The organism is Natrinema ejinorense, from assembly GCF_002494345.1.
GTDB lineage: Archaea > Halobacteriota > Halobacteria > Halobacteriales > Natrialbaceae > Natrinema > Natrinema longum.
Genome location: NZ_NXNI01000001.1, coordinates 1070958 through 1127673, shown reverse-complemented (window position 1 = coordinate 1127673; position 56716 = coordinate 1070958). Strand labels below are relative to the sequence as shown.

Annotated in this window: 54 protein-coding genes; 26 read left to right on the top strand and 28 right to left on the bottom strand. The window is 65.6% G+C overall.

The features are described 5' to 3' along the window. Positions 1-18: 18 nt before the first annotated feature. Together CP557_RS05600 and CP557_RS05595 are read right to left on the bottom strand one after the other, a co-directional pair. Positions 19-291 carry a DUF7513 family protein gene (locus CP557_RS05600; RefSeq protein WP_097379005.1) on the bottom strand — a complete coding sequence of 91 codons (273 nt, stop codon included), beginning with the start codon at positions 289-291 and terminating at the stop codon, positions 19-21. Next, the gene (locus tag CP557_RS05595) at positions 288-1859 is read right to left on the bottom strand and encodes a Na+/H+ antiporter NhaC family protein (protein ID WP_097379004.1); all 1572 of its coding nucleotides are present in this window, start codon (positions 1857-1859) and stop codon (positions 288-290) included. Before CP557_RS05595 ends, CP557_RS05600 begins: the two co-directional genes overlap by 4 nt. A 235-nt stretch (positions 1860-2094) precedes the next feature. On the opposite strand from CP557_RS05595, the gene CP557_RS05590 reads away from it, so the two are divergent. The 5 genes from CP557_RS05590 (at position 2095) to CP557_RS05570 (ending at position 8538) form a co-directional block, all read left to right on the top strand. Then, entirely contained in the window at positions 2095-2946 is an 852-nt protein-coding gene (locus CP557_RS05590; protein WP_097379003.1) for a TatD family hydrolase, read from the top strand. Between the two features lie 168 nt (positions 2947-3114). Then, positions 3115-3693: a DUF2150 family protein gene (locus CP557_RS05585; RefSeq protein WP_097379002.1), complete on the top strand. Its 579-nt coding sequence runs from the start codon at positions 3115-3117 to the stop codon at positions 3691-3693. Between the two features lie 77 nt (positions 3694-3770). Next, positions 3771-5777: an autotransporter outer membrane beta-barrel domain-containing protein gene (locus CP557_RS05580; RefSeq protein ID WP_245852915.1), complete on the top strand. Its 2007-nt coding sequence runs from the start codon at positions 3771-3773 to the stop codon at positions 5775-5777. A 147-nt stretch (positions 5778-5924) separates the two neighbouring features. Then, the gene (hmgB, locus tag CP557_RS05575; protein WP_097379001.1) at positions 5925-7262 is read left to right on the top strand and encodes a hydroxymethylglutaryl-CoA synthase; all 1338 of its coding nucleotides are present in this window, start codon (positions 5925-5927) and stop codon (positions 7260-7262) included. Between the two features lie 136 nt (positions 7263-7398). Beyond that, on the top strand, positions 7399-8538 hold the full coding sequence (locus CP557_RS05570) for an AI-2E family transporter (protein WP_097379000.1): 1140 nt from the start codon (positions 7399-7401) through the stop codon (positions 8536-8538). Positions 8539-8658: 120 nt separating this feature from the next. Here the strand turns inward: CP557_RS05570 and CP557_RS05565 are convergent, their stop codons facing one another. Continuing rightward, positions 8659-9438 (bottom strand): DUF2270 domain-containing protein, encoded by a 780-nt coding sequence (locus tag CP557_RS05565; RefSeq protein ID WP_097378999.1) that lies wholly within the window; start codon positions 9436-9438, stop codon positions 8659-8661. A 214-nt stretch (positions 9439-9652) separates the two neighbouring features. Between CP557_RS05565 and gcvPA the strand changes: the two genes are divergently transcribed. Both gcvPA and gcvPB read left to right on the top strand, forming a co-directional pair. Beyond that, positions 9653-10990 (top strand): aminomethyl-transferring glycine dehydrogenase subunit GcvPA, encoded by a 1338-nt coding sequence (gcvPA, locus tag CP557_RS05560; protein WP_097378998.1) that lies wholly within the window; start codon positions 9653-9655, stop codon positions 10988-10990. Further along, complete coding sequence (gcvPB, locus tag CP557_RS05555) at positions 10987-12510, top strand: aminomethyl-transferring glycine dehydrogenase subunit GcvPB (RefSeq protein ID WP_097378997.1); 1524 nt, start codon at positions 10987-10989, stop codon at positions 12508-12510. Before gcvPA ends, gcvPB begins: the two co-directional genes overlap by 4 nt. A 16-nt stretch (positions 12511-12526) precedes the next feature. On the opposite strand, the gene CP557_RS05550 is transcribed toward gcvPB, so the two are convergent. The 3 genes from CP557_RS05550 to CP557_RS22450 form a co-directional block, all read right to left on the bottom strand. Continuing rightward, positions 12527-13891, bottom strand: coding sequence for a hypothetical protein (locus tag CP557_RS05550; RefSeq protein WP_097378996.1), 1365 nt, complete (start codon positions 13889-13891; stop codon positions 12527-12529). After that, the gene (locus CP557_RS05545) at positions 13878-14252 is read right to left on the bottom strand and encodes a hypothetical protein (protein ID WP_097378995.1); all 375 of its coding nucleotides are present in this window, start codon (positions 14250-14252) and stop codon (positions 13878-13880) included. Before CP557_RS05545 ends, CP557_RS05550 begins: the two co-directional genes overlap by 14 nt. A 121-nt stretch (positions 14253-14373) precedes the next feature. Next, positions 14374-14550, bottom strand: a complete 177-nt coding sequence (locus CP557_RS22450; protein ID WP_169924343.1) for a DUF7838 family putative zinc beta-ribbon protein — start codon at positions 14548-14550, stop codon at positions 14374-14376. Positions 14551-14685: 135 nt separating this feature from the next. On the opposite strand from CP557_RS22450, the gene CP557_RS05540 reads away from it, so the two are divergent. Continuing rightward, the gene (locus tag CP557_RS05540; RefSeq protein WP_097378994.1) at positions 14686-15219 is read left to right on the top strand and encodes a cob(I)yrinic acid a,c-diamide adenosyltransferase; all 534 of its coding nucleotides are present in this window, start codon (positions 14686-14688) and stop codon (positions 15217-15219) included. A gap of 97 nt (positions 15220-15316) precedes the next feature. Here CP557_RS05540 and CP557_RS05535 read toward each other — a convergent pair whose 3' ends face one another. Beyond that, a complete protein-coding gene (locus tag CP557_RS05535) occupies positions 15317-15658 on the bottom strand; it encodes a DUF7113 family protein (RefSeq protein WP_097378993.1) in 342 nt (113 codons plus the stop codon). Between the two features lie 375 nt (positions 15659-16033). On the opposite strand from CP557_RS05535, the gene CP557_RS05530 reads away from it, so the two are divergent. From CP557_RS05530 to CP557_RS05520, 3 genes are all read left to right on the top strand, one after another. Beyond that, the gene (locus CP557_RS05530) at positions 16034-16666 is read left to right on the top strand and encodes a DUF7344 domain-containing protein (RefSeq protein WP_097378992.1); all 633 of its coding nucleotides are present in this window, start codon (positions 16034-16036) and stop codon (positions 16664-16666) included. A gap of 240 nt (positions 16667-16906) precedes the next feature. Next, positions 16907-17707 carry a cohesin domain-containing protein gene (locus CP557_RS05525; RefSeq protein ID WP_097378991.1) on the top strand — a complete coding sequence of 267 codons (801 nt, stop codon included), beginning with the start codon at positions 16907-16909 and terminating at the stop codon, positions 17705-17707. 56 nt (positions 17708-17763) lie between these two features. Then, positions 17764-19617, top strand: a complete 1854-nt coding sequence (locus CP557_RS05520) for an ATP-binding protein (protein WP_097378990.1) — start codon at positions 17764-17766, stop codon at positions 19615-19617. Between the two features lie 43 nt (positions 19618-19660). Here CP557_RS05520 and CP557_RS05515 read toward each other — a convergent pair whose 3' ends face one another. From CP557_RS05515 to CP557_RS05495, 5 genes are all read right to left on the bottom strand, one after another. After that, entirely contained in the window at positions 19661-22144 is a 2484-nt protein-coding gene (locus tag CP557_RS05515; protein WP_097378989.1) for a xanthine dehydrogenase family protein molybdopterin-binding subunit, read from the bottom strand. Next, positions 22144-22686: a (2Fe-2S)-binding protein gene (locus CP557_RS05510; protein ID WP_097378988.1), complete on the bottom strand. Its 543-nt coding sequence runs from the start codon at positions 22684-22686 to the stop codon at positions 22144-22146. Before CP557_RS05510 ends, CP557_RS05515 begins: the two co-directional genes overlap by 1 nt. Positions 22687-22702: 16 nt before the next feature. Beyond that, positions 22703-23629 carry an FAD binding domain-containing protein gene (locus CP557_RS05505; RefSeq protein WP_097378987.1) on the bottom strand — a complete coding sequence of 309 codons (927 nt, stop codon included), beginning with the start codon at positions 23627-23629 and terminating at the stop codon, positions 22703-22705. Positions 23630-24040: 411 nt separating this feature from the next. Beyond that, positions 24041-24658 carry an alpha/beta hydrolase gene (locus tag CP557_RS05500; protein ID WP_097378986.1) on the bottom strand — a complete coding sequence of 206 codons (618 nt, stop codon included), beginning with the start codon at positions 24656-24658 and terminating at the stop codon, positions 24041-24043. Positions 24659-24806: 148 nt separating this feature from the next. Beyond that, on the bottom strand, positions 24807-26330 hold the full coding sequence (locus CP557_RS05495) for a hypothetical protein (protein WP_097378985.1): 1524 nt from the start codon (positions 26328-26330) through the stop codon (positions 24807-24809). Positions 26331-26568: 238 nt separating this feature from the next. On the opposite strand from CP557_RS05495, the gene CP557_RS05490 reads away from it, so the two are divergent. The 4 genes from CP557_RS05490 to CP557_RS05475 all read left to right on the top strand — a co-directional run bounded on the left by CP557_RS05490 (position 26569) and on the right by CP557_RS05475 (position 29565). Then, positions 26569-27234 (top strand): hypothetical protein, encoded by a 666-nt coding sequence (locus CP557_RS05490; RefSeq protein WP_097381539.1) that lies wholly within the window; start codon positions 26569-26571, stop codon positions 27232-27234. A gap of 228 nt (positions 27235-27462) precedes the next feature. Then, entirely contained in the window at positions 27463-28008 is a 546-nt protein-coding gene (locus tag CP557_RS05485; RefSeq protein ID WP_097378984.1) for a helix-turn-helix transcriptional regulator, read from the top strand. Positions 28009-28196: 188 nt separating this feature from the next. Then, on the top strand, positions 28197-29036 hold the full coding sequence (locus CP557_RS05480) for a PspA/IM30 family protein (RefSeq protein ID WP_097378983.1): 840 nt from the start codon (positions 28197-28199) through the stop codon (positions 29034-29036). Between the two features lie 190 nt (positions 29037-29226). Beyond that, entirely contained in the window at positions 29227-29565 is a 339-nt protein-coding gene (locus CP557_RS05475; protein ID WP_097378982.1) for a hypothetical protein, read from the top strand. A 47-nt stretch (positions 29566-29612) separates the two neighbouring features. Here the strand turns inward: CP557_RS05475 and CP557_RS05470 are convergent, their stop codons facing one another. From CP557_RS05470 to CP557_RS05450, 5 genes are all read right to left on the bottom strand, one after another. Then, entirely contained in the window at positions 29613-31844 is a 2232-nt protein-coding gene (locus tag CP557_RS05470; RefSeq protein ID WP_097378981.1) for a DNA polymerase domain-containing protein, read from the bottom strand. Beyond that, on the bottom strand, positions 31841-32188 hold the full coding sequence (locus tag CP557_RS22950; RefSeq protein ID WP_245852913.1) for a hypothetical protein: 348 nt from the start codon (positions 32186-32188) through the stop codon (positions 31841-31843). The genes CP557_RS05470 and CP557_RS22950 overlap by 4 nt, the downstream gene beginning before the upstream one ends. Beyond that, positions 32188-32892, bottom strand: coding sequence for a P-loop NTPase family protein (locus tag CP557_RS05460; RefSeq protein WP_097378980.1), 705 nt, complete (start codon positions 32890-32892; stop codon positions 32188-32190). Before CP557_RS05460 ends, CP557_RS22950 begins: the two co-directional genes overlap by 1 nt. Before the next feature lie 148 nt (positions 32893-33040). Continuing rightward, complete coding sequence (locus CP557_RS05455; RefSeq protein WP_097378979.1) at positions 33041-33904, bottom strand: VOC family protein; 864 nt, start codon at positions 33902-33904, stop codon at positions 33041-33043. 67 nt (positions 33905-33971) lie between these two features. After that, a complete protein-coding gene (locus tag CP557_RS05450) occupies positions 33972-34997 on the bottom strand; it encodes a Cdc6/Cdc18 family protein (RefSeq protein WP_097378978.1) in 1026 nt (341 codons plus the stop codon). Between the two features lie 182 nt (positions 34998-35179). On the opposite strand from CP557_RS05450, the gene CP557_RS05445 reads away from it, so the two are divergent. The 3 genes from CP557_RS05445 (at position 35180) to CP557_RS05435 (ending at position 36618) form a co-directional block, all read left to right on the top strand. Beyond that, positions 35180-35527, top strand: coding sequence for an ArsR/SmtB family transcription factor (locus tag CP557_RS05445; RefSeq protein WP_097378977.1), 348 nt, complete (start codon positions 35180-35182; stop codon positions 35525-35527). Next, positions 35524-35835 carry a DUF7521 family protein gene (locus CP557_RS05440; RefSeq protein WP_097378976.1) on the top strand — a complete coding sequence of 104 codons (312 nt, stop codon included), beginning with the start codon at positions 35524-35526 and terminating at the stop codon, positions 35833-35835. Before CP557_RS05445 ends, CP557_RS05440 begins: the two co-directional genes overlap by 4 nt. 393 nt (positions 35836-36228) lie before the next feature. Continuing rightward, the gene (locus tag CP557_RS05435) at positions 36229-36618 is read left to right on the top strand and encodes a universal stress protein (RefSeq protein ID WP_097378975.1); all 390 of its coding nucleotides are present in this window, start codon (positions 36229-36231) and stop codon (positions 36616-36618) included. Here the strand turns inward: CP557_RS05435 and CP557_RS05430 are convergent. From CP557_RS05430 to CP557_RS05420, 3 genes are all read right to left on the bottom strand, one after another. Then, positions 36615-37403, bottom strand: coding sequence for a VOC family protein (locus tag CP557_RS05430; protein WP_097378974.1), 789 nt, complete (start codon positions 37401-37403; stop codon positions 36615-36617). The two genes, CP557_RS05435 and CP557_RS05430, sit on opposite strands and share 4 nt — an antisense overlap. Positions 37404-37451: 48 nt before the next feature. Continuing rightward, complete coding sequence (locus CP557_RS05425; RefSeq protein ID WP_097378973.1) at positions 37452-39167, bottom strand: Na+/H+ antiporter NhaC family protein; 1716 nt, start codon at positions 39165-39167, stop codon at positions 37452-37454. A gap of 210 nt (positions 39168-39377) precedes the next feature. After that, complete coding sequence (locus tag CP557_RS05420) at positions 39378-40490, bottom strand: OBG GTPase family GTP-binding protein (protein ID WP_097378972.1); 1113 nt, start codon at positions 40488-40490, stop codon at positions 39378-39380. Positions 40491-40704: 214 nt separating this feature from the next. On the opposite strand from CP557_RS05420, the gene CP557_RS05415 reads away from it, so the two are divergent. Next, the gene (locus CP557_RS05415; RefSeq protein WP_097378971.1) at positions 40705-42333 is read left to right on the top strand and encodes a COG1361 family protein; all 1629 of its coding nucleotides are present in this window, start codon (positions 40705-40707) and stop codon (positions 42331-42333) included. 10 nt (positions 42334-42343) lie between these two features. Here CP557_RS05415 and CP557_RS05410 read toward each other — a convergent pair whose 3' ends face one another. Continuing rightward, complete coding sequence (locus CP557_RS05410) at positions 42344-43651, bottom strand: tRNA(Ile)(2)-agmatinylcytidine synthase (protein WP_097378970.1); 1308 nt, start codon at positions 43649-43651, stop codon at positions 42344-42346. 171 nt (positions 43652-43822) lie between these two features. Here CP557_RS05410 and CP557_RS05405 point away from each other — a divergent pair, with 171 nt between their 5' ends. Together CP557_RS05405 and CP557_RS05400 are read left to right on the top strand one after the other, a co-directional pair. Then, the gene (locus CP557_RS05405) at positions 43823-44020 is read left to right on the top strand and encodes a hypothetical protein (protein WP_097378969.1); all 198 of its coding nucleotides are present in this window, start codon (positions 43823-43825) and stop codon (positions 44018-44020) included. Between the two features lie 215 nt (positions 44021-44235). Beyond that, positions 44236-45201, top strand: coding sequence for a transcriptional regulator (locus CP557_RS05400; protein WP_097378968.1), 966 nt, complete (start codon positions 44236-44238; stop codon positions 45199-45201). 160 nt (positions 45202-45361) lie between these two features. Here CP557_RS05400 and CP557_RS05395 read toward each other — a convergent pair whose 3' ends face one another. Both CP557_RS05395 and CP557_RS05390 read right to left on the bottom strand, forming a co-directional pair. Continuing rightward, a complete protein-coding gene (locus CP557_RS05395) occupies positions 45362-45607 on the bottom strand; it encodes a glutathione S-transferase N-terminal domain-containing protein (RefSeq protein ID WP_097378967.1) in 246 nt (81 codons plus the stop codon). A gap of 109 nt (positions 45608-45716) precedes the next feature. Further along, positions 45717-47123 carry an NCS2 family permease gene (locus CP557_RS05390; RefSeq protein ID WP_097378966.1) on the bottom strand — a complete coding sequence of 469 codons (1407 nt, stop codon included), beginning with the start codon at positions 47121-47123 and terminating at the stop codon, positions 45717-45719. A gap of 217 nt (positions 47124-47340) precedes the next feature. Here CP557_RS05390 and CP557_RS05385 point away from each other — a divergent pair, with 217 nt between their 5' ends. Then, the gene (locus tag CP557_RS05385; RefSeq protein ID WP_097378965.1) at positions 47341-48003 is read left to right on the top strand and encodes a potassium channel family protein; all 663 of its coding nucleotides are present in this window, start codon (positions 47341-47343) and stop codon (positions 48001-48003) included. A 210-nt stretch (positions 48004-48213) separates the two neighbouring features. Here CP557_RS05385 and CP557_RS05380 read toward each other — a convergent pair whose 3' ends face one another. Next, positions 48214-49275 carry a DNA methyltransferase gene (locus tag CP557_RS05380; protein WP_097378964.1) on the bottom strand — a complete coding sequence of 354 codons (1062 nt, stop codon included), beginning with the start codon at positions 49273-49275 and terminating at the stop codon, positions 48214-48216. Positions 49276-49393: 118 nt separating this feature from the next. On the opposite strand from CP557_RS05380, the gene CP557_RS05375 reads away from it, so the two are divergent. Continuing rightward, positions 49394-50389, top strand: a complete 996-nt coding sequence (locus CP557_RS05375; protein WP_097378963.1) for a calcium/sodium antiporter — start codon at positions 49394-49396, stop codon at positions 50387-50389. A gap of 89 nt (positions 50390-50478) precedes the next feature. Next, positions 50479-51552: a glutathione S-transferase family protein gene (locus CP557_RS05370; protein ID WP_097378962.1), complete on the top strand. Its 1074-nt coding sequence runs from the start codon at positions 50479-50481 to the stop codon at positions 51550-51552. Positions 51553-51567: 15 nt separating this feature from the next. On the opposite strand, the gene CP557_RS05365 is transcribed toward CP557_RS05370, so the two are convergent. The 3 genes from CP557_RS05365 to CP557_RS05355 form a co-directional block, all read right to left on the bottom strand. Continuing rightward, on the bottom strand, positions 51568-51906 hold the full coding sequence (locus CP557_RS05365; RefSeq protein WP_097378961.1) for a DUF7535 family protein: 339 nt from the start codon (positions 51904-51906) through the stop codon (positions 51568-51570). 222 nt (positions 51907-52128) lie between these two features. Continuing rightward, positions 52129-52932: an NAD-dependent epimerase/dehydratase family protein gene (locus CP557_RS05360; RefSeq protein ID WP_097378960.1), complete on the bottom strand. Its 804-nt coding sequence runs from the start codon at positions 52930-52932 to the stop codon at positions 52129-52131. An 88-nt stretch (positions 52933-53020) separates the two neighbouring features. Further along, on the bottom strand, positions 53021-54034 hold the full coding sequence (locus CP557_RS05355) for an alcohol dehydrogenase catalytic domain-containing protein (RefSeq protein WP_097378959.1): 1014 nt from the start codon (positions 54032-54034) through the stop codon (positions 53021-53023). Positions 54035-54186: 152 nt separating this feature from the next. Between CP557_RS05355 and CP557_RS05350 the strand changes: the two genes are divergently transcribed. Further along, positions 54187-54561 (top strand): 2Fe-2S iron-sulfur cluster-binding protein, encoded by a 375-nt coding sequence (locus CP557_RS05350; protein ID WP_097378958.1) that lies wholly within the window; start codon positions 54187-54189, stop codon positions 54559-54561. 77 nt (positions 54562-54638) lie between these two features. Then, a complete protein-coding gene (locus CP557_RS05345; RefSeq protein WP_097381538.1) occupies positions 54639-55073 on the top strand; it encodes a thiol-disulfide oxidoreductase DCC family protein in 435 nt (144 codons plus the stop codon). 54 nt (positions 55074-55127) lie between these two features. Here CP557_RS05345 and CP557_RS05340 read toward each other — a convergent pair whose 3' ends face one another. Beyond that, positions 55128-56543: a cupredoxin domain-containing protein gene (locus tag CP557_RS05340; protein WP_097378957.1), complete on the bottom strand. Its 1416-nt coding sequence runs from the start codon at positions 56541-56543 to the stop codon at positions 55128-55130. Positions 56544-56716 lie beyond the last annotated feature (173 nt).

The window sequence follows — 56716 nt, the reverse complement described above, 5'->3', positions numbered from 1 at the left end:
GGTTCGGAGCCGGGAACGCTATTCCGCGTAGGAACTCTCGCCGACGATCTCGATGAACTCGCCGCGACCGGTTGCGGCCGCGTCGTCGAATTCGGTCACGCGGACTCGCACCTGCTTCTCGATGGTTTCCGGCCCGGCGTCCTCGACGATCAGTTCGGTGTCGCCGATATATGCGCGACCTGCCGTGCCGTTCGACTCCGCGATGAAGACGGTGACCTCGCTTCCGCGCTCGAGGGAGGGGCGAGACGTCCGGAACCGCCAGCCTTTGAAGTACTTTCCGAGGAAGCTCATACGCGAGCCACCTCCTCGGTTTCGCGATCGGTAATGTACTCGCGGCCGAAGCCGGTCAGTGCCGCGAGGACGAAGACGGCCACCAGCAGCCACCCCTGGAAGACGAAGGGGACGACGTCGATCGGCGTGACGAGCATCGACTGGTCGAGCCACTCGTACTCCCCGGGCAAGGTCTGCATCGCGCCGTACCCGGCGAGAACACCGCCCGACCACGGGAAGATATAGCCCATGGCAGCGGTCTGGCCGTCCAAGATGTTCGCCCGGCGGTAGCCGTTCAGATTGAATCGCTCTCCGATCTTCGAGATGTACGGACCGATCGCGACCTCGGCGGCCGTGTTGATCGTGATGATCGCGTTGATCAGCGCCGCAGTGGCGACCATCGTGAGTTCGGCGTTGCGGACGCTGGTCGCGAGGTTTTCGAGCGACCACTCGAGGAGGACCTCGAACGCGCCGCCCCGAATCATGATCTGGGCTGCGCCGATGATCAGGAGGACGAGAATCGAGAGTTCGAGGAAGCCGGCGACGCCGTTCATCAGGCTCCCGCCGACGCCGACCGCGTCGGGGTCCTCGACGATCGTGAGGATCGGCAGGGACTCGAGGGGTTGGGCCAGCGGTGCGTCCGCGGGCGCGTTGAACATGACGATGTCACCGAGGGTCGTCAGGTCGAAGACGAGGTTGAACGCGACGGCGATGACGATCCCCCAGGAGATCGCCTCGACGATGTGGCGGCCGGCGACCGCCGCACCGATCACGGCGAGCATCGAGACCACGTGGACGAGACCGATCGCCTCGCTTCCCTCGAGGAAGATCGACTGGGCCTCGGCACCGATCTCGAGGCCGTCCATCGCGCCGCCGGCGACGATGTAGCCCAGGAAGGCGATCACGGCGGCGATGATCACGTACTTGAACCGCGAGGCGACGACACCGCCGATGTCGGCGTCCTGCGTGACGGCGCTGACGATCGTCGTGTCGCTGACGGGCGCGAGGTTGTCGCCGAAGATCGCTCCCGAGAGGATCGCGCCGAACATGAGAACTGGGTTCGCGCCGAGCAACACGCCGGCCGGGAAGAAGAGGCCGACGAAGGCGACGCTCGCGCCGTAGCCCGTCCCGATCCCGGTCGTGAAGACGGCGGCGAGGACGAACGTGATCGCCGGGAACAGCGCCGCGCCGACGCCCGCAGTGTCGGCCAGCCAGACGAGGCCGCCGACGAAGCCGCCGTCCTGCAGGAGCTGGGCGAACATGCCGGCCCAGATCCACGCCACGATAGCGGTCACCGCGACCGGCTGGGTCATCCCCTCGAAAATCGTGTTGGCGTACGATTTCCAGTTCCCCCGGACGAAGAACATCCCGACGATGAGCCCGACCAGGATCCCGACGATGAGACCGCCCGTATCGCCGATTCGCCAGAGGGCCGTCTGGACGATGGCCCACAGGATGAAAAACGCGATCGGAAACGCGCTCATTCCCCGGCCGCCGTAGAACTCGACTCGCGGTCCACCGTCGGTCTCCCCGCCGATGAACTGATCGGACGGATCCTCGTCGGATGGCGTCGCTCCGTTCTCGCTCATAGTCGATCACTCATACTGAAACACGTCCGATCTATCTGGATGGGTCATAATAACTATTGTTGACAAAACCGAGCCGCTGTGAGAGTCGTCTACCATCGGTCCTTGAGCCAATACGGGTGACGGCTATCATTTATCCATCGACTTCGATCCGGCCCGCGGCGGGCACGGGACGTCGGTCCCGGCGTTCCGCCCGAAAGTCGGAGGCTATTCCAGCGTGGCTCGCCCAGTCGAACGTATGATCGACGATCGGCCGGTACTGGACGATCACCTCCACCTCGACCCGGACAACAATCGCGGCATCGATGCCGTCAGAGACTTCGCTCGCGTCGGCGGCACTCATCTGCTCGTCGTCAACAAACCCTCCTGGCACCTCGGCGTCGAGGCCGAGACCGGCGAGGACTTTCGTGCGGTCTTCGAGCGGACGATCGAGATCGTCGACGACGCCTCGAGCGAACTCGCGGGGCGGGCGTGGCCGGTGTTGGGCGTCCACCCCGGACTGATATCGCGGCTGGTCGACGACCGCGGCGTGTCGCCCGAGGACGCCCGCGATCTCATGCAGGCCGGGCTCGACGTCGCCGCGGAGTACGTCGAGTCGGGCGAAGCGCTGGCGCTGAAGTCCGGTCGCCCACACTACGAGGTCGACGACGACGTCTGGGCGGCCTCCAATGCGGTCATGCGCCACGCCTTCGAGCACGGAGCCGCCCTCGAGTGTGCCGTCCAGCTCCACGCGGAGGCCAGCGAGGACATGACCGAGGTCGCCGACTGGGCAGAGGACGCGGGACTGCCGTCCCGTCGCGTCGTCAAACACTACGCGGGCGGCCGCCTCGAGGGCCCGACGCCGAGCGTGATGTCGAATAAAGACCGCCTCGAAACCGCCGCCGAGCGCGGCGAGCCGTTCCTGATGGAGACCGACTACATCGACGATCCCGATCGGCCGGGTGCGGTACTCGGTCCCAAGACGGTTCCGCGGCGGGTCCGGTGGCTCCTCGAGAACGGCCACGACGAGGCGGTCCGGATCGCCCACGTCGAGACGCCACGGCGAGTTTACGGCATCGACACGGAAGCGACCCTCGAGCGAGACGGGTAATAACTGATTAGGGTTGCTCGAGCGAAGGCATCGACGGATTGAGGGCGGCCTGATGGTGGTCTGAGCGGCTGTATGGCGATACTAGCCGATCAACCTGTTCACCCAAACATTCACTTTCGACGGCTAGTGTAGAGAAAGGCATTTCAAGCGGCCGGTGTAGGTGTCTGTATGAGCAATCCCCCGACCGAGTTCTACTCGGAGGAACGCTGGCAGAACTGGATCGATCGCATCAAAGACGAAGACATCGATCCGGAAGACGAATCCTCGGCGCGGCTCCTGTTGAACCTGCAGGACGACACGGCGATCGCGATCGCCAAGATCGTCGCCGCCTACGACGACGGGGAACTCGAGCAAGAGGACGCACTCGAGGAGATCAACGACGTCCGCGAGATCGTCCTGAGCGAGATCGACATCGAAGACGAAGAGAAGTTGATCCTCGTCGACGGCGTCCAGACGAGCCTGGTCTGTGTCTTCTTCGCCGCCGAGGAGTACGTCGCGAACGGCCCGGCCGAGGACGGCAGCGTCGGCGACTATCTCGGCGCTGCGGCCGACGCCGAAGCCGAGGAGGATCTCGACGCCGCGCTCGGCTACGCGGCGCAAGCGGGGACGCTCATCATCGACGACCAGGACCTCGACATGACCGTCGCCGAGGACCTCGAGTACGGGCTGGTCACCGAATGGATCAACGGACTCGATAGCCTCCAGAGCGCGATGAGCGATCCGGAAGTCGTCGAGGAAGACGAGTAGCTCGGTCGACGGGTTCCGACCACGGCGTCGCCTCGAGAAGCCACCAGACGTTTAAGCCGTGGTGACTATTCTCGCCTATGTCACGCTGGGGAGACGAGCGTGCAGTAACCGTCCAGATCGGGGCGGTCCTCCTGCTTGCGATCCTCTTCGCCGCGCTCGCGCTCTACCAGGTCAACGTCGTTCCGGCCCAGAACGGCGCGATCGAGAGCGAACACAACCAGCAGGTCCACGACGAACTGCAGGACTTGCGCAACGCGATCCGTAACGTCGGGACGAGCGGCGGTTCGGAATCGGTCTCGGTCACCCTCGGCACCCGGTATCCGACCCGGACCTTTCTAACCAACCCGACGGACCCGACGGGAACGCTCCGGACGAGTGAGACCGGAGCCGTCGGTATCGACAACGCCGAATTCGACGGCAGATACACAACGACTGCAGACGAGCTTCTGGGGGAGGACTTCGAGACGCGGACGCTCAGCTACGAGCCGTCGTACAACGAGTACCGTGACGCGCCGACGACCCGGCTCGAGCACGGATTCGCGTTCAACGAGTTCAGCGACGCGTCGGTCGCGCTCACCGATCAGCCCGTGATCGACGACGAGCGGATCACGATCGTCCTCGTCGAGGGCAGCCTGTCGATGTCCTCGAGGGGCGCGACGACCGTCGATACCAGGATTCTGAGTGGGCCTACCGATCCGATCACCCTCGAAGACGACGGTGCAAATATCACGATCACGGTTCCGACGGCGTCGCCGCGCGCGTGGAACGAATCGATCGGGACCGAGTTCGGGCCAGCGTCCGGGGCGGAACACGCGAGAGTCACCGGCTACGCGGACGGTCAGCTGACGGTCGAACTCGAGGGCGACACGGAGTACGAACTCCGGATGGCTCGCATCGCAGTCGGCGACGGACGCGACGACGGGTCCGACGAGTTCGATATCAACCGAGTGACCGCTGACGACACCGATTCGAGCGGTGCGTACGACGTTCGGTGGGACACGGATCGAATCAACGACGAGGAACGCGTTTCTTGTACGGACGAGAGCTGTACGTTCACTGCGGCCAATGCGGGAGACACGATACCAGCTTCCGTCGAGACCGTACCGGCCGTCGACGATGCAGCCGTGGAGTACGCCGTCGGGAACAACGAGATCGCCGGACTCGTTCCGGGACGTGGGACGATTCAGGATGGCGTCCACGAGACTGCCCTCGAAGCGCGGTCGAACGGGACCACAACGCTGTTCGCCTCGAGCGGCGGCGCGGGTGACGCGCTCGATGTCACCGTCGCGGTCGAGTCGGCGGAGGCTTCCCTCCCCGACGGGAGCGTCGCCTACCACGACCGGAACGACGACGGCGTCTACAACGACGGCGAGCCGACGTACACGGAAGCCGACCTCGAAAGCGTCGACGTGTCCGGCTCGTTGATCGTCGTTGGCGACGCGTTCTCGGCGAACGGGATGGATCTCACCGCAGAACGCCTCACCGTCGAGGAGGGTGCGACGTTGGAGACGCGGTACGGCGGGATTCAGTTGACGACGAACAGCGGCGAGGTGGCCGTTGCAGGAACGCTCGATACGACCGCAGGCTCCGGACAGAGCGTCACGCTGGATGCGGCCGGTGGGACGGATCTCTCGGGCGGAACGATTCGCTCCAGCGGTGGGATCGACATGGGTGCTTCCGGCTCGATTACCGCCGACGACGCCACGCTCGATGCAACCGACGCGAGCTACGGATCGATCACTGTCTCCGGCGATGACAGTGTCGGGCTTCGCCGTGCAGTCGTGCAGACGGAGGGAACGATAACGATCACGGCAGGCGCGTCGTTCGACGCGACGGCTTCCGATTTCGAATCGACCGGAATCGGCCAGGAGATCGCCCTCGAGTCCAGCGACGATATGACGCTCGACCGGAGTACGATCGACGTCGGTCCATTCGGTACGATGACGGGGGACCTCAATCGGGGTTCGAACACGCTCTTCGTCGACGGGGCGGAGTTCCGGCGCGGCGACGATCCGGGACCGTTCGACTTCTCGCCAAACGGCGTCGACGTGCGTGGGACGCCTGCGGTTGGGTGGACCTGGTGATCGATGACACCGAAACACCGGCCCTGACGTCTCGCGGTTCCGAGACGGTGATACTGGGGAGCGATACTACGAGGCATAGCAGATGGTTCGACGATCGTCGAAACGTCGAACGACAATACCTTGTACCGTCACCTGTATTGACAACGTATGACTGCAGTCGGCATCGACGCCGTCGAGATCTGGACCGGGAACCTCAAACTCGACCTTCCCGGCACGTTCGCCCCGGAAAAGGGCGAAGACCCGGAAAAGTATACGAAAGGGCTCGGTCTCAACGCCAGTTCCTTTCCTGATAGTTACGAGGACATCGTCACGATGGGGGCGAACGCTGCCCACCGGCTGATGGAACGCAAAGGCCTCGAGCCCGACGATATTGGCCGTATCGACGTAGCAACCGAGAGCGCGTTCGATAACTCGAAGCCGGTTTCGACGTACGTCGCTGGGTGTCTCGAGCAGGTCTACGACGGGGACTTCCACCACGCGAACAAGGGCGAGCGGAAGTTCGCCTGCATCGCGGGAACACAGAGCCTCGACGACGCGTACAACTGGATCCGTGCGGGCCGCAGTCGCGGTCGCTCCGCGCTGGTCATCGCGACCGACACGGCGCTGTACGCACGGGGCGACGACGGTGAGGCGACGCAAGGTGCCGGTGCCGTCGCGATGCTCATCAGCGAGGATCCGAACCTCGTCGAACTCTCCGCCGAACAGGGGTACGGGTCGGCCGACGAAACCGACTTCCTCAAGCCCAACCAGCAGTTCCCGTCCGTCGACGGCAAACGCTCCGTGCAGGTGTACCTCGCGCGGATGCGCGAAGCCCTCGAGGACTTCGAGAGCGTCGCGGGCGAGGTCCACGAAGAGGACTTCGTCTACGCGCCCTTCCACACGCCGTTCCCGGGCATGGTCCGGAAGGCGGCCCTGTTGGCCTACCGCCACGTCATCCGCGATACGGAGATCGAGGACGATCTAGCCACGGAAATCGGTCGGCAGCCCCGCCCCGAGGCGTTCGACTCCGACGACGAGTACCGCGACGCCCTCCGGGAGTACATGGATTCGCTGAAACGCACCGACCGCTACGCCGAGTGGTACGAGGCGACGATCGATCCGACGCTGACGATCGCCCGCGAGGTCGGCAACTGGTACACCGGTTCCGTTCACGTCGCCCGCGCGAGCGCGTTGAAACACGCACTCGAGAGCGACCGCGAGATGACCGGTAAGAAACTACTCATTGGCTCCTACGGCAGCGGTGCACAGGCGGAGATCCACTCGGAGACCGTCCGGGACGGCTGGGAGGAGGAGATCACGGCGTTGAATATCGACGAACAGCTCGCCGAGCGCTACGAGATGACGTGGGACGACTACGAGGAGATCCACGACGCCCACAACCACGAGATGGACGTCGACGTCGAGGAGTTCACGACGCCAAGCGAGGAGTTCGTTTTCGACGGCTGGGGCCGCATGGGCGAGCGGAAGTACCGATACGTCGAATAACGGCCGTTTTTCTCGGACGGCGTTGGGACCGAGCACGCCATAAAAACGCCAGGCCCGGCGTTTCCTGCTCGGAGACCCAGTCCCGCCGGCTCGTTGTATCAGTGGACTAATTTGTAGGGCTGACATATCCCTGAATATGTCAGACAGTCCCGATCCCCCCGACTGGATCGTCGAGCAGTCCGGATTGATGGCGGTCGCACTACTGAGCGGGCTTCTCGCGCTGTTCGTTCTCCTGCCGTATCTCCAGTACGTCCTCTTCGGTGTCGTCCTCGCGTACATCATGTTTCCCGTACAGCAACGCCTCGAGCGATACGTGAGACCCACGTTCGCAGCGATCGGGGTGGTGATCACCACGTTAGTCGTCGTTTTGATCCCACTCGTCTACATCCTCTCGGTCGCCGTCCGACAGTCGCTTCGGGTCGTCCGCTCCATCAGGCGGGGAGGTGTCGACATCGAGACGATCGAGGAGGTTCTCGAGACCAACGGCTACGCCGTCGATCTCGTCGATCTCTACGAATCGAATCAGGGCCGAATCGCGAGCGCCATCCAGGAGGTCACGTCGGGCGCGATCGATATCATCGGCAGTTTGCCGAATCTCTTCATCGGGTTGACGGTCACGCTGTTCGTCCTCTTTGCGCTGTTACGGGATGGGAAGGACCTCGTCGCGTGGTTTCAATGGGTGTTGCCGATCGACGACGAGATCCTGACGGAACTGCGCACGGGGCTGGACCGGCTCATGTGGGCGTCGGTCGTCGGCAACGTCGCCGTCGCAGGCATTCAGGCGGGGCTGCTCGGCGTCGGGTTAGCGATCGCCGGCGTCCCCGCAGTCGTCTTTCTCACCGTCGCGACGTTCGTCCTGACGTTGCTTCCGCTCGTCGGTGCGTTCGGGATCTGGATCCCGGCAGCGGTCTACCTGGTGGCGATCGGCCGGCCGACTGCCGGTGGGGCGATGGCCGTCTACGGACTGCTCGTCACGTTCTCGGATTCGTACCTTCGTCCCGCGCTGATCGGTCGGACCAGCGCTTTCAACTCCGCGACCGTCGTCGTCGGCATCTTCGGCGGACTCGTCGTCTTCGGTGCCGTCGGGCTGTTCATCGGCCCCGTCGTCCTCGGCGGCGCGAAACTCGCGTTCGATTGCTTCGCCCGAGTGCGGACCGGAGATGCCCCGCCCGGAGCCGCTCTCGAAAGCGAGGATTCGGATGCCGATACCGTGGCTCCGACCGACGAAATCGAGTCGACGACCGATTCGGACGGAGACGGCGACGCCGGCTTGTGACCGACTGTCGGTGCCTCGTGCTGGCGGAGATGTCGACCACTGTGGGACGTCGAATCGGGTGGGAGAACCAGGGCGTGACGATCAGCAATACATCCGTTCACCGACGCGTGTCCGACAGTATCAGTCGTTTTTCCACTTCCCTGGCTCCTGGCCGTTGATCTCGCCTTTCGCCTGCCGCCGGCTCGGCCAGACTCCGAGCGCGAGTATGCTTCCGAAGAAAACGCCGAGGAGCACCGCCACCAACGTGCCAGGAACGCCGGGGAGTTCCGCGGCTTCCGTCCAGCGCTGTTCCGGCGTGAACAGCGTGACTTTGAATACCCAGCCGACCACGGCTACCGAGAACAACAGGCCGTAGACGCGTCGTATCCGCCGGGAAAGCGCTTCCCGATTCGAGACCTTGAACGTCGGATGTCTGAGGTCGTCGCTGAGTTCTTCGCGCCAGGCGGGATGTTCGACCCCCGTCGGTTCCAGCGCGTTCGCGAACACGTTCTCCTGAACGAAACGGACGCGGGCGCGCCAGTGGTCGTAGAACCGGTACCGACGCACCTCGAAGAACAGGAAGATCGACAGGACGAACATCCCGATCAAGAGCAGGAACGCCGGCATGTTCCGGCTCGAGAAGACGAGCGAGAGCACCGCGGCCAGCAGCGTGATCGCCCAGTCGGTCGTCCGATCGATCCGATCCTGTGCGTTGGTGGCCTGGCTGACCTCGCCGCGATAGAAGTGTGGGAGGACGCCGAGCAACGAATCGGTATCGCCGGCGACCGTCGCACCGATCTCCTGGTCGCCGCGATCGAGTGGCCCGTCACGGTCAGCTCGATCGTCCCCGCTGTCCCCCTCGAGTGGGCCGTCCCGACGGCCGCGATCGGTCGGCTCACGATCGTCGCTTTCGTCGACCATGGCACCGTCCGACACCGCCGTCGTGCATAGTGGTCCGTGTAGCGACTGCAGGGACCGTGGTGGCAGCGTGGATGGGGGATCGGCCGGCGTGCTCCCAAACGGGTGCGTTCATTACCCCGTGGCCGCTAGAGGCGGGTATCGTGTCTCGGATCGAACGCTGTAATCGACGCAGGTGGGGACCGACCGGTCCGATCGATCGAGACGACTGCTAATCATGCACGGATCACACGTCACGGGGAGTCCGTACGCTCCCCACACGGAGGAGGACCGCTCGGCGATGCTCGAGGCGGTCGACGCGGCGGCCGTCGAGGAACTCTTCGATATCCCGGCCACGATCGAGTTCGATGGAGACTTCGATATCGACTCGCGGACGGAACGGGAGACGCGCCGGCTGGTGCGGTCGATTCTGAGTCGCAACGACGACCTGACGGAACTGCTCGGACGCGGCCACTACGGCTACTACGTCCCGTCGCTGGTCGACCACCTCGCGGATCGCTCGGAGTTTCTCACGTCCTACACGCAGTATCAACCCGAGATCTCCCAGGGGTTCCTGCAGGCCCTGTTCGAGTATCAGTCGCTGCTGGTCGAACTAACCGGTCTCGGGGTCGCGAACTGCTCGATGTACGACGCCGCGACCGCACTCGGCGAGGCGGCGACGCTTGCCGAGCGGGTTCGCGACACCACGGGCTACCGCGTGCTCGTCCCCGAACTCCTGCGAGAAGAGCGCCGAAGCACCCTCGAGAACTACGTCGCCGGCACGGCCCTCACGGTCGACGCGTATCCGGTCGACGACGGCACCGCCGATCTGTCGGGGCTCGAGGAGATCGTCGACGAGGACGTCGTCATGCTCTACGCCGAGAGCCCGACGGTTCGGGGAACGATCGAGGAGAACCTCACGGCGGTTGGCGAACTCGCCGCGGCCAACGACGCCCTCTTTACGCTGGGTTCGGATCCGATCGCACTCGCCCTGCTCGAGCGACCCGCCGACGTCGGTGCGGACGTCGTCGTCGGCGACGCGAGCGTCCTCGGACTCCCGACGAGCTACGGGATGGGACTGGGGCTGTTCGCGACCCGGGAGGAGTTCCTCCGGCAGGTCCCCGGTCGGCTGGTCGGGGCGAGCGAGGACGCGACCGACCGCCGGGCGTTCACGCTCACCTTGCAGACCCGCGAACAGCACATTCGCCGGGAACGCGCGACGAGTAACATCTGTACGAACCAGGCCTGGGTGGCGCTTCGGACCGCCATGCACGCCGCCGCGCTCGGACCGAGCGGGATGGTCGACCTCGCGGAACGGGACGTCCGGCGAGCGCGGGCGCTCGCGGCACGTCTCGACGACATCGTCGGCGTCAAAGCGCCGGTTCACGACCGGTACCATCTCCGGGAGTTCGTCGCCCACGTCGACCAGCCCGCTCGAGCCGTCGCGGACGACCTCGTGGAGTTCGGTTTCGCGGTCCACGTCGTCGGCGACCACGAGATACAGGTCTGTATCGCCGGCGTCTCCGACGAGCGGATCGATCGCTTCGCCGCGGCTCTCGAGGAGGTGGTACGATGACCGGCGACCGATCCGACGCTCCCGGCGACGATGACGCCGCACAGTCGCGGTACGATCAGGCGCGATACGTCGAGAACGGCGAGTACGAGCCGCTGCTCTCGGAGAAAGACCGGACGCGAGTCGAGATCGGCGGCGACGATGCTCCCGGCACCGACGGCGGGGGCACCTCGCCCCTTCCCGACGATCTCACCCGCGATTCCCTCGAACTCCCCGAACTCTCCGAGCCGGAACTGGCCCGCCACTACACGCGCCTCTCCCAGATGATCTACGGGATCGACAGCGGTCCCTACCCGCTGGGATCGTGTACGATGAAGTACAACCCGAAGTTCACCGAAGACGTGGCCGCGTTGCCGTCGGCTGCCGTCCACCCCGATCGGTCCGAGGGGTCCGTTCAGGGAACCCTCGAGCTCCTCGCTCGCCTGCAGGACTACCTCGGTCGCATCGGCGGAATGGACGCGGTGACGCTACAGCCACCCGCCGGCGCAGCGGGCGAGTTCGTCGGGATTCGGGTCGCCGCGGCCTACCACGAACACAACGGGGAGGGCCATCGAGACGAGGTCATCGTTCCCGAGAGCGCCCACGGGACGAACTTCGCCAGCGCCGCCCTCGGCGGCTACGACGTCGTCTCCCTTCCCAGCGACGACGAGGGGCGGGTCGACCTCGAGGCGCTCGAGGCCGCCCTCTCCGAGGACACCGCGGCGCTCATGCTGACCAACCCGAACACGCTCGGCTTGTTCGAGCGCGATATCGAAGAGATCGCGGACATGGTCCACGGCGTCGGCGGGTTGCTCTACTACGACGGGGCGAACCTGAACGCCCTGCTCGGCCGCGCTCGGCCCGGCGACATGGGCTTCGACGTGATGCACTACAACGTCCACAAGACGTTCGCGACGCCCCACGGCGGCGGCGGGCCGGGTGCCGGGCCGGTCGGCGTCGTCTCCGACCTCGCACCGTTCTTGCCCGCACCCCGCATCCGCGAGCGAGACGAGCGGTCGACGACCGGTGAGCCGATCTACGAACGGTTCGATCCCGAACACACCATCGGCAAGGTTCACGGCTTCGACGGCAACTGGCTGGTGCTCGTCAAAGCCTTCGCCTACATCGCTCGCCTCGGCGACGAGGGGCTCGCGGACGCGAGCGCCTCCGCGGTACTCAACGCGAACTACCTCGCCCAGCGGCTCGAGTACGACGTCCCTTACGGCCCGTTCCACCACGAGTTCGTCGCCAGCGCCGGCGAACAGGACGCGGCCGACGTCGCGAAGCGAATGCTCGACTACGGCGTCCACCCGCCGACGACCAAGTGGCCCGAGATCGTCCCCGAGGCGCTGATGACCGAACCGACCGAGGTCGAGAGCAAGGCCACCTTGGATCGTCTCGCGGCCGCGTTCAACGCGGTCGCCGACGAGGACGACGACACGCTCGCGGCCGCCCCGGAACGGACGACCGCCCGCCGGATCGACCAGACGAGCGCCGCACGAACCCCGCGGCTGTCGTGGCAGGCCCTCGGGGACGACTCGTAACGCCGAACTGCTATCTTCACTCCGACGACCAGGTATCGACGCCTTCGAGAACGGCGGTGACCGATTCGGGGAACTCGTCGGGACCGTCGTACGCTTGCCCTGCCTCTCGGACCGCGTCGGGGGCGTCGTCCGCGACGGCCGCGAGTATCTCGACCGCGCTCTCGGTCGCCTCACACTCGCGAACGAACGCGAGTACGCCCGGCACGACCGACTGCGTCTTGGCCGGATACGCAGTGACCCCCAACTGCACGGTCTCGAGCGCCGATCGACCCCGTGACTCCGAGGCGCAGCCGAGCGCTCGAGAGAACGCCGTGGCGGCCGTCGAGCGCATCCAGTAGTCCGTTCCCTCGGGAGACTCTCGGTTGAGGATCCGTGCCGTGTTGTCGAGGGTCGCCGCCACCAACTCGGCCGGCCGATCTAGCGCCTCGCGGCCGATCCCCTCGATCGTATCGACGACGATCTCCGTCCCGCGCCGGCACTGCTGGTCGGATCCGTCCCGTATCAGCGCCAGTAGCGCGTCCTCGACCGGTTCGACGGCGTCGTCCCAGCGGTCCAGCGACGGAGCGAGCGCGGCGGTGACAGCCAACCGAACGCGCTCGTCCGGACTGTCGAGCGCGTCGATGAGGCGATCGCGGTGGGGCTCGAGCAGATCCGGCCGTTCGGTTCCCAGCGACGCGAGGACGGTTCCTGCGGTGTGTCTGGGGCTGCGCCCTCTCGAAGCCCGTCCCGTGACGCCGTCGACCGGGTCCGAGAGCGCCTCGATCAGCACCGGGACGGCCCCAGCGGGGTCGGGATGACGGAGAAACACCGCTGCGCCGTGGTCATAGGCGTCCTCGTCGTAGCCGCGGACGGCGTAGCCGAAGCCGCCGTCGCCGACGAGCAACTCGCCCGCCCGTTTCCTGATCACGGCGACGGGGTCGTCCAGCCGGTCGACGAGGACCGATGACAGTCGCGATTGCAGGTCCGTTGGCCTCGGTTCGTCCGCGACGGCCGCTTTCAGAACCTCCTCGAACATCCCGACGTGGACGACGTTCTGGCGAACGCGCCAGTCCTCGTCGTCCGCCAGTGCCAGATACCGATCCAGTAGCGTCCCGTCGTCACCGCAGTAGACCCCCTCCTCGCTGAAGGTCCGGATTCCGAGGATTCGGCGAGCGACGATGGCGAGGTGTGCCCGGACTTCCGGATCCGGGTCGTCGAGGCCAGCCGTGATCCCCTCGAGCGTCTCGCCGTCGAAAAGGTTCTCAGCCGCGTAGAATCGCCCCTCTTCGAGGAACCGTCGAGCGAGCGCACTCGCCGCCTCGCGGCGCGTCGCGGGGTCGTCGGCCTCGAGGCGATCGACCAGCGTCTCGGGCGACGGTTCGTCGTCGTCAGACGACGGCATGGATCCCGTACTTCGCAGCGAAGTAGTCGAAAAACCCTTCCTGCAGCGACATGGCCGTCTCGCGGTCGAGCCGTTCGCGTTCGACGAGTTGCCGTCGCTTTCGTTCGTAGTAGCTGGCACTCACGGCACCGGCCGTGTCGTAGCCGTGGACGAGCGCGACGCGATCGACGTGGTCGATGACCGACTCCAGACTGTCGATGACGTCCTCGGTGATGTACTCGATACCGAAAAACGCCAGGACGCCGTTGTGAGTCGCCCGATAGTCCACCCGATCGGTGCCGTTCTCGACGGCCGTTACGACCGCGTCCGGATCGCCAGTCGCCGTCAGTTCGACGCTGAACCAGTGTCTGTCCGCTCCCATGCTGGGCTCTCGTCTCCGTCCGCAATAGTGTTACTGAAATGCCAGCAGTATCGGTGGGATCGAGATGGGGCAGTGGACGAATCGGAGTCCGCGCCGACCGACACGAAGCGAAATCGACGGCCTATGCCGTACTCGAGTCGACGGCGGTACCGTTGTCGCCGATCCGGACGAAGCCGTAGTCACAGTCCGGGCAGTGCCACTTGACCTTCTCGCCGAGGTGGAGCGTCGTGCTGGCAGCACGGTAGAACGTCTTCTCGCCGCCACAGTTGGGACACTCGTGGACGAGTTCTAGAGCCATGCGTGGCGGTAGTGATCGGAGCGATTTTAACGTACTGATTCCCGCGAGACGCGGAAACGTGTCGGGATAGACGACGACGGATTCCTCCGGGTCCGGTGACAGGTACTTAAGTAGAATCCGTGCGTCGGACCAGGCATGTCGATTTACACCGGCCGCGGTGACGACGGCGAGACGGATCTGCGGGACATGACTCGCGTCTCGAAGGCGAGCCCCCGTATCGAAGCGTATGGAACCGTCGACGAACTCAACGCGCTGATCGGGACGATTCGGCCGACCAACCACGACGACATCAACGAGCGACTGTCGGCCGTTCAGAACCACCTCCACGTCGTGCAGGCGGACTTCGCGAATCCGGACCCCGACGAGGACGACCCTGCGATCCGCGCCGAGCATATCGAGACGATGGAGGACTGGATCGACGAGTACGACGCGGAACTCGAGCCGTTGACCTCGTTCATTCTGCCGACCGGCAGCGATCACGGGGCGGCGCTCCACCACGCCCGGACGGTCTGTCGGCGCGCCGAACGACGGGCGGTCGCGCTCGCCGCGGAGGAACAGATCAACGAGGACGCGGTCCAGTACCTCAACCGCCTTTCGGATGGGCTGTTCACGTTCGCTCGCGTCGTCAACGCCCGTGATGGGGAACCCGAAGAAGCCCCCGAATACTGACCAGCCCGGACGTTCCAGCGGGGCGTGTCACGGGCCCGATCAGCGGACGGGATCCGAGCGCGAACCGGATCCCGTCCTGTCGTCGATCGGACTCCGGCTACGCGGATTCGGCGTCGGTTTTCTCGACCTCGAGTGAGACGTCGTCCGGATCGACGCCGATCCGGGCGAACTGCGTTCGGACGTGTTCTTTGGCCCCCTCGAGGGCCTGTTCGCGGGTATCGAACCCCCGCGGCATCGGCGACTCGAACGCGAGATTGACGTCCCGGCCGTCGACGTGCTGTGTCGTGCCGCCGCTATCGACCTCATAGAACTCGTCGCAGACCCAGACGTACGCGGCGTCTTCGTCGGGTGCGCCGCTGAACGAGGGTGCGCGTTCACCCCGTTCGTACAGCGTCCCGGTGAGCTCCGTCCCGCCTGCACGACCGCGTACCATAAGCATATCTCAGTCTACGCCTCGCGGACGCAAAAACGTCGTGGCATCGGTCGCTACACGACTCACGATAGCGTTGGCCAATAATTTCCACCGCGGGGCTCAGCCGTCGGTAGTGGCGAACCACCGACCACGACCCCCATTCCGATTCGGACCGTCTCACGACGGAGTCCCGGGGCAGTGTCACACGATTCGACTTCCCGGAGCTCTCGAGCCGGAACGAACCGGGGGAGTGCCTCCTCGAACTGAGACCTAACAACGTTCACGTGCAACCACAATATCCCTTACAGAGCGTGTTCAGCTGCCGGGGAATACCAACGGCAATGTTGCGCCCAAATCGTTTTGGAACTGCCCTTATGACCGTTGCAAAGATTGGTGTGGGTAATGAGTTCGGACGCTCGCCTCGGCGGCGACGGCACGATCGGTTCACTCGAAAACGTCCCGGCGGAGTGTTACGACATCCTCCGTCATCCCGTTCGGCTTCGTCTCCTCGAGGTGCTCGGCTGTCGGCAAACGCGACCGTCGCTCTCGGAACTGGCGACGGAACTGGCCGAACGGCCGACCGGAACGCCCGCGAGTACACGACACGAGGTCCGGGTTAGCCTCGTTCACAACCACCTCCCGCGACTCGAGGAGTTCGATATCGTCGACTGGGACGACGACGGTATCGGGCTCGTCGACGACCCGCCGGTTCGCCCCGCCGATCTCTCCGTCCTCCTTGAGTTCTGTGAGCGCGAGAACGCCACGACACTGCTCGAGACGCTCGTCGATCCCGTCCGGATGCGGCTGCTCTCCGTCCTCGACGGACGTGATCCGCCGCTCTCGGTCGATGCACTCGCCGCTCAGCTGAGCGGCCCCGATAGCGAGCCGTTCGACCGCCCCGAGCGCGCGAAGATCGCGCTCTCTCACTCCCATCTGCCCGCGATAGCTGATATCGGTGTCATCAGCTACGATCACGACTCGCGACTGATCACGCAGTACGAGACCGAGATCTTCGTCAGCGATAGTAACAATTGACCGTCATTGCGCACCTGATCGCACGGCAGCGTTGCGATCAGCGTGTCAATCGGTTCAGCGCCGACTAGAGTAGCCGTCGACCGTGCCGACTCCCGCCCACTCGAAAGCGACCCGCGTTCCCCGGACCACCCGTATCGTCCGACCGCCAGTTCGCGTCCGTCGCCGTTCCTGGCGTTCCCTCGAGCGGCGAGGGCCCACAGTATAAGAGCGTTCCGAGCATACGGCCGGCCGTGCCGAATCATGACTGGTGGCCACGACGACGATGACTCCTCGTTCGACCGCACGTCGGGTACCGTGTCCGCTGCTGTCGTCATCACCAGCATTGCCGTTCTGTGTGCCGCCTCGGTGAGCATCGCAGGGACGGCCGTCGCGATCGATCAGGTCGCGATCCTCTCGCCCGATCGGACGACCGTCGATGCCACCCCTGGCGAGACGATCGAACTCGACGTGACCCTTCGGAGCCGGGGCGGTCACGGTGGCGAAGGCGTCGAGGCAGTGACAGTGATCGCCCAGTACCACCCCGACTACCTCGAGGTCACCGACGTCGATCGGGGGCCGTGGCTCGAGGGGGCCGAGACCGAGGTCGAGACGTCGGAGACCATCGCCCACGAGCAGGGGACGGCGATTCTCGAACAGCGCCGCGAGCCGGCCGCCGGCGGGACGACCGGGGACGGGCGGATCGCGACGGTGACGCTCCGGGTCGCGGACGACGCGCCGGCCGGAACGACGACCGTCTCCCTCGACGAGAGCGCCGTCGATGTCACCGGGGACTGGCCGATCGCGGTCGTCGACGAATCCGCGACGGTCGCGATCGACGGCGGCGACGAGCCACTCGAGCCGTTCGACCACCCCGACGCCGACGAAATCGATCGCGAGCCCGAGGCGTCGAGCGCGGGGACCGATCCGAACGGTCCCGACGAGGAACCGAGCGAAACCGACGGCAGCGATCCGGTTTCCGGCGTTACGATCGGCATTACCGTTGCCGTCGTCGGCCTCGCGGTGCTCCTGTTGGCAGCCGTTCGTGACGGTCCACGAGGATAAACAGTCCGTCCATCCGGAGGGAAACGCGTTTTACGGATGGGCCGGATGGGGTTGGTATGAGCGATCTGGGAGACTTCGGCGATTTCGACGCCGACGCCGGCTCCGAAGACGGCGCGTCGGCCGACGCAACCGACTCGTCGCCGTCGTCTTCGGGACCCACTGGACCGGCGAGTACGAGGTCGACGACCGAGGGGGGAACGGACGAGTTCGAAACGACGACCGTCGAACCGAGCGGCGAGGACGTCGGCATCGGAACGATCTGCGTCTCGCAGGGCCTGCGCGTCGCCGAGGACGGCGACGACACGACCCTCCGGGCGTACGTCACGCGGGGCAACCGCTCGTCGATCCGCATCGGGAGCTACCTGCTCGCGCCCTATCCCGACGGCGAGACGCTGTTCTGTCGGATCGTCGGCCTCGAGTACGCCCAGCAGTACCACGCCGACGACGCGACGGAGATCCACGCCCGGCGGGCGATGCGAACGGACGAGATCGACGAGTCCGACTACAAGTTCGTCGCCGAACTCGAGCCGGTCGCAGTCCTCTACGACGACGATGGAGAACTGAAACGACGGATGACCGACCGCGTGCCGAAACCACAGACGGTGATCCGACAGGCCGACGACACCGAGGAGATCAAAACCGGGTTGAAGATGCCCGACGACGGGGTCTTCCTGGGGCATCTCTCGGTCGGCGGCGAGAAGGTGCGGACGGCGGCCACCCCGCCGACCATCGATTACCGGCTGAAAGACGATTACGACGCGGGCGATCCGCTCGTCTTCCGTCACTCGCTGATCGCCGGCGGGACTGGGTCGGGGAAGACCCACGGTGCGAAGAACATCCTGCGCCAGTATCTCGCCGACGATCGGACGTATCCGATGGACGACGGCCGCGAGGTCAGCCCCGCCGTCGTCCAGTTCGATCCCCAGGACGAGTACGCCCAGATGCACGACGACAACCCCGACCTGGACGGGGAGTTCGCGCGCCGGCTGGAGCGCGAGGGCATCGCGTACGGCGGCCACGAGGACACGACCGCCTTCATCCCGAAAGTGGGGTCGGCGTCGTACGCCGCGGGGCACCATCGCGCGGAACAGATCGAGTTCACGATCCCGTTCTCGATGGTCCACGACAACCCGTGGCTAGTCGCCGGCAGCGGGCTGAACGACAACCAGTACGGCGCGCTCACGACCGTTCTCCTGCCGCGGTTCCGGAAGCAGTACGGTTCGGGAGGGACGTACGAGGAGTTCACGACGTTCCTCGACGACCCTGCCCTGCGCGAGGAACTCGACGAGTCCGGCCGAGTTCACGAGGCAACCTTCGACGCCGTTCGCCGGCGGGTGCTCGGTTTCGACCACGTCTTCGATCAGGACGCGCGCCCGATCACCGACCTCGTCCACGACTTCGTCCGCCCCGGCGGGTTGACCGTGGTGCCGACCTACCACATCAACGACAGTCGGGCGACCGAGGCCATCGTGCTCGCGGTCTCCTCGCTCGTTATCGACCAGAAGCTCTCGAACGATCCGGAATACGATCGGATCAAGGAGACGCCGCTCGTGCTGGGCATGGACGAGGCCCACAACTTCCTGACCGACGCCGACTCGGTCCAGGCCGGGAAGGTGATCACGAAGTTCACCGAGGCCGCCAAACAGGGCCGGAAAGAGCGCCTCGGCCTTTTCCTCATCACGCAGGATCCACAGGATATCCACGACGCCGTCTTCAAACAGATCAACACCACCGTCGTGCTCAACCTCGGCGACGAGGACGCCATCAAGAGCGTCAACATTCCGAGCAACCTCGAGTCGAAAGTCCCCTACATGGAGAAAGGGCAGATGGTCGTCTACTCGCCGGACAACTCCGAACCCGTGGAACTGATCGGGCTCCCGACGTGTCTGACCCGTCACGGCCGGGACTGACCGCGGCGACGAACGGGGACGACGGGAAAAACCGGCCGGCGGGTCACTCCTCGTCGGTTCGGATCAGTTCCCGAACGCGCTTTGGCGTGACCGGCAGTTCGTCGATCGACACGTCGTAGGGCTCGAGGGCGTCCTCGATCGCGGCCGCGATCGCCGGCGGCGCGCCCATCCGGCCGCCCTCGCCGCCGCCTTTGATCCCGTACTCGGTCCACGGCGACGGCGTCTCAACGTGGCCGACGGTGTAGTCGTCGGGGACGTCGTGGAAGGTCGGGAGGGGGTAGTCGTGGTAGTTGTCCGTCGGGAGCTGTCCGTCGGGCTGGTACTGGTATTCCTCGTAGAGCGCCGTCCCGATCCCCTGGGCCGTCCCGCCGGTGATGTGCCCCTTGAGGGTCTCCGGGTTCACGACGGTGCCACAGTCGTGAACGGCGGTGTAATCGAGGAATTCGATCTTGCCGGTTTCGACGTCGACCTCGATGACCGGGATGTGACACATGTGGCCCATGATCGGGTAGAACACCCCCATATCCTCGCGGTCCTCGTCGGGCATCGTCGTGTAGGGGTGATCGTAGGTGTGGTCGGCGGCCAGCCCGCTCCCGACGCCGTCGGGCATGTCGAGTTCGAAGGCGTGTGCCTGCATCGCGATCTCGGGGATGCCGACGCTCTTGTCGGGTGCACCCCGGACGCGGATCTCGCCGTCCTCGAGTTCCAGATCCTCCTGGGCCGCCTCGAGCATGTCCGCGGCGATGGTGAACATCTTCTCCTGGATCTGGCTGGTCGCGCCCTCGAGAGCACCGGAGACCATCACCGTGTACCGGCTGCCGCCCGGTCCGGTTCCCTTGAGCCCCGAGTCGGTATCGGCGTAGTTCACCTCGATGTTTTCGGGGTCCATCGCGAGTTCCTCGGCGACGATCTGCGTCGCGACGGTCTCCGGGCTGTTCCCCCAGAACGGCGAGTGGAGCGTGACGATCGCCTGGCCGGTCTCGTCGACCTTGACCGACGCGCTCTCGGGCGAACTGGTGATCGGGAAGTCGGGATCGTCGTTCCAGAACCAGAACTCGGTCGAACTGAAGACGCTGCGCTCCTGGCAGGTCACGACGCCGATCCCGATGTGGCGTCCGTCCTCGCGGGCCTCGGCCTGTTTCTCGCGCCACCCTTCGTAGTTCGCTAACTCGAGCGTCTCCTCGAGGACGGCCTCGTAGTCGCCGCTGTCGTACATGTTCCCGCTTGGGATCTTGTAGGGGAACTCCTCGGGCTGGATGAAGTTCTCGCGTCGGAGTTCCACGGGGTCCATCTCGAGTTCGTCCGCCGCCGCGTCGATGAGCCGCTCGAGGACGAAGTTCTGGACTTCCGAACCGAACCCTCGGTAGGCGCCTTGCTGGGATTTGTTGGTCGCGACGGCGGTTACGCTGTAGTCGAGACTCTCGATGGTGTAGGGGCCGGTCACCTGTGCCATGGCGTTCCCGTGGTGGCCGACCTCGAACTGGAAGTACGCGCCGTAGTCGTCGAGCACGTCGATGCGGAGCGCACGCATGGTGCCGTCGTCGTCCAGTGCGAGTTCCGCGGGTCGGTAGTACCGATCGCTGCCGTGGTTGTCACAGCTCGTGATGTTGTCGACCCGATCCTCGATGAACTTCACCGGTCGCCCGGCCTCGCGGGCCAGGGTCGCGGCGAGCGTCGACACCTTGTGGGCGAACAGCTTGCTCCCGAAACTCCCGCCGGCGATCTTGGGGACGATGTTGATCTTGTTCGTCGAAACCCCGAGCGTCGTGGCGATCAGCCATCCCATGTAGTTGTACATGGAGGTGTTGGCGTGGATGGTGAACTTGCCAGTCCCCTCGTCGTACTCGGCGACGGCACCGACGGTTTCCATGGGCTGACCGCCCGAACGGGGCCATCTGAGCTCCCGGCTGACGACGACGTCGGCGTCGTCGAACTCGTCGTCGGGATCGCCCGCAGTGAACGTGTTCTGCAGGTAGACGTTCGAGTCGTAGCCGTCCTCGCGGTCGGGATGGAGCACCTCGTCACCCTCCGACTCGAGGGCCTCCCGGGCGTCGGTGACGGCCGGGAGTTGCTCGTACTCGACGTCGATCCGCTCGAGGGCGTCCTCCGCGACGTAGCGGTCGTCGGCGACGACGGCGACGACGGCCTCGCCGACGTGACGGACGCGGTCTTTGGCGATGCAGTACTGTTCGACGGGCGGGCTCGAGAACGTCGGGAGCGGTCCGGTCTTCTCGGCGGCTTCCTCGCCGGTGAGGACGAGATCGACGCCGTCCAGTTGCTCGGCCTCGCTCGTGTCGATGTCCACGATTCGTGCGTGGGCGTGGGGGCTGCGGAGGACCGCTGCATGGCCCATATTGGCGAGTTGCACGTCGTCGATGTACTCGCCGCGACCGGTCAGCAGTCGTGGGTTTTCGACGCGGTCGATGTTCTTTCCGATGACCTCGAACTCGCCGTCCTCCGTTTCTCCCGCTGGCGGTTTGTTCCGTTTCTCGGCGACGTCGTCCGGCGTGCGGTCGGATTTACTCATCAGTCATCACCCGCGGTAGACAGCTCTTCTCCCTCCGCTTCGGCCGGTGCCTGGATCCGCTCGGCCGCCGCTTCGACCGACTCGATGATCGGCGCGTAGCCCGTACAGCGGCAGACGTTGGCGCCCAGTGCTTCCTTGATCGACTCCCGATCCGGATCGGGGTTCTCCTCGAGGAGTTCCTTCGTCGAGAGCAACATTCCGGGCGTACAGAAGCCACACTGGAGGCCGTGGTTCTCGTGGAACGCCTCCTGTATCGGATGCATGTCGTCGACGGTCCCGAGGCTCTCGACGGTCTCGATCTCGGCGCCGTCGGCCTGTACTGCGAACGTCAGACAGGAACGGACGGTCTCTCCGTCCATCAGTACGTTACACGTTCCACAGGCACCGTGTTCGCAGCCGACGTGGGTGCCGGTTAAACCGATGTCCTGCCTGATGAAATCGCTCAGCAGCCGCCGCGGTTCGACCTCGCGTTCGTACTCCTCTCCGTTGATCGTGATCGTAATCGATTCCGGTTCGATGGTATCGGATGTCGTGGATGGCATCGTGTAGTGGATGATCTCAGACTCGGTCGTGTGCCTGTTCGAGGGCTCGGTAGGTGAGCGCACCCACGAGCTCCCGCTTGTACCCGGGGTCGGCGTGAACCGTCGCGCTCGGGTGATCGGATTCGCCGACCTGGTTGACGCGCAGTTCCGCCGACTCCGCGGTTTCCTGTTCGGTAACTGAAACGTTCTCTCGAGCCGCCGATGCCGCCGCCTCGAAGCTATCGGGGCCGACCGGTTCGCCCTCGATCGCCGCTTCCGCGTCCTCGATACGCGTCGGGCTGGCGTCGACGCCGGCGTAGGCCAACCGGACGCTCCGGCACTCGCCGTCGGCAACCTCGAGCGTCGCTGCGACGCCGGCGATCGGCCAGTCCGAGTCGACGATCGCCTCCTCCTGGAAGCCGTAGCCGACGCCGTCTTCCTGCACCGGGACGCGGAGTTCGGTCAGCAGCTCGTCGGACTCGAGCGCCGTGTCCATCCCCCCGTGGAAGAAGTCCGCGGCGTCGATCACGCGCTCCCCGTCCCCGTTTCGGACGACGAGCGATCCCTCAAGAGCGGTGACGACGGCCGGCAGTTCGGATCGCGGATCGGCGTTCGCGAGGTTGCCGCCGATCGTTCCCCGATGCCGAGTCGGCTTGTGGCCGACGTACTGGAGCGCGTCGGCGAGGAGCGGACAGTGTTCCGTTACGTCCGAGTGGTCGCGGACGGCCGACTGACGGGTCATCGCACCGATCACGAGTTCGTCCCCCTCGCTGTGAACGTACTCGAGGTCGGCGACGTGGTTCAGATCGACGACGACGTCCGGCTTGGCGGTACGGTAGTTCATCCGCGGGATGAGGCTCTGTCCCCCCGCGAGAACCGTCGCCTCCTCGCCCTCACTCGCGAGGACGTCGACGGCGTCGTCGATCGTTTCGGGCCGTTGATAGTGGAATGCGGTGGGTTTCATGGCTGTGTCATGTGATAACCACAATCACGACCGCCCGTACCTTATCGGACGGCATAAAAGTGCCTGAAAAACCTAATATGGACATAATTATATTATCTAATATGTACGGTTTATCGTAACAGCATAGCTGAATGATAAACGCTGACGACGGAATTCGGCTATCGCGAGAGTGACGACTGATACCGGGAAAGACGGCCGCCCTCTCCCGATAGCTCGATTCGTATTAGTGTCAGTTAGATCGAATGGTTCCGGGGTTCCCCGATGTATGTAGTGATACATGACGGGTTTACTATCAAAACCAATCGTACATCGGCGTGCCGAATGGGGGCGCTGATCGATCTCACCCGCTTCTCGCACCGGCCGACGAACGACGGTGTTCGAGCCGGCGGTCGATTTCACCCCCGGCGTCGCTCACGTCGTCTCGAGCAGCGTCCGCTCGAAGAAGGTCCCGACGGTGGTCGCGATCTCGTCGCGGGCCCCTAGGAAGAAGTGATCGCCCGCCAGCGCAGTGGTCTCGTCGCCCCGGTCCCGCGCCCGTTCGACGATCGGTTCCCAGTCGACGGTCCCGTCGCGCTCGCCGTACAGGACGTGGACCGGCGATTCGATCCGCTCGAGTGCCTCGTGGGCGTCCAGATCGGCGTCGAGTCGCGCCGTCGGTGCGAGGACGGCGACCGCGTCGGGGTCGGTGTCCGCGGCCGCGAGCAGCGCCAGTGACGCGCCGAAACTGTAGCCGAAGACGCCGACCGGACGACTATCGGTCGACGCGTCGTCCCGCTCGCGAGCCCACTCGATGGCGTTGCGAACGTCCCGTCGTTCGCCGTCGCCCTCGTCCCACGGGCCGTAATCGAAGCGGAGACAGGCGATTCCGGACTCGCAAAGGGCCTCCGCGGCCGCGACGAGGCGCTGGTCGCTTCGCGAACCGCCCTGCTGTGGATGGGGCGGACAGGCGACGACGATCGCCCGCGGTTCGTCGGCCGGTTCCTCGAGTGTCCCGCGAACGTCGCGTTCGGCGGGGATCAGCACGTCCATGGTGGACGTTTCCGCCGGTCGGTAATCAAGGTCCGCCCCTGCAGGGAGCGAGACGAACGACGAGGGTAGGTCAAAAATGACGGAGGGCGATGCGTCAGCGGGGATGGGGACGACGAAGCGTGTGGAGAGCGTCGCGGATTCGAACGGGTTACTCGGCGTTCTCGACCTCGTAGTCGCTGTCCTCGATATCGATCGCCTCGCTATCGAGCCCCTCGATCACGACGAACGATCGCGTAACCGTCCGGTTCTCGAGGTCGACGGTCACTGAGACCGACGCCGTCTCGACTCCTGGGGGAGCCAGTTCCACGGTCACCGTCTCCGGCCCGTCGCCGGTCGCGGCCGTGACGGTCGCGTCCAGTTCGTCGGGATCGTCGAACTGACTCTGGATGGTGTAGCTCGCGGCGTCGTCGGCACGGACGATGTCCTCGATCAGGTCGCGGTCGGCATCGGTCACCAGGCCGGTTTCGTCGGTGAACTCGAGGCCGACGGGCTCGAGCGCCGGGAGACCGCGTTTCACCGTCACCGTCTCCGCCGCTGGATCGACCACCGCGACCGCGTTGGGGAGTCGGTCGTCCGTCGGCGTGACGCGGACGATCACCGTGTCGGCGGGAGTGAACTCGCCGGTTTCCTCGTCGAGTTCTCGATCCTGTGTCACGGTCATCTCGATCCGTTCGGGGTCGTCGAAGTACCGCCGAACGTCCTCGCTCGCCCAGACGAGTTCCGCGAACTCCTCGGGGTCGTGTTCCGAAAGCGACTCGCGGTGCTCGACCAGGGAAACGGTGACGTCGTCGAGTTCGACGCTCGTTTCCGTCTCGTTCGGAGTGGTGACTTCGACCGCGGTTCCGGCCACCGACTCGCTGATCGTGGCGTCGGCCGAAATCGTTTCGCTCGCGTTCCCGGTGAGGACGTAGGTTCCGTTCCCGTCGGTTTCGACGTCGACGGCAACGGACCCGCTGTCGCTCTCGTTTACCGTCAGTGCGCCGGAAACGGACCGGTTCTCGACGGATTCGGACGCGAGATCGACGTCGGCGTGGACCGTCGACGACTGTCCGTCGGACGCAGTGAGCGCGACGCTCACCCGGCCGCCCTCGCGGTCGACGACGGCAGCGTCGACCGTCTCCGGCTCCTCGAGCAGCGTCTTGATCTCCCACTCGATGTCGGGATCGTCCAGCAGGATCTGCGCGACCCGATCGCGCTCGTCGTCGGTCAATCGATGCTTGCCCTCACCGAATTCGACGTCGACGTCGTCGACCGAGTGGAAGCCATGCTCGAGGGCGGCCGTATCTTCGTCCAGATCGACCGTCACGAACGCGTAGGGAAGGCGTTCGTCGACGGGTGAGACCTGAACCCGAACCGTGTCGTCGGCGGGGACGAACTCGTCGTCGTCCTCGTCGTACGTCGTCGGTTCGGTGACCTCGAACTCCAGGCCGTCGGGGTCGTCGAAGTAGCTGCGCACGGCCTCGTCCTCCCAGACGAGGTGTGGGAGTCGGTCCGCCTCGCCGTCGGTCAGCGCGTCGAGGTCGCCGACTAGTTCGACGTTGGTATCGTCGAGCTGTTCGTCTCTTGAATCGTTCGTGCCCGTGTCGCCCGCAACGACGAGCAGACCCGTCGCGAGGGTCACGGTCGCCGCGAGTGCGAGCACGTAGATCGCGTACTTGTAGTCTTGTTTCATGGGGACCACGTTCGTGGACGGCGATCCGGACGACGCCATCGGCACCGAGAGGGTCTCGGCACCGGTCGCCCCGATCGCTCCACTCGACCGTTAGCAGAAAGCCCCTTTCAAACCCCGTTGGAAACGGGCGTGAAACGCGTTCGAAACGCGTTTCGGAGCCGTTCCAAACGCGTTTCATCCGTTTCGAACGGCGACGAATCGCAGTATTCATACGGTGGGCTGCGAGGGCAACGGAACGATGACCGCCGTCGATCCACCTCGAGTCGCGTTCGTCCTGTCGCTCGTCGTCCTCGGGATCAGCGTCGCCGCGTTCGCCAGCGTCGCCGGAGCCACATCGGTGCTGACGAGCGAGTCCGCCGGTGAGTTCGCGATCGACGACGGCTCGCTGACGTTCGCGGCGGGGGACGGGACGGAAACGACGATCATCGACGACGTGAGCGACCTCGAGCGGATCGAGATCACCCACGAGACTGGCGGGTTCGCCGTTACGACGGAGGCCCGCGACCCGCCGCGATTGAGCGAGGACCACCGGGAACTCGCGAAACGAACCGCGCTGACCAACGCGACGATCGCCGATCGGCTCGAGACGACCGGCGGTGCGACGGTCACTGTGGTCCCGATCAGTGCGGGAACGCTCCCTCGAGAACGGGCCGAACTAGCCGGAATCGACCGCGACGACGGGGCCCGAATACGGACCGGGTCCGTCGACGAACCCGCCTTCGAGACGCACTCGAAGGGCCCCGACCGAGTGATCATGCGCTCGCAGAACACGTCGGCGATCCGTGAGGATCGCGCACTCGTGATCGTCGAACCCGTGGGCGAACCCGTGGAATACCGGACCGTGATCGATCTCGAGTCCGAAACCGTCGAACGACTGCTCCGTCTGGAGTTCGTCGCGGGATGAGACGGACTGCTGTCCGTCAGTGACGGTGTAACCACGAACTGCCTTGCGGTGACACCGGTCCATCGGTCCAGGAGACCGTATGAATCGGCGGCTGCGACGTGCCCGTCCGTGCCGGTGCGTCAGACTCGGCCGTCTCGAGAACCGCCCGTATCCGGACACAGAACGGCTCAACGGCACCCACGACGACAAATCGATGATACTTAGGGGTGGAACGAACGTGGTTGAGCCATGGTCCTCCGAGTCCTCCAGGATACTCGGCTCGTCACGGCGACCGTCCTCGTCGCGTCGACGGTCGTCCTCGCCGGACAGATACTGAACCCGCCCCGGATCGTGGTCGCGGCCAGCGGTGCTGGTGCTGACGTGACCGCGGTCGGCAGCTACTTCACCTATCGAGAAATCGGCGTCGTCGCCGTCGCCGCGTGTCTCTGCGGCGCGAGCGCGGCGGTCCTGTTGCTCCAGCACCGATCGAGTTCGGCCCCCGAGCCGGGGCAGTCACGCGCCACGACCGACGGTCGTTCGACGCTCCAGCGGAGCGACGACCTGCTCGAGGCGCGTCGACGGGAGTGGGAGGAAACGACCGACGAGCTGGCGGACACCGAACGCGTCATCTACGAGACCGTTCTCGACGCCGACGGCGTTCGGGCCCAGCGCGACATCGTCGACGAGACCGACCTGTCGAAAGCGACCGTGAGCAGAACGCTCGATACGCTCGAGAGCAAAGGGCTCGTCGAACGGAAACGACGGGGCACCGGCAACGTCGTCATGCTCCTCTGATACGGTCTCCTGTCCGTCAGTGCCGGTGGGACCGGGTCTGCCCTGCGGTCACACCGGGACATCGGGACAGCAAACCGTCTGAGCGGCGGAGACGAGTCGTCTCGGTTCCCGGACTCTACGGACGTGGAATCGGAATCGACTGTTGCCGAAGTGATGTTTTTAAGGCCGGGGAGCGATACGTAGCGAATATGGGCATCCTCTCTCGGGCCTCCTACGTCATTCGATCGAAGCTCAACTCGGTGCTCAACCGGGCGGAAGATCCGACCGAAACGCTGGACTACTCCTACGAACAGATGCGCGACCAGCTCCAGCAGGTCAAACGCGGCATCGCCGATCTCACGACGCAGAAAAAGCGCCTCGAGATGCAGAAACGCCGCCTCGAGGAGAACGTCGAGAAACACAACGAGCAGGCCCGCACCGCGGTCGAGCAGGACCGAGAAGACCTGGCGCGACGTGCCTTGGAGAAGAAGAAGACGAAAATGAACCAGATCGAGGATCTGGAACGCCAGATTTCGGACCTGCAGGGCCAACAGGACCGGCTGATCGAACAGAAGAACGAACTCCAGAGCCGCATCGAGGAGTTCCGGACGAAAAAGGAGACGATGAAAGCACGCCACGAGGCCGCAAAAGCCAGCTCCACGGTTTCGGAGGCCATGACGGCTACCGGCGAGGAGTTCGAGGACGTGGGCCGGGCCATCGAGCGCGCCGAAGAACAGACCGAAGATATGGAGGCCCGCGCCGCCGCAATGGACGAACTCCACGAATCGGGCGCGTTCGAGGACGTCATGTCCGACAAGGACAACATCGACCGCGAACTCGAGCAGCTCTCGACCGACAGCGGCGTCGAAGCCGAACTCGAGACGCTCAAATCCGACGTCGGCGGGGAGGAGACGTCGACGGCGGACTCCGAGACCGAGGCCGATGCCGCGGCCGAGGTCGACGACGAGGAACTCACGGAGCTCGAAAACCAGGACCAGGAGGATGTCGAGGCCGAACTCGCGGAGCTACAGGACGAAGAGAACGCGTAGCGTCGACGCTCCCCCGTTCCGGTCTCCCTTCCCGCTCGAACCGATCGCAGGATCCGAGTAGTGGGGCTGCGCTTCGGTGTCGGTCAGCGACGCCGAGCAGTGTGGCAGCGTGACGGACACTCCTCGATGACGGCGTCCGTTTGTGGGTTGGAGAGAAACTGTTACCACCGTTCACGTTCAAGGAAACGGTATGAGCGACGATTCTCCGTTCGAATCAATTTCACTGACAAATCAGCTCGTCCTGTTGAGCGTCGCCGACCTCGCCCGCGAAGACGAGACGCCGATCCAGACACACGAGCTTCGACAGCACTGCCGGCAACAGCTCTCCGAGATCGACACCGAACCCGTCGGCACGCTCTCGGAAGCGGACGTCATCCGGTCGCTGTACCGACTCGAGGACGTCGGCCTGGTCGACGAGGTCGACCCGACGGAAACGTCACCGACCGGGAAGGGACGACCGGTGTACACGCTCGCCGTGAGCATCGATGCCGTCTACGATGCGGTTTCCGACGAACTGCGATCGAATTGACCGTTTCGAGCATCGACCACGGTGAGGGAACGCGGTCAGGACGGCACTCAGCCGGTAAACGTCGACAGTCGAACCGCGGTCCCGTCCCGCAACGAACGTCGGATTCGAACGCGATCCCAGCCCAGGGGCGAGAGAACGCTCTCACAGGCGCGGACGAGCAGCGTCGCGTAGTAGTCCGCGTCGTACGTCCGTGGCTCCTCGAGCGCGAGTCTGACCCGCTCGGAGCCACGCGCGTCGTCGTCGACGACGACGTACTCGACCGATTGTCCGGGGTGGCGGTCGATCCCGCGGCGCTCGTATCGCTGGAGCGCCGCCACGGTGTGGGTCCGCTGGCTGTAGTCCCCGAGTGATTTCGAGACCCGTTTCGTGACGGCGAGATCGATCGGATCGACCGTCCCCTCGCGAAGTTCGCTCAGCCGTCGGCCGAGGCTGTCACAGACTGCCTCGGGGTCGCGTTCGCGATCGAACGTCTCGACGAACGCCCGTTGACTCTCCGCGACGAACGCGGGCGCGCTCCGCTGGCGCACTTCGAGTCCCCGATACGTGTACTCGCCGCTCGTCCGCTTGCCGAAGTACTTCGTGAGTGCGCCCGCCGTTGTGGTCCCGCGTGCCGGGTTGGGTCCGCCCGCTGTCGCGGTACCGTCCGTCGAAGCCCCGCCAGCGCCGGCACCCCTGATGGAGTCGCGCAGCGGCACGAAACACACCCACTCGTAGCTTCCGTCGTGCTCGAGGGGAATCCCGACTTGCGCGGACACCTCGCCGATCACGTCCGCGAGGGGCTCCGGCGCGTCGACTCGGGGCGTCACCCAGAGGCTGTCGACGATGCCGTGGACGATCCGCCAGTCCGCGTCCTCGAGTCGCCGCTTCGCCTCGAGTGCGATCTCGCGGGCGTAGGCGTTGATCGCCTCGTGGCACTCGATCCGGCCGAACTTGGCGTTGCGATAGCCCTGGTAGCCAAAGCAGGCGACGAGGACCCACTTGATCGCACCCGATTCGGCGCGGAGCCGGGCGGCCGTCGCCTCGTCGGGACCCTCCGCGAGCCGTCCCTTGATCTCGGCCCGATCCGCGATGAGCGGGTCGAGAACGGCGGGGAGAAAGCCGTCGGTCTCGCAGATCTCGTAGCCGAGTTCGGGGACGCGATGGCTGTCGACGCCGTCGGCGCGTGCGTCGTCCCCGCAGTTACAGTCGACCGTCTCGGGACTCACGTTGTGCTCGCGGATGATCCGCGGGTACAGCGACGCGAAGTCGATCTCGTGGACGGTTTCGTGGAAGCCGACCTCGGGAGCGAAGGTGAACCCGCCGCGATCGGCCGCGTGTAACGTCTCGACGTCGGTGAACCGTTCGGGTTCCCACGCGTTCCACGGGGCGAGTACGCCCTTCTCGCGGCGGGCCAGCCGGATCTGTCTCGCGGTCAACAGCGTTCCGATGCTCCCCCACGCCGCCTCCTGTAGCGGGCGACCGGTCCGCTCGACCATGTATCGAATCCCCGCCAGTCCCGACTGGTGCCAGAGGAAGCTGTTCGAGGCGTCGACGATCGCTCGCCCCGGGACCTGGTACCGCGCCGGCGAGTGTCCGACTCGCCCGTAGCTCGCGTACGTGTTTTCGCTCGCCAGCCGTGTCCACCCCGGACGCCGCCCGAGGGAAACGCCATCGACCCCCAGCACCTCGGCTCGGCGCTCGAGCAGCGGTATCAGCTCCGCGTTGCTCACGACGAGTGCGTCGGGATTCCGTCGCTCGAGGCGTCGCCGGAGCGTCCGGAGCGTTCGTCGTTCGCCGCCGTCGACGCGGTCGTCCGCGAGTTCGAGCGCCGAAACGTCGCCGTCGGCCAGCGCAGCGTCGTCGAGCGCGAGTCGGAGCGTCCGCAGGTCGCGGGCCGGCGTCGGATCGAGGTCCCGATCGAGGCAGTACCGAAACCCCGGCTCGAGGTCGACGTCGAACAGCCGGAACGTTCCGGGCGCGTGGGTCTCGCGCTCGTAGACGCCGCGGATTTCGCGGGCCAGCGGCCGAATTTCGGCGACCCGCTCGAGGGTGACGCGCAGGACGTGACGCCGCTTCCCGGCGTGAGCGTCGTGGAGGCTCGTCGCCCACCGCTCGCGCTCCGTCGCGACGACCTTTGGGTCACTGGAGAGGCGATCGTTCAGGTCCGCGAGCGCGGCGTCGGGGCCCCCGACGAACAGCGACGGGGTGTAGTCCGCGACGGTCGTCGGCTCGGCACCCGCCTCGGTCAGCGTCCACTCGCGAACGTCGCCGCCCTCGAATTCGAACGTGTAGGGACTCATTCGTCGTCCTCGGTCGCGTCGGGCTGGCTCACTGGACTCACAGTCGCGTCGTCAGGGCTCACGGCGTCCTCGACGCGGCCCCCGCTCGCCGCGTTCTCGCGTGCGGCGAGTTCCGTCCGCAATCGCCGCAGTTCGACCTCGTGAGTGAGCAGCAACGACAGCAGGAACGCCCGTTCGGGTGCCGGCGGGTTGGCGTAGCCCGCCGCGTCGGCGAAGTCGCGAGCGCGATCGAACAGCCGATCGAAGTCCGACTGGTACTCCCGGCGCAGCGCCCGGCGCATCGGCCTCCAGTCGGACTCTATTCGTCCGATCGCGTCGCGGTAGGTCGGGTTCGTTCGCCCCATCAGCCGCTCACCTCGAGCAGCCCGCGATCGTGGGCGGCGACGACGGGATCGAACGCGTCGACGGCCCCACAGAGCTCGACCCAGTAGGGGATCGTCGTCTGCCACTGGGTGCCGTGCCAGTACCCCGCCGTCGCGCCCGTCGCTTCCCCTTCGTCCACACGCTCGAGCCGGAGTCCCTCGCGCGTGCGAACGCAGTCGACCGTGGTGTCGGCGTACTCGGCGACCGGTCCGGAAGCAGCGGTCGCGTCGTCGGCGCTGCCGTCCTCGCCACCGCTGTCGGCGCTCGTCACGAGGACCGGACAATCGAGTACCGCACCCAGCTCCGAGAGGATCTCGAGGGTCGCAGCCAGCAACGGCTCGCGCTCCCACGCCGCGAGGTCGTCGTCCCGGTAGGGGGCGGCGACGTTGGGTGCGACGAGCAGCGCCGTTCCCGGCTCCGCCCGTCTGGCGATGTCGCGCACCAGCGAATGGTGTTGGTACGCCGTAAACGCCCGCGCAACCTGCAGGTTCTCGAGGACGCGAGGGCTCGAGGCGCAGTCGTACAGCGCGTGGGCCGATGCGGCCGAGCGCGCGTCGATCCAGTAGGCCGACCCGCCGGCAGCGTCCGCGGCCAGTCGCTCACAGACCAGCCGGTGGACGATCTCCGATCGCGGCGAGGGAACGTTCAGCAGCGTCGTTCCGGGCTCGAGGTCGAACTGATGCATACACGAGTCCTCGAGCGAGCAATGCATAAGCGACGGAGCCCGCGTTCCAACAGTTCCGATGGGGGCTCGACCATCGAAACCGTCGGCTATCGGGTCGCTCGAGCGCGGTTTGGATTTCCGTTTCCGCTTCCGAAAGTCGACCGCGTCGCTACGCCGTGGGCCGGACCCGAACCGCGATCCCGTCCGAATCTTCGAGTTCGATGCCGCCCTCGAACTCCGCGATCACGGTAGCCTCGTCGGCCGCCCGCTCCCGGATCGCATCGACCGCCTCGGCATCCGGAACGAGCAGTTCGAACCACCCCAGCCCCAGTCCGTCCGTCGGCGTGGATCGCTCGTTCCAGCGGTTCACGCCGACGTGGTGGTGGTAGCCCCCCGTCGCGAAAAAGAGCGATCCCGGCGCGTAGGACATGGAGACGTCGAACCCCACCGTCTCCGCGTAAAAGGAGCGGGCCGCTTCGAGCGAGGATACCTCGAGGTGGACGTGGCCGACGGTCGTTCCGTCGGGTGCCAGTTGCGACCCGTTCCCCGTCGTGGCATCGTCGGCCGCGGCCGCGAGGGCGGCGAGATCCAGCGGGCCGCCGGTCGCCCGGAGCGTTCCGTCGTCGGCGCGCGGCCACGCGTCTCGGGGCCGGTCGCGATATAGTTCGACGCCGTTTCCCTCGGGATCGGTACAGTAGAGGGCCTCGCTGACGCCGTGGTCGGAGGCTCCCTCGAGCGTCCAGCAGTCGCGAATCCGCTCGAGGGCGGCCCCAAGCGCCGGCCGCGAGGGGAGTCTGAAGGCGTTGTGGTAGAGTCCGGCTTCCCGATCGCCGCGTGGCTCGGTGTCCGGAGCGGCTTCCAGAACGAGCAACGGCGTCCCATCGACGCCGAGCGTCGCCCCGATCTCGGTTCGGGTGGCGACGCTGAGGCCGACGACGTCGCGGTAGAACTCGATCATCGGCCCGGTGTCGGCGACGCGAAGCGCAGTCCGACCGAGACGGGTCCCAGCCGGGAGCGTCGGAGATCGGCTCATGCGTCCAGTAGGAGCGGCCTGCTAACCCCTCTTTCGGCAGACGGTGTGCTGGAACGGTCCCGATCGGTCACCGATCCCCGTCCGGCTCGCCGTCGTCGACGAGCCGATAGGTTCTGCCCCGCCGCTTGCCGACGGCCTCGATCAGGTCGTAGTGAACCATCTTCGTCAGGTAGTTGCGCAGCGTCCGGTTCGTCTTCGGCTCGTCGACCCGTCGTTCGTACGCCGCGTAGAGTTCTCCCGGTTCGATCTCGCCGGCCTCGGCGATCACGTCGTACAGCACTCGCTGGTGTTCGATCAACCCCTCGATCGTCTTCCGGCGGATCGCCGACCGGGCGTCCGGGATCGCCGCCTCGAGGATCTCGTCGGTGATCGATTCCACTCCCTGTCGCTCCGCGCGCCGGGCCGCCGACCGGAGGATCCCGATGCCGACGCGGGCGTCGCCCGAGGCCGCGTCGGCGATCGTTCGCAACTGCGAGTCGCTCACAGCGCCCGGCTCGAGGGCTTTGTCCGTCCGCTCGGCGAGGATCGCCGCGAGCGTGTCGGTGCCGTAGCGGTCGAATCGGACCCGGGTGCCGGCGTGGAGCCGCGAGCGAACCCGATCGTCGAAGCTCGCGAACAGCTCCACCTCGCGGTTGGCGATCAACACGAGCGAGACGTGGGGGAGCCGGTGGAGGTCGTACAGCACGCCGGTCTCCTCTAGCTGGTCGACCTCGTCGAGAACGACGACGAGTGACCCGTCGTCGGCCCGCGAGAGTCGCTCGAACAGTTCGTCTTTCGGCGTCGAGCGGTGGACATCGACCGCCCGGTCGATCGCTTCGAGAATCCGATAGAGGACGCGAAACCGGGTATACTCCTGCCAACAGTTGACGTACGACAACCGGACGGTCGGCTCCTGCTCGCGCAACTGGGCGAGCGTGTAGCGAGCGATGCAGGTCTTGCCGACGCCCGTCGGGCCGAACAGGAAGGCGGGATCGGGCCGCCCGTCGGACAGCAGCGGCTCGAGGGCTTCCGAGAGGAGGGTTACCTCGTCGTGGCGATGGACCACCTCGCTGGGCACGAAATCATCGCGCAGGACGCGGCCGTCGACGATCACACCGTCCGGTTCGGTCTCGATCGCCTTAAACGACGCCGGGGTGGTTCCGAAACTTCCGAAACACCGGCCCGGCTGAGAGCCTCCCCACCGGGTGGTGCCCGTCGAGTCGCGAGCGCAGCGTTTTCTGGTCCAGAAAAACCGGACCGCTTTTCATAGCGATGCCGGAACGAAGGAGTAGACCAGTGAGTGAGGAAACTGACCTGTCGACCCTGCTTTCGGTCCTCGACGACGACTACGCACGGGATATCCTCACCCACACGAGCGTCGAACCCATGTCTGCCAGTACACTGAGCGAACGGTGTGACGCCTCCCTGCCGACGATCTACCGGCGACTCGACCGTCTCGAGGAGTGTCACCTCGTCACCGAAGAAACGGAACTCGCACCGGACGGGAACCACTACAGCGTCTACAGTGCGAACCTCGACCGGCTCGAACTGTCACTGGAGGATGGGTCGTTCTCACTCGAGTTGTCCTATCGTGAGGAAGACGTCGCCGACAAGTTCACTCGCATGTGGGAGGGGATGCGATGAGCCGGAGCGTCGTTCGGATCGACGAAGCGACACTCCTCGAGTTGCTGACCGTCGCGAGTCTCTTCCTCGTTGCCCTTTTCGGGACGATCATCGCGTATCAGGCCTACCGTGGCTACCGCCGCAACGACGCCACGTCGATGTTCTATCTCGCCGTCGGACTCCTCCTGTTGACGCTGTTCCCGTTCCTGATCAACGTCGTCATCACGACGGTCGTCGATCCGGAGCAAATCGTCATCGCACTGCTCGAGAACGTGAGTCGACTGTTGGGGCTGGTTTCGATTACCTATTCGCTGTACGGCCGCCATTGACCGGTGACGCCGTCGGACGGGGGTCGCTGAAACGACAGCCCAGAACGAGGATTTCAGCCATCGTCGACCGATACCTGGCGACCGTGTCGGGCCGAAGCGATCGGAGAGAACGCTGCGTGTACCGGCACCGAACGAAGCCGAGTGACGCAGCACGTCCCCGCACGAGGGGGGAGATAACGGGGACGCGTGGGGCGGGTGTCGCAACCCCGGATGATCGGATGCGGAACCGCGGGGGACCGCCAAGGCGTGCGGGGATGGCCTCTCTCGTCCCCCACGCTCCCTTTTCGATGCTGCCGTATTAGTACCGGAACCGCGTTTTCTCGGTCGGAAAATCCGAAAATATCGGCCGGGAACGTCCGCAGGTTCTTTGCGAGGACCGCCGTAGGAGCCGTTATGCATTATCTCGTCGGAACGGATTCCGTCCACACGACGGCAGCGGCCTGTGACTATCTCGACGGTCGGGCGACCGCCGAGGATACCGTTACCGTGATCGCCGTCGCGCCGGCCGGCGATCCGTCGGCCCGTCGGGACGGCCAGGAAGCGCTGAACGTCGCTCCCGTTCGGCTCGCCACCGTCGGCGAGGTCGAGACGGCGCTTCGATCGGGACCCCCCGCCGAGACGCTCCGCGAGGCGGCGGCCGAGCACGAGGTCGACGAGATCGTCGTCGGGGCCCACAGCGGCGATCCCGAGGCGACGCGCGAACTCGGTTCAACCGCGCAAGGGCTCCTCGCGGCTGCGAGCCGGCCGGTCGTCGTCGTTCCGATCCCCGATCTCTCCGATTAGAAGGGGAACAGCGAGTCGGCCTCGAGGTCGCGCTCGAGGAGTTCGATCTCGTGGCCGTCCTGGTCTTTCGTGAAGGCGTACATGTCGTCGCAGCTCTCGGGGTCGCGGTAGTCGGCGGCGTCGCGTTCCATGAGCTGCTCCCAGTCCTCGTGGAGGTCGTCGAGGCGGACACAGAGGTGCCCCCAGGCGTCGCCCATGTCGTACGTGCGACCGTCGTAGTTGTAGGTGAGTTCGACGGCCATCGACTCGTCGGCCGCGTCCCGTGGCTCGACGAAGTAGTTCGCGAACGTGTCGGATTCCCAGCGGCGGGTTTCGTCGTACTCGAACTTGCGGGTCCAGAAGCCAAGCGCCTCGTCGGCGTCCTCGACGCGGATCATCGTGTGATCGAGCGACCAGAGCGCACCCTCCTCGCGCTGGACGATCTCGATCTCGTGGCCGTCGGGGTCTTTCACGAACGCGTAGCGACCGCCACAGGATTCGGGATCGCGGTAGTCCGCGACGCCCTCGTCCATCAGTTGCTGGTAGTACTCCTCGAGTTCGCCCTCGGGGACCCGTACTGCGATGTGGCCCCAGGCGTCGCCCACCTCGGGCTCCTCGCCCTCGTTGTGGGTGATCTCGAGCATCGCGCCGTCCTCGTGCATCTCCTCGGGCCCGAGATAGACGATCGTGAAGCCGTCGCCCTCGTAGCGATCCTTCTCCTCGTACTCGAGGTGGGTCTGGTACCAGTCGAGCGATTCCTCGAGGTCGGCGACGCGGATCATGGTGTGGTCGAGCGTTCCGTCCATAGACGATCACTGGCCTGCAGCCGGCAAAAATATGGCGGAGGTGGTGACCTAGTCGAGGTCTTCCGGGGCGGATCCGGGTTCGGCGTCCGGCGTTCGATCCGTGCGGTCGACATCGACCGAGGACGCCCTGGGAACGAGGCCCTTACGCTGGGCATCCAACGCCGACAGTCCGTACACGAGTCCGACCAGCAAGACGACTCCCAGCGGCAGGAAGAGTACGGGTGAGACGCCCAAGAAGCCATAGAGCGCGTAACAGACGATCACGACGAACAGGACGGTGCCGGCGTAGTAGAGCTGCGTGCGGATGTGATCGATGAGGTCTGCACCGGTGAACGTCGCCGAGAGGACCGAGGTGTCGGAGATCGGCGACGAGTGGTCCCCGAAGATCGCACCCGAGAACACCGCGCCGACCATCACCGGCATGAGTTCGAACGTGCCGGTGAGTTCGTAGGCGACGCGGATCGAGATCGGCGTGACGATACCCATCGTCGCCCACGACGACCCCATGGTGAACGCGACGAACGCGGACACGAGCAACACGACGATCGGGAGGATGGCCGGTGAGACGACCCCTTCCGCGATGCCGGCGACGTAGCTGCCCGTGCCGAGTTCCTCGGCGACCGCACTAATCGACCATGCGAGGACCAAAATCGTCACCGCGGTCAGCATGAGGGCGAACCCGTCGAGCACCGTCTCGACGCCGTCACCGAGATCGAAGAGGTCGTAGGCCAGTCCGAAGAGGATCAGGGTCGCGACCATCGCGAACGACCCCCAGACGAGCGCGGCCGCGAAGTCGCCGGCACCGACGACGTCGACCAGTACCTGCACGAGGCCGTCGTTGCCGACGGCCGTCTCGAGCGACGTCGGTGCACCCGCCTCGGCCTGGTCCGAGACCCACGTCTGATAGCCGGTCCAGAACGCCCCGGAGAGCGTGACCGCGATCAGCACGACGATCGGTGCGAAGAACGTCCGGAGCATCGGCCGCTCCTCGATCGGCGTACCCAGATCCTTCTCGACCTCCTGGAGGGGCTGGGCCTCGTCGCGGTTTACCTTCCCCGTCCGCCAGGATCGGTGTTCGGCGTCGAGCATCTCCCCGTAGTCACGCTGTGAGAGGACGATGATGCCCACCATCACGATCGCCAATAGCGAATACGTATTGAACGGAATCGAACTAACGAACGTCTGGAACGCCCCCGGCGTGTCGGCCGCGGCGAGGGCGTACTCCTCGCTCTCGACGAGGGCGGTGTATCCCTCGTCGATCATCGACAGCTGGAAGGCGACCCAACTCGAGAGGCCGATCGTCGCCACGGGCGCGGCCGTCGAGTCGACGATGTAGGAGAGCTTTTCCCGGGAGATGCGCATCCGATCGGAAATCTCGCGCATCGTACTGCCGACGATCGCCGTGTTGGCGTAATCGTCGAAAAACAGGAGCATTCCCAGTATCCACGTCGCCGCTCCGGCGTTGCGCGGAGTCTCGAGGCGGCTGGTCGCCCAGTTTCCGACGGCGGTCGCACCGCCGAGTCGCCAGATGAGTGCGACGCCCGATCCCAGCAACAGGGTGAAGATCAGGATCTGTGCGTGAAACATGTCCGCCATCGACTCGGCGATCCAGTCGAACGTTTGTCCGATGCCGATACTCCCGGTTGCGATAACGCCGCCCGACCAGATCCCCAGGAACAGCGAGAGGATCGGCCGCCGCGTCCAGATCGCGAGGACGATCGCGAGCAGCGGCGGGGCGAGCGAGAGTGCGCCGAAATCAGCCATACCTACATAGTCTTCGGGCAGTCGTATATTTTTCACCGTTTCGATGGAGTTAATGGTAAATAAAATGCCAGATATGGTTGGTGTGTGTGGAAAGGACTGTTTCAAACCCTCAAAATTCTATAAATTCATATCATTTCGAATGGGGGCCCCTATGAAACATTTCCAGAACGCGTGTCGAGACGATACGTATTGGCGACGGGACCGGATCGGCTACCGACGCAGAATCAGTTTCAACACGTCCTCGTCCTCGAGGACGTGATCCTTCCCGACCTGCTGTTGGTCGTGGGCGGCACTGGGTCCGGTCACCCGCGCGAAGCGGAATCGCTCTTCCATCTCCCCACCGAGTTTCTCGATGGCCTCGCCGACGGTGGTCCCCTGCTCGACGACGAGCGGTTCCTCCCAGTCGATGCCGCGACCGGGTTTGTCCATATAGACGCGGATGAGGCCCAGTCGCTCCCAGATCCGATCTTTGAGCACGTCGAGCCCTTTCTCCTCTTCGGCGCTGATGAAGGTGACTTCCTCGGGGTCGAGATCGCGCTGGCGCAACTGCTCGTCGACGGTCTCCTTGTAGTCGGGATCGATCAGGTCGACCTTGTTGACGCAGGTGATCGAGGGGATGTACTCCCGGTTTTCCATCAGTCCGTCGACAAGCCGGTCGATGGAGAGGTTCTCCTGGAGGTTCAGATCGGCGTTGACGTAGCCGTGCTCGCGGAGGACGTCCTTGATCGTCTTCTCGTCGAGATCCTGGTCGGTACTCGAGGTGATCTTGATTCCGTCTTTGATCTTCGGTCGGACCGTGACCTTCGGGGGCTCCTGGTCGACGCGGATGTTGATGTCGTAGAGCTCTTCCTGGAGCCGATCGTACTGCTCGATTTCGAACACCGAGAGCATGAAGATGATCAAGTCGGCGTTCCGAACGACTGCGAGCACCTGCTGGCCGCCGCCTTTGCCCGCCGCCGCGCCCTCGATCAGTCCCGGCACGTCCAGCAACTGGATGTTCGCACCGCGGTGGTTCAGCATGCCCGGATTGACGTCTAGGGTCGTGAACTCGTACGAGCCGGTCTCGCTCTCGGCGTTGGTCAGCGAGTTCAACAGGGAGGACTTGCCGACGCTCGGGAACCCGACCAGGGCGACGGTCGCGTCGCCGTGTTTCTCGACGGAGTAGCCGCCGCCACCGCCGGAGCCGGACTGCTGGTTCTCGAGTTTCTCCTTTTTCTCCGCGAGCTTGGACTTCAGCCGGCCGATGTGGGCCTCCGTCGACTTGTTGTAGGGCGTATTGGCGATTTCCTCCTCGATTGCCTCGATTTCATCCTCGAGCCCCATTTGTCCGTACACAACCGGTCGTGCCGAAAAACCCTTTCGAGACACGGGCTGAACGAACACGGCGCGACGACCCCAACCGACCCAACTGCCCCGTCGCCGTCGCTCCTGACTCCGCGTCGCTCTCCTGCTGTCGAACGGACACTCGTTCCCTCCGACGTGTTCGTCTCACTAACGTTGTATTAGCTATACCGTCCTGTAGGACGTATGATACCACATGCGACGGCGAGAATACGTTACGGCGGTTGGAAGTACTGCGGGGGCCTTCGCAACCGCAGGGGTGGGTGGCGCCCAGACGGGTTCCCTCGAGCGCGTGTGTCCGACGGAGCGCGCGACGGCGGTCCGACCCGGCGACGATATTCTGTTCGAGGCCGCGGCGACCCCGCCGGTGGAGCCGTCGGCAACCGACTGGCGAGTGGACGGCGCCGATGGCCACGACGTCGCGCCCAACGCCCCGTTCTATAGTTACACGGACATCACGGGGCATCCGGCCGCCTACGGTCGGTTCGACGAGGTCGGAACGTACGACGTGAGCCTCGTCGTCGACGGGACGACCCTCTCCTGGACGGTCGAGGTCACCGAGAACGCGCCGGCGGCACCGAGTATCGACGTGACGTGCGACCCGGGGCCGGACGCCACGGTGACCGTCCACGACGAGATCGAAGTGACTGCAGTCGCCGCCGACGACGGGGGGACGCTCCGCCGGCTCTTCTGGCAGGAAGGGCGCAACGCTACCTACGTCGACCGCGCCGATCTGTCGGGGGCGACGGCGACGGTCACGTACGAGACGACCGGGGGGAACGCCATCTGGTTCATCGGCGAGTATCCGATGATGGCGTGGGTCGCCTGCCGTGACGGGCGGCTCTCGGCCGCTCGAGCCGACGGCCCGTCGGTCACGGCGTTTCACGACGTCGCGATCACCGACACGAACGCACCGGTTCGTGCCGGCGACGATCTCGTCGTCGAGGCCGAAATCGAGCCCCAGGGGAGTTCCACGTATCACGCGTTCGTCGACGTCGAGACCGATCTGATCGTCGGCCACGATCCCACCCACGTCGACAGCGAGACGGTCGACGTCTTCACGGGACAGCGCGAGTCCGTCCGCCTCGAGTTCACGACGGCCACCGTCCGCAACACGCAGACGTTCCCGGTCCGCGTCGAGACCGCCCACGCCACCTCGGAGACCGACGTCACCGTCATCGGAACCGACGATACCGGTTCGCAGGGTCACCTCGAGGTGACCGGTCTCGAGACGAACGCGCCGGTGACGGGCGGGGAGCGCCTCGAGGCGACGGCGACGCTCGCGAACACGGGTGACGGACCGGCAAGTCGCGAGGTCGAGTTCGTCGTCGGCCACGATCCGACGACGGTCGATACGGCGGACGTGGTCGTCGCCGCGGGCGAGACGGAGACGGTCTCGCTGGGCTACGAGACCTATCCCGTCAGGAACGACGACGAGTTCCCCGTCCGCGTGCGGACGGGCGACGACAGCGCCGTCCAGTCGGTGCTCGTTTACGGGCGAGACGACGGTGAGCAGGGGAACGCGACGGTCGCCGTGTCGATTACCGGGACGAACGCGCCGGTCTCCGGTGGTGAGTGGCTCTCGGTAACCGCCGCCCTCGAGAACACGGGCACCGCGACCGGTACGCACGAAATCGAACTCGTCGTCGGCCACACGCCCGAGGTCGTCGATTCCACGAGTGTGCGCCTCGCGCCGGGTGAGACGGGTACCGTTTCCCTGGGGTACGAAACCTATCCCGTCTCGACCGACGACAGCTTCCCGGTCGTGGTCCGGTCACCCCACGCGAGCGACAGCCGGACGGTGACGGTTTTCGGAACGGACTGAGTCCGGTCCCTTACCACTCGGGGTGTGTCGGCGCGTCGAACCCACCGCGGACGAGCGGCTTCGCGATGTGTCGGCGGGCACACGGGGGAACCTCGTACCAGCCGCGCTCGAGGTCGCGCTCGAGGGGCCGCTTAGCTTTCCCCGCAGTCCCGGTCCCACACGATCGACACCGATAGCCCTGGTTCCGACCGGCGCTGTCCATCGTTCGCCCGCAATCGGGACAGGTCGGCGTGACCCGCTCGGTCCGGACGAGACCGCGGACGGCGAACTTCTCGAGCTTTAGCGTCCCGTCGCTCACCTCGCCGCAGACGGACACGTGGTCGCCGACGCGGAGGCGTCGCACCCGATCCCGGAATCGTTTGGTCGGCTCGAAGGCGACACAGGGCAACCCCTCGCTCGCTCCCGCTCGGGATTCGTCTTCGGTCGCAGTCGGGGCCGCGAGGTCGACGAAGACGTGACCGCCACGGCGCGTTTCGGGCTCGCTCGCGACCCGGCCCTCGAGCCGATAGGCGCGCCCGTCGTCGAGGTCGCCGATCGAACCGTTTCGGAGGTGGACGTCCGTCCCCTGATTCGTCACGAACGACTGGGTCGCGGCGACGGGTTCGCTCTCGATACGCTCGGCGACCGACCGGACCGCGTCCGGATCGTCGCCGCGGATTCCATGCAGGATCGGACCGGGCGTGTGAGGGACGCAGACGGGTTCGTCCTCGCCGCGGTCGACCGTATCCCAGACCTCGGGGTAGCCCCACTCCGCCGCCTCGAAGACGCTCTCGGGATCGACCTCGCGGGGCGTCCCCCAGCGGTCGGGCTCGCGATAGGAGATGTACTCGTGGGTCCACTCCGCGAGGGCTGCCCAGGCACCGATGGCGGCCAGCGCGCCGATCCGACCGCGGCCGTTGCCGGCGTGCCACGACCGGTAGCCACAGCGTTCGGCGAGGGCTCCGGCGTCGGCGGGCTCGAGACGGTCGCGGATCGCCGCCAGCGCGAATCGCCCGACGTCGCGGGGAATCGCGCCCTCCTCGGCGGCGTGGTCCGCGACGACGAGCCCCGGATTCGTCCGCTCGTCCCCGGTTTCGGCCAGTTCCTCGAGTCGGTCGCGGGCGATCGCGAACGCGCGGTCGGGATCGCAGTCGGTGTGGATCGCCAGCGCGGCGTTCCCCCGCGTCTTGTACTCGATGGCGGGGTTGAGTCGCACGAGGAGGATTCGCTGGACCGACCACTCGCTTCGACGCAGTTGCTCGGCGATCTGCGCGGCGACGTACGTCGTACACATCCCGCGTTCGCGCGAGTCGGTATCGTCGAGGCCGACGACGGTCATCGACGGTGCTTGGCGGGGGAACGGGTAACCCCTTTCGGGAGCGGCCGCTCTCTCGCGGTCACCGAGCAGTGGGATCGTGGCGTTCGATCACGCCTCCGTTCGGATCCTCCCCCGTATGATACTGAAATTCAGAAACCATTTCAAACTGATACTCTATGCACCTCTCACAGTATGTTCCGGTGGTTACAGTCCAAACCGTTCCAACAACAGATCGTGATACTCGCGCTCGTTCTCGATCCGCTCGGGTTTACGACGGGCTACCTTCTGGCTCCGTCGCTCGATGTCGAACCGCTCATGGGCGGGGTATACGGGTTGGTCGCAGCGAGCCTCCCGCTCTCGATGTGGGTTCTGCGCTACGCCAGCCAGTAGGGTGCTCGACCGGACGGGTGCCACGTACTCGAGGGCCGGCCCGTCGATACAGCAGCGAGGTGTACGATCCTGGTGGTATCGCTCGCGGCATCAGGGCATCGCCGAGCCGGGGAAACCCGTATATAAGTATACCTCCGGTACGGCGGCCAATCGCGACACGGCACACGGATACCCTGGGGAAAACGTCTTATAGGAGGAATCGCTTACAACCCCGTATGTCCCGCTCCGCACTTGTCGGCAACGTGACCGCGATGTTAGAGGACGCGGGATTCGCGGTAAGCGCTCGGTGTGCGATCCGACCGAAGAGCTTCGATATCGCCGCGCGCCGCGGCGAGGACCTCATCCTCGTCAAGATCCTCGCGAACATCGACGCGTTCAACGAGGCGACGGGCCACGAGATGCGCCGGCTGGGGACCTATCTGGGTGCGACGCCGCTGGTCATCGGCCTGCGCAGTCGCGACGAGGATCTCAAACCCGACGTCGTCTACTTCCGTCACGGCGTCCCCGTTTTCAGCCCCGATACGGCGTACAACCTGTTCATCGAGGAGGTCCCGCCGCTGATCTACGCCGCACCCGGCGGCCTCTACGTCAACATCGACGGTGACCTGCTGGCCGACGAACGCGAGGACCGCGACTGGAGTCTCGGCCAACTCGCCAGCGAACTCGGCGTCTCCCGACGAACCGTTTCGAAGTACGAAGACGGCATGAACGCCTCCGTCGAGGTCGCGATGGACCTCGAGGAGCTGTTCGAGGCTCCCCTGACGAGCCCCGTCGACGTCCTCGAGGGGGCCGAGGACGTTCACGAGAGCGAGGCGACGCCGGACGACCCCGAGGCGGATCCGGACGACGAACAGGTAGTTGCCGTCCTCACGCGGGCCGGGTACAGCGTTCATCCGACGGCCCGATCGCCGTTTACGGCCGTCAGCGAGGACGAAGACGACAGCGACATCGTCCTCACCGGCCACTCGAAGTTTACCAAGGCGGCGGAGAAACGCGCCCGAATCATGAGTTCGATCGGGCAGGTCACGCGCACGCGATCCGTCTACGTCGTCGATCGGGCGAAACAGGACTCCGTCGACGGTACCGCGCTGGTCGAGCGCGACGAACTCGCGAAGCTCCGGAACGCCGACGAGCTTCGGGACGTCATCCGGGAGCGCTCCGAACACGAAGAGGCGGCCTGATCGCGTTCACTGAATTCTCCGTATCGTTTCGGCGGCTACTGTAGACGCGCGGTGGGCGACGGCGTCGGAACTCTCCGTCTCATACGGTCTCCTGTCCGTCAGTGCCGGTGGGACCGCGACCGCCCTGCGGTTCCACCGGAAATCGGGACAGCAAACCGGCTCAGGCGTACGTCTCCTCGAGATACTCGACGATGTCGTCGCTCTCGTTCATGCCCTCGACGCCGTTTGCCTCGTCGTTGATGACCGGGACGCCGGTCTGGCCGCTGACGTTCTCGACCTCGGTGCGGTCGCCGTGGGAGCGAGGCACCTCGATGACGTCGTACTCGAGTTCGAGGTCGTCGAGCTTCGATCGGACCTTCGCACAGTACGGGCAGCCGGGGAGTTCGTACAGCGTGATATCTGCCATGGTGAACGAAAGTAGGGGCCTCGAGCCGTATGAACGCGTGGGTAGCGGCGGTCTCCGGGATCGGTAGGGAAACCATACAACGGTCTGGAATCGGACGCGTGACCTGCAACTAGCCGACGATGCCGCTCGTGTGGACGTAGAAGTAACCCACGAGGACGGCGGCCATGAGCCACTGACCGAGGCGGACGTCGTCGAGTTCACCCATCGCAGCCTTGAGGATCGGGAACGCGATGATACCGGCCGCGAGGCCGTTGGCGATCGAGTAGGTCAGCGGCATGATCGTGATCGTCAGCCCCGCGGAGACGGCCCACGCCGGATCGTCCCAGTCGATGTCGAGGACGCCCTGTAACATGATGATCCCGACGACGACGAGCGCGATGAACGACGCGTACGCGGGAATCATCGCGATCAGCGGAATAAGCACGAGCGTGGCGAGGAACAGGATTCCGACGACGAGCGCCGTCAACCCCGTCCGGCCCCCTTCTTCGACGCCGGTCGAGGATTCGACGTACGTCGTCACGGTCGACGTCCCGACCATCGCGCCGACGGTCGTCCCGATCGCGTCGGCCATCAGCGGTTTGTCGATGTCGGGAAGGTTGCCGTCTTCGTCGAGGAAGCCGCCGAATTGCGAGACGCCGATGAGCGTCCCGGCGGTGTCGAAGAAGTCCACGAAGAAGAACGTGAAGACGACCAGCGTGAACGTGAACGGATCGATGTCTCGGAGCCCGTCGACGAAGGCGAACAGCAGCGGAGAGATGTCGTACTGCGGGGAGGTTACGACCGCAAACGATAGCTGTCCCTCCTCGCTCAGCAGTGCCGTCGGCAGAACCGACGTCGGGCTGGCCAGCCCCGTGAAGTACGTAAGCCAGCCGGCGACGGACGTACCGAAGATACCGAGGATGATCGAGCCGGTGATGTCACGCGCCCAGAGTACGAACGTCAGGAAGAGACCGAACAGGCCGAGCAGAGCCGCCGGGTTCGTCGCGATGTCACCGAGCGCGACGGCGGTCGCTTCGTCCGGAACCACGACGCCCATCTCTTGCAGTCCGATGAACAGCAGGAAGATCCCGATCCCCGCGCCGACGGAGAACTTCACCGGCTCCGGGAACAGCCTGATGACGTACTCTCGAGCGCCGACTGCCGTGATGACGATGAAAACGATCCCCTCGACGAACACGGCTGCGAGGGCCGTCTCCCACGGGATCCCCATCCCGATAACGACCGTGTACGCGAAGAAGACGTTCAACCCCATGCCGGGGGCGAGTCCGAACGGTCTGTTCGCGTAGAACGCCATCACGAAGATGGCGACCGCCGACGCGATGATCGTCCCGATAGCGATCATCTGGACGACCTGCAAGTAGGAGTAGCCGGGAATCTCGATCGCGTCCGCCAGGATGAACGGATTGACCAGGATGATATACGACATCGCGAGGAAGGTCGTCACTCCCGCGATGGTCTCGGTACCGACGTCGGAGTCGTGTTCAGCGAGTCCGAAGTAATTCTCGAGTGCCCCCATATTGGATGTCCGAGCATAACCACACCGGTTAGTTAAACGTTCTTGTCCCGATCGGCGAGCAGTATATGCAAGTATGTGTATATTCGGTGGCGAAGCGGAATCGGAAGTGAGACCGATCAACTGCCTGCCCAGTCGCTCGACTCGGTCATCCGACTGAACGACACATAGTAGCGAGACGGACCAACGTATTTGACCTCGGAGCGCGTACCACGGTAGCATGAGGTTCGTCATCGTGGGTTATGGCCGGGTCGGCTCGCGGACGGCAACGATTCTCGCCGAGGAGGGCCACGAGGTCGTCATCGTCGACAACGACGTCGACCGCATCGACCGTGCCAGCAACGACGGGCTCGAGACGGTCCGTGGTGACGGATCGGACGAGGACGTACTCGTCGACGCCGGGATCGAAACCGCCGACGCGATCGGCGCGTTCACGCCGGATCTCAACGCCAACTTCGCGGCCTGTATGGTCGGGACTCACCACGGCTGTCGCACCGTCCTGCGGATCGACGAGGACTACCGCGAGGACATCTACGAGAAGTACGCCGAGGAGGTCGACGAGATCATTTACCCCGAGCGGCTGGGCGCTGCGGGTGCGAAGACAGCCCTCCTTGGCGGCGATTTCAACGTCGTCGCCGACCTCGCCGCGAACCTCCAGTTGACCGTCCTCGAGATTCAGGCGGGGTCGCCGGCGGTCGGGAAACGAATGAGCGAACTCGACCTCCCCGAGACTGCACGGATCTACGCCCACGGTCGCGCACGCGAACCGCTGACGATTCCGCTCCCGGGTACCGAACTCGAGGTCGGTGACGAGGTCGCGGTCATCACCGAAACCGATCGGTCGGACGCGGTTCGGTCGGCGTTGTTGCCCGCGAACGCCTGAGGACGAACGGGTTCCGTCCGCCAACAGTACACTCCTCGGCGGACCGGTCGTCGATTCGAAAGGGGAGGGGAGAGGAACGGGAGCAGGCGCGCAGCGGCGGGATGGGGGGGAAGGAAACCGCCACGCGCCTGTTCGTTTCGTCGTCCCGGTACCAAATAAAACCGCGTCAGACGACCGCCCGACGGAAGTCGGACGCACCCCCCTCGCCGTTCAGTTTTCCGTTTCGGACGCCGCCTCGGGTCGGAAGACGAGGACGTTCTGGTGGACCATCGAAGGGACGAAAGAGAAGGGGTAGCCGTAGACGTGCAGGTCCTTCGTCGGATCGTACCAGATCAGGTTCGCCGCGAGCGTCAGCGGTGCAGTCGACTCGATCGCCCGCGCGAGATCCGCCGAGAGGAACTCGTAGGACTGGTCGCGGTACATGTCGCCGATGAAGACGACGACGTGGCCGTCCGGTGCGACGGCGTCCGTAAACCGGCCGAACGTGGTCGCCATACCGGCCAGCCAGTCGGCTTTCGTCCGACGATCGTCGGTCCCCTCGGCCGCATCGACGGCAGCCTCGTCGGTCGTCCCGCCGTCGAACGACCCCAGTTTGCTCTCTCGAGTCGCCCGCTCGTTGCGCGTCTGCTCGCGTTCGTCCATGTCCCAGTAGGGAACGTCGGTCAACAGGAGGTCGACGGATTCGTCAGGCACGTCGTCGATCAGATCGACACAGTCGCCGTGTCGGATGTCCTGTTCGGCGAGCGGTGGCTCGCCGCGTGCACGGCGCTCTTCGTTTTCCGCCGCGAGAACCTCCCGGTAGATCTCGATCCAGCGCTCGGTGCGCTCGAAGCCGATCGCCTCCCGGAGACCGGTGCCGTCGTGTTCGCAGAAACTCGCGCCGAGCAGGGTCCCGCCGACGCCTGCGAAGGGATCGAGGACGGTGTCGCCGGCTTTGCTGAACCGGCCGATCAGGTCCGCACAGAGTCGCGGCGGTTTCTGGCCGCCGTGTTCGCTGCGCAGATCGTGCTGGACGGCGGGCGGGTACCCCTCCGCGATCACGGACTTCGTGGCGTACTTCCACTCCTTGCCCGTGAGGTCGTTCACCCGGTTGCGCTCGTCGTAGATCCCGCGTCCCTCCACGTAACGCTGGTGGTCGGCCAGGTCGTCGGTATCGATCACCTCGCCGTCCTCGACCGGCAGGGACTCCTCCCGTGCACGGTCGGCGTCGAAGGCGCCGTCGTCGTCCGTGAACAGGCGGCTCTGGCGGTGTCGATCCCCGTCGTCTGCCATACCTCGAGTCCTCACGCGAACCGTTTAAACGCTTGCGCATCCCTTCGAACGGGCCGCGTCGACCGGTGACGCACCTGCCCGGGTCTTTTGTGGGAGCCGTCCGAAAGGGTTCGCCACGATGGTCCTCGTTGGAGACGTCGTCTTACTCGTCACCGCCGTTTTCGGTCTGTGGATCGGTGCCCGCCTGCTCGTGACCGGTGCCTCGAGACTCGCCAGTGCGGCGGGGGTCTCGGCGCTCGTCGTCGGACTCACGGTGGTCGCTTTCGGGACTTCCGCGCCGGAGATCGTCGTCTCGACCGGTGCAGCGCTCGAAGGCCAGGGCGATATCTCGGTCGGAAACGTCGTCGGATCGAATCTATTCAATCTCGCCGTGTGTCTCGGGGTCGTGGCCGTTCTCTCGCCGTTTCGGGTCTCCGAAACGCTGCTCCGTCGGGATGCGCTCGCGATGGCGGCCTCGACCGTCGTCGCGACCGTCGTCCTCGCAGACGGCATCGTCACGCGGCCCGACGGAGGCATCCTCCTCGTGTTACTGAGTGTGTATCTCGGGGCCCTCGGGGTTGCGGTCCGGAACCGCGGTGACACGGACGTCGTGGGGACCGAGCCACTCGAGGGGGCCGACGTGGCGACGGCCGCTCCCGTCGGGTCCGACGGAGACGACGGCCCGAAGGTGGGTCTCGGCCGGGAGATCGTCCGCATTCTGTTCGGCCTCGTCCTCGTGATCGTCGGCGGGCGTGCGCTGGTCGAGGCGGCGGTCGGATTGGCCCTGGCGGTCGGGGTCTCGGAATGGGTCGTCGGCGCGACGATCGTCGCCACCGGGACCTCGCTGCCGGAACTCGTGACCTCGGTCGTGGCTGCTCGCGGAGATAACGTCAGCATCGCTGCGGGCAACGTCATCGGGTCGAACGTCTTCAATGCCCTCGGTGTCCTGGGAATCGCGGCGGTAGCCCGCCCGCTGACAGTCGACCCGGCCGTCTTCCTCGGGCTGGCGTGGCTCGCCGTGGTGACCGTCTTGGCCACGGTGGTACTCGCGACGGGCCGGACGCTCACTCGCCTCGAGGGAGTCGTCCTCGTCGCACTCGGTGTGAGCTACTGGGTCGTCAGTATAGCCGCTTGACAAGAGGGCGTGATCGGTCGTCCCAGTTTCGGAGGCGGTGACACGAGTGTTAGCGAGATCATTTGTAGCCGCCAACCGTTGGTCACTGTATGAACATGCTCGTCGACGGCGAGTGGCGCACCGACGCCCACGAGTCGACTGACGACGACGGCTCGTTCGAGCGGCAGACGACCCCCTTCCGGGACGAGATCCGGGACGATCCCGACGCTCGGTTCCAGCCGGAGGCGGGACGATACCACCTCTACGTCTCGTACGCGTGCCCCTGGGCCCACCGGACGCTCGTGACGCGGGCGCTGCTGGGACTCGAGGACGCGATCTCCGTCTCGATCGTCGATCCCTACCGCGGCGAGGACGGCTGGCAGTTCACGCCGGAGAAAGACGGCTGTACGCGCGATCACGTCCGCGACGCCGATTTCCTGCGGGAGCTGTACGTGGCGGCGGATCCCGACGCCACCTGCCGCGTGACGGTACCCGTCCTCTGGGACAAACACGAGGAGACCATCGTGAACAACGAGTCCGCGGAGATCATGCGGATGCTCGACACCGAATTCGGGAGCGTCGCCTCGCGGGACGTGGACCTCTACCCCGAGGGGTATCAGGAGGACGTCGACCGGATCATCGACGAAATTTACGAGCCGATCAACAACGGCGTCTACCGCGCCGGCTTCGCCACGAAGCAGGGGCCCTACGACGAAGCCGTCGACGACCTCTTTTCGGCGCTCGACCGCTGGGACGAGGTGCTGGCCGACCAGCGCTACCTCGCCGACGACCGGCTGACCGAAGCGGATATCGCGATGTTCACGACGCTCGTTCGATTCGACAACGTCTATCACACCCACTTCATGTGTAACGTCCAGTACGTCCGCGAGTACGACAACCTCTGGCCGTACCTACGGGATCTGTATCAGACGGGCGTCGCCGACCGCCGGGAGGGGACGCCGGACGAGCGAACGGGGACCGAAAGGACCCGTGAAACCGGCGTCGCCCGGACGGTGAACATGGATCACATCAAGGAACACTACTACACGACCCACCCCGACGTGAACCCACACCGGATCGTCGCCCGCGGGCCCGAGCTGGACTTCGAGGCCGCCCACGACCGCGACGAACTCCCCGGCGGCCCGCCGTCGGACCTCGTTCGGGCGACCAGTGCCGACGACTAGCCGAGCAAAGGGGCCTTACGATTCCGCCGTCGTCTGGTCCGCCTCGGTTCCACCGGCAGCGTCGACGCCTTCGGCGTCGGGCTCTCCGGCGTCTGCCGCTGCAGCTTCGGCAGCCTCGGTCTCGGCTGATTCGAGACGATCAGATCGACTCCGACCGGATTCGCGACGCCAGTCCTCGAAGCTGTGTTCGATTTCTTCGTCCGCGACGAACACCTTCCAAAGAACCCACGCGACGGCGATGACGGGAAGCAACGGGAGCAAGACGACCGCGAGTATCGCGGCCATGATATAACCGAACAGGGACATCTGCGTGTTCGGCCCGTAGCCCGTCGACTCGGACACCTTGACTGACATGTGTGTGGGTACGAACGTGTCGGTATTCCGTCTTTCGATCCCGCTGGTGGTCGCAGAACCGAGGACACCCCTCTCTCGGTTCCGTTCGATCAATACCGTCCTACCGCGGAGAAGAGACGACGAGACCTCACAGATCGTAGTGTTCCTCGATTGTGAACGTATCGTTCGGTTCCGAGACACCGAATTCGGACTGCTGGTCGATCGCGGTCGACGGATCGCTGGTCAAGCCGTCTCGAGGCCGTCCCGACCGTCCGACTCGTCGCGCAGGACGGCTTCGGCGTCGTCTTGTGGTCGATACCCGAGGTCGCGCATGGTTTCGGCGAGCGAGAGGAACCGTTCGGCGTTGTCCGAGATGCCGTGTGCGACCAGGGGCGATCCCTCGAGCGTCGCCGTCGCGGCCGCGTTGAGCAGCCGTCGGCAGTCGCCGGGACTGAGCCACATCGCGCGGGCGTAGCGCTCGCCGGCACCGTCGCGGTTCCGACATTCCCGACGGAGTTCCTCGCGGGTGAGCAGCCAGCCGATCCGCAGGTTCACGACCTCGAACCCGTGTCGCTTCGCGTAGTACGACCCCATCGCCTCGCCGAAGACCTTCGTGACGCCGTAGTAGGTGTCGGGGTCCGTCGGATCCTCGGGACGAACGATCTCGGGGCTGCCGACCGTCGACTCCGGCCGAATCCCCGAGACGGTGTTTTTCATGTTGACCGCGTGGTTCGAACTCGCGAAGATCACGCGCTCGAGGTCGTTCTCCGCCGCGGCCTCGAGGGCGTTGTAGACGCCGTCGACGTTCGGCCCTCGCACCTCGTTCCACTCCGCTCGCGGCGAGGGATTGGCCGCGAGGTGGATGAGGACGTCCTGGCCCTCGAGGGCGTCCGCGAACGCCTCGCGGTCGGTGATCTCGAGAAGCTCCGTCTCGAGATCCGGGGTCGCGTGGTGGGAAAAGAGCGTGAGTTCGTGGTCGTCGGGAAACGCGTCGATGGCCTCCCGACCGACGTTGCCCGCCGCGCCGGTGATCGCGATCCGTGTCATACCGATTCGACGGCAGCTGGGCAGAAATAGGTCGGGGCAGCGTCTCCCTGCCTCGTCGCGAGTCGGTCAGTGCCGGCGCAGCCGCACCCTACGGTTCGACGACGATCTTGCCGACGCTCTCGCGTTCTTGCATCGCCGCGAAGGCTTCGTCGGTGTCTGCGAGCGCGTACGTCCGGTCGATTTCGGGTGCTAACTCGCCGTCGGCGGTGAGTTCGACGAGCCGCCGGAGGTCGTCCTGGGTACCCATCGTGGAGCCGACGACGCGCTTGTGGCCCAGGAAGAGGTTCGTGACGTCGATCGTCGACTCGTTGCCGGCCGTGCGGCCACAGATCGCCATCGTGCCACCACGGCGCAGTACCGACTGGCCGAGTCGGGTGAACTCGCCGCCGAGATGGTTGATCACCGCGTCCGGCATGCCGATCGCCTCGACGGCGTCTCGGATCTCGTCGATTCCCGCCGATTCGATGCCGTGATCGAGGCCGAGGTCGCGGACGCGCTCGAGTTTCGTCGCCGAAGAAGACGTGCCGATGGTCTCGGCACCGAAGACGGATGCGAGTTGGACCGTCGCGACGCCGACGCCGCCGGTCGCGCCGGGGACGAAGACCAGATCGCCGGGCCCGACCTCGGCCCGCCGGAGCATGTGGAACGCGGTCATGTACGCCGTCGGGATCGCGGCGGCGGTCGTCGCGTCGATGTCGTCGGGCAGCGGAACGAGCCGGTCGCCCCGCACGCAGGCGGTCTCCGCGAGGCCGCCGTGAAACAGTGCGAATCGCTTACACATGTTCTCCGGCCCCTCCCGACAGAACCGACAGGAGCCACAGGTCTCGTTCGGACAGAGGACGACCCTGTCGCCGGGCGCGATGCCCCGAACGTCCGCACCGACCTCGCTCACGACGCCGGCCACGTCCAGCCCCGTGACGAAGGGCAAGTCGTCGGCGTCGACCATCGCCGAGTCCCCCTCGAGGATCCAGAGGTCGTGGCGGTTGATCGCACAGGCCGTCACGTCGACCAGCGCCTCGCCGGGGCCGGGCTCGGGGTCGGGCCGGTCGATCGTACTCACTCCCTCGGGGCCGATCAGGTCGGTGAAGGCTGCGGCTCGCATTGGTGTTGCGTCGGCCTCGAGGGCAAAGACCCTAGGGTAGCCGGTAGTGGGACGCTTCGACGTTCCGGTCCGCGTGCATCGGTACCGGTCGGGGTGCGGGACTTGCGACCGTCCGGCCCAGTCCTTTTTCGCGGCGAGCACGACGTTTACCCGTGACGGAGTCCACCACGTGGGACGTCGAACTTCGCGTGCCCGACGACGCCGAGCTGGCCCTCGCCGGCGAGTCCCGGACGATCGAAGTCCGCGCCGACCAGTCGATCCTCTCGGCGGCCCGCGCGGCGGATATCTGGCTCTCGGCGGACTGCCAGCAGGGGTGGTGTATCACCTGCGGCGCGACACTCCTCTCCGGTGAGGTCGATCACAGTCGGGCCAAGCGGTACTACCCGGAAGACGAGGCGGCGAACTTCGTCCTCACCTGCGTCGCGCGTCCCCGCGCCGATTGCGTCATCGAAGTCGAACGGTACGGCGAACTGCTCCAGCATCGCGCCGACCACGACAGGCCGCCGGGGCGGTCGAAACTCGGCTAGGGACGGAGCGCTTCGCGGTGACGGTCCCGGCAACTGCCGTCCGAACGTTTTCCGGTCCCGTGACCGACCGAGTCGATATGTCGGCGACCCAGTTCACGGGCATCCTGCTCTACGACGGCGACTGTCCGTTCTGCTCGGCCGCCTCGACCGCGATGCGCCGGCTCGAGTCCGTCGGCGTCGTTCCGTGGGACGATCCGGCCGCACAGGCGTTCCTCGAGGCTCAGTTCGGCGAGACACCGTTCGCGCTCTTTTTCGTCGACATCGACGCCGAGACGGTCTGGGCGGGTCGGGCCGCGGCGACCGAGCTCTGTGAGCGTGCCGGGATGCCGGTTCTCGTCCAGGACATCGTCGACGAGACCTACGAGCGGTTCGCGGACGCGGTGTGGTCCGTCTCGGAAACTGACCGCGAGATCGATCCCTATCACGACGCGTATCCGCTGGCCGACGACGCCGCGGCGCTGTTCGACGAACTGGCGGCCAACGGGAATCGGACGCACGTCCCGAACGCCTGACCGAGGCACCCGAACGGGGGTCAGTCGAGGCTCTCGAGTGGGCCGCGCCCGCGATCACTGCACGTCGATCGAGCCACGCATCGACTCGGGATGGACCTGACAGTAGTATTCGGCCATCTCGGCCGACGCCGTGAACGTGACCGACTGCGTCGTGCCTTCCTCGCTCATGAAATCCGAGGCGAGCAGCTCCTCGCCGCTCTCGTCTTCGATGGCGACGTTGTGCTGCAGGCCGTCGCCGTTCTCCCAGACGAGGACGTACTCGGCTCCCTCCTCGAGCGTCAGGGTCGGATTTTCCGTCCCCGAGATTTCGTCGGGAGCAACCCCTTGCCATCCCGACGTTTCGCCGACGAGTCGGATGTCGGCTTCCGCGTCGGCCTCGCCGTTCTCCTCGGTCTCCCCGCCGTCAGCTCCGGGGAACTCCCAGTCCGCAAACGGCCCCTCGACGATCTCGTCTTGTTCCCACATCGCGTGGATGAACGGTTGCGTGTCGCCGTTTGGAAGCTCGAACGCGGTCGGGACCGGATCGTACACCGGGCCGTCGGGCGTCGGCCTGATCGGCAGGACCACACCGTGGGTGTGGTGGATCTGCCCCGCGATGGTGTTCCCCGGCTCGAGTGGCAGTTCCTCGTCAAGGACCATCCGGTAGCGTTCGTCGCGCACCGTCTGGGTCGTCATGAAGTGGACGACGCGGAACCCCTCCTCGGTCGCCAACTCGCCGTTGACGTGGAGGTTTCCGACGCCCCAGGAGGCAGCGTAGGTGTACACGTTCGGAAACAGCGGCGAGCCAGTCCCCGTGATACCGTGGAGCGTGCGGTCCATCACCACGCCGCCGCCGGTCTCGTACCCGGGGATCGGCGGTTGGATGACGTGGTCGTGTTCGATTTCGTACTCGTTGCCCGCCGGGTCGGTGAACTGTGCGTCGAGGTCGATCGTATCCGACGTCTCTCCGGGCGCTCCCGGAAGGTCATACGGTTGTCGGTCCTCGTAGGTGATCTCGAAGGAGCCGCTCGTCACGTCGGCCTCGTCGCTGTACAGCGTGGGCTCGGTCAGTCGTTGCTGGGCGATCGAATCCTCGTCCGCGTCCTCGATCGGTTCGCGAGCCTCGTCCGGTGCAGCGACGAGGAACGGAAGGTCTTCCAGCAGCTGCGAAACGGCCTCCCCGAGGGGCGAGGGGAGCTGCTCGGCCTGCTCGATCCGTTCCGCGAGCAGGTCGGTCCCGTTTCGCGGGTTTTCTTCGGTCCCGAACACCATCGGGCTCAATCGACGCTCGCCGGGAAGCACCCAGTAAAACGCGTTCTCCGGTGCTTGCCGCACGGTTGCCGTCACTGCGGGCTCGTCACCGTCGTCGCCCTCGGATCCGTCGCCGTTTCCACGATGGTCTTCGGTCGCGCCGACGCCGTATGCGCTCGCGACGCCGCCGATCGATACAGCCGCCCCCAATTCGAGGAACCGCCGTCGTGATGACGCCATACGCGACGGACACCGAGAATGCGGATAAAGACCGTCCCGGTGGTGTATGCCGGCCGAATAGCCATCGGTCACGAAAGTGAGATCGTCCCAAAATGAACGTCGAGCGACACGTCACGGACCGCGAGTGAGTGACGAACGAAGCCCAATCCGACGAGCTGGTATCGAGCCGAATC

Bases quoted from the DNA above. Each gene is read 5' to 3' on its own strand.
- hmgB (WP_097379001.1), top strand. From the start codon at position 5,925: ATGACTGCAGTCGGCATCGACGCCGTCGAGATCTGGACCGGGAACCTC.
- CP557_RS05425 (WP_097378973.1), bottom strand. From the start codon at position 39,167: ATGGCTGATTTCGGCGCACTCTCGCTCGCCCCGCCGCTGCTCGCGATC.
- CP557_RS05390 (WP_097378966.1), bottom strand. From the start codon at position 47,123: ATGGGGGCACTCGAGAATTACTTCGGACTCGCTGAACACGACTCCGAC.
- CP557_RS05365 (WP_097378961.1), bottom strand. From the start codon at position 51,906: ATGTCAGTCAAGGTGTCCGAGTCGACGGGCTACGGGCCGAACACGCAG.
- CP557_RS05570 (WP_097379000.1), top strand. From the start codon at position 7,399: ATGTCAGACAGTCCCGATCCCCCCGACTGGATCGTCGAGCAGTCCGGA.
- CP557_RS05395 (WP_097378967.1), bottom strand. From the start codon at position 45,607: ATGGCAGATATCACGCTGTACGAACTCCCCGGCTGCCCGTACTGTGCG.
- CP557_RS05420 (WP_097378972.1), bottom strand. From the start codon at position 40,490: ATGGGGCTCGAGGATGAAATCGAGGCAATCGAGGAGGAAATCGCCAAT.
- CP557_RS05540 (WP_097378994.1), top strand. From the start codon at position 14,686: ATGTCGATTTACACCGGCCGCGGTGACGACGGCGAGACGGATCTGCGG.
- CP557_RS05515 (WP_097378989.1), bottom strand. From the start codon at position 22,144: ATGAGTAAATCCGACCGCACGCCGGACGACGTCGCCGAGAAACGGAAC.
- CP557_RS05470 (WP_097378981.1), bottom strand. From the start codon at position 31,844: ATGAGTCCCTACACGTTCGAATTCGAGGGCGGCGACGTTCGCGAGTGG.
- CP557_RS22450 (WP_169924343.1), bottom strand. From the start codon at position 14,550: ATGGCTCTAGAACTCGTCCACGAGTGTCCCAACTGTGGCGGCGAGAAG.
- CP557_RS05485 (WP_097378984.1), top strand. From the start codon at position 27,463: ATGGTCCTCCGAGTCCTCCAGGATACTCGGCTCGTCACGGCGACCGTC.
- gcvPA (WP_097378998.1), top strand. From the start codon at position 9,653: ATGCACGGATCACACGTCACGGGGAGTCCGTACGCTCCCCACACGGAG.
- CP557_RS05460 (WP_097378980.1), bottom strand. From the start codon at position 32,892: ATGCATCAGTTCGACCTCGAGCCCGGAACGACGCTGCTGAACGTTCCC.
- CP557_RS05360 (WP_097378960.1), bottom strand. From the start codon at position 52,932: ATGACACGGATCGCGATCACCGGCGCGGCGGGCAACGTCGGTCGGGAG.
- CP557_RS05510 (WP_097378988.1), bottom strand. From the start codon at position 22,686: ATGCCATCCACGACATCCGATACCATCGAACCGGAATCGATTACGATC.
- CP557_RS05550 (WP_097378996.1), bottom strand. From the start codon at position 13,891: ATGCCGTCGTCTGACGACGACGAACCGTCGCCCGAGACGCTGGTCGAT.
- gcvPB (WP_097378997.1), top strand. From the start codon at position 10,987: ATGACCGGCGACCGATCCGACGCTCCCGGCGACGATGACGCCGCACAG.
- CP557_RS05480 (WP_097378983.1), top strand. From the start codon at position 28,197: ATGGGCATCCTCTCTCGGGCCTCCTACGTCATTCGATCGAAGCTCAAC.
- CP557_RS05520 (WP_097378990.1), top strand. From the start codon at position 17,764: ATGAGCGATCTGGGAGACTTCGGCGATTTCGACGCCGACGCCGGCTCC.
- CP557_RS05455 (WP_097378979.1), bottom strand. From the start codon at position 33,904: ATGAGCCGATCTCCGACGCTCCCGGCTGGGACCCGTCTCGGTCGGACT.
- CP557_RS22950 (WP_245852913.1), bottom strand. From the start codon at position 32,188: ATGGGGCGAACGAACCCGACCTACCGCGACGCGATCGGACGAATAGAG.
- CP557_RS05500 (WP_097378986.1), bottom strand. From the start codon at position 24,658: ATGGACGTGCTGATCCCCGCCGAACGCGACGTTCGCGGGACACTCGAG.
- CP557_RS05430 (WP_097378974.1), bottom strand. From the start codon at position 37,403: ATGGACGGAACGCTCGACCACACCATGATCCGCGTCGCCGACCTCGAG.
- CP557_RS05590 (WP_097379003.1), top strand. From the start codon at position 2,095: ATGATCGACGATCGGCCGGTACTGGACGATCACCTCCACCTCGACCCG.
- CP557_RS05525 (WP_097378991.1), top strand. From the start codon at position 16,907: ATGACTGGTGGCCACGACGACGATGACTCCTCGTTCGACCGCACGTCG.
- CP557_RS05495 (WP_097378985.1), bottom strand. From the start codon at position 26,330: ATGAAACAAGACTACAAGTACGCGATCTACGTGCTCGCACTCGCGGCG.
- CP557_RS05375 (WP_097378963.1), top strand. From the start codon at position 49,394: ATGGTCCTCGTTGGAGACGTCGTCTTACTCGTCACCGCCGTTTTCGGT.
- CP557_RS05440 (WP_097378976.1), top strand. From the start codon at position 35,524: ATGAGCCGGAGCGTCGTTCGGATCGACGAAGCGACACTCCTCGAGTTG.
- CP557_RS05475 (WP_097378982.1), top strand. From the start codon at position 29,227: ATGAGCGACGATTCTCCGTTCGAATCAATTTCACTGACAAATCAGCTC.
- CP557_RS05490 (WP_097381539.1), top strand. From the start codon at position 26,569: ATGACCGCCGTCGATCCACCTCGAGTCGCGTTCGTCCTGTCGCTCGTC.
- CP557_RS05505 (WP_097378987.1), bottom strand. From the start codon at position 23,629: ATGAAACCCACCGCATTCCACTATCAACGGCCCGAAACGATCGACGAC.
- CP557_RS05340 (WP_097378957.1), bottom strand. From the start codon at position 56,543: ATGGCGTCATCACGACGGCGGTTCCTCGAATTGGGGGCGGCTGTATCG.
- CP557_RS05530 (WP_097378992.1), top strand. From the start codon at position 16,034: ATGAGTTCGGACGCTCGCCTCGGCGGCGACGGCACGATCGGTTCACTC.
- CP557_RS05545 (WP_097378995.1), bottom strand. From the start codon at position 14,252: ATGGGAGCGGACAGACACTGGTTCAGCGTCGAACTGACGGCGACTGGC.
- CP557_RS05380 (WP_097378964.1), bottom strand. From the start codon at position 49,275: ATGGCAGACGACGGGGATCGACACCGCCAGAGCCGCCTGTTCACGGAC.
- CP557_RS05410 (WP_097378970.1), bottom strand. From the start codon at position 43,651: ATGACCGTCGTCGGCCTCGACGATACCGACTCGCGCGAACGCGGGATG.
- CP557_RS05585 (WP_097379002.1), top strand. From the start codon at position 3,115: ATGAGCAATCCCCCGACCGAGTTCTACTCGGAGGAACGCTGGCAGAAC.
- CP557_RS05600 (WP_097379005.1), bottom strand. From the start codon at position 291: ATGAGCTTCCTCGGAAAGTACTTCAAAGGCTGGCGGTTCCGGACGTCT.
- CP557_RS05345 (WP_097381538.1), top strand. From the start codon at position 54,639: ATGTCGGCGACCCAGTTCACGGGCATCCTGCTCTACGACGGCGACTGT.
- CP557_RS05355 (WP_097378959.1), bottom strand. From the start codon at position 54,034: ATGCGAGCCGCAGCCTTCACCGACCTGATCGGCCCCGAGGGAGTGAGT.
- CP557_RS05415 (WP_097378971.1), top strand. From the start codon at position 40,705: ATGCGACGGCGAGAATACGTTACGGCGGTTGGAAGTACTGCGGGGGCC.
- CP557_RS05405 (WP_097378969.1), top strand. From the start codon at position 43,823: ATGTTCCGGTGGTTACAGTCCAAACCGTTCCAACAACAGATCGTGATA.
- CP557_RS05400 (WP_097378968.1), top strand. From the start codon at position 44,236: ATGTCCCGCTCCGCACTTGTCGGCAACGTGACCGCGATGTTAGAGGAC.
- CP557_RS05370 (WP_097378962.1), top strand. From the start codon at position 50,479: ATGAACATGCTCGTCGACGGCGAGTGGCGCACCGACGCCCACGAGTCG.
- CP557_RS05385 (WP_097378965.1), top strand. From the start codon at position 47,341: ATGAGGTTCGTCATCGTGGGTTATGGCCGGGTCGGCTCGCGGACGGCA.
- CP557_RS05535 (WP_097378993.1), bottom strand. From the start codon at position 15,658: ATGCTTATGGTACGCGGTCGTGCAGGCGGGACGGAGCTCACCGGGACG.
- CP557_RS05580 (WP_245852915.1), top strand. From the start codon at position 3,771: ATGTCACGCTGGGGAGACGAGCGTGCAGTAACCGTCCAGATCGGGGCG.
- CP557_RS05565 (WP_097378999.1), bottom strand. From the start codon at position 9,438: ATGGTCGACGAAAGCGACGATCGTGAGCCGACCGATCGCGGCCGTCGG.
- CP557_RS05595 (WP_097379004.1), bottom strand. From the start codon at position 1,859: ATGAGCGAGAACGGAGCGACGCCATCCGACGAGGATCCGTCCGATCAG.
- CP557_RS05435 (WP_097378975.1), top strand. From the start codon at position 36,229: ATGCATTATCTCGTCGGAACGGATTCCGTCCACACGACGGCAGCGGCC.